The following is a 56802-nucleotide window of genomic DNA, read 5'->3' on the forward strand; positions in this document are numbered from 1 at the left end:
GGGCCCGGCGTGGTGGGGCGGGGGGGTGGGGGGGGGCGGGGGGGCGCGCGGGGGGGCGCGGGGCGGGCGCGCCCCCCCCCCCCCACGTCGGACCGTCGGGTCCCTCAGGCCGGCGACTCGGAGCCGTCGCCGCTCCAGTCGACGTGGAAGTTCCCGTCGCGGTCGGTGCGCTTGTAGGTGTGCGCGCCGAACAGGTCGCGCAGGCCCTGCACGAGCGCCGCCGACGAGCGCGGCCGGCGCAGGCCGTCGTAGTAGGCGAGCGCCGAGGCGAAGCCGGGCGCGGGGATGCCGTGCGCCACCGAGTGCTGCACGACGCGCCGCCACGCCTCCTGCCCGTCGGCCACCGCCTGCGCGAAGTACGGGTCCAGCAGCAGCGAGGGCAGCTCCGGCTGCTTCTCGTACGCCTCGCGGATCCGGTCGAGGAACTTCGCGCGGATGATGCAGCCGCCGCGCCAGATCGTCGCCATCGCACCGGGGTCCACGCCCCAGCCGTACTCGGCGGAGCCGGCCTTGATCATGTCGAAGCCCTGCGCGTAGGCGACGACCTTGGAGGCGTACAGCGCCGCGCGCACGTCGTCGACGAACGCGTCGGCGTCGGCCTCGGCGACGAAGGGCGTCTCCTCGGCCGGGCCGGGCAGCACGCCGGTGGCGGCGCTGCGCTGCTCGGCGTGCCCGGACAGTGCGCGGGCGAAGACGGCCTCGGCGATGCCGGAGACGGGGGTGCCCAGGTCCAGGGCGGTCTGCACCGTCCAGCGACCGGTGCCCTTCTGCTCGGCCTGGTCGAGGATGACGTCGACGAGGGCCACGCCGTCCTGCGTGGGGTCCTCCTTGGCGAGCACCTGGGCGGTGATCTCGATGAGGAAGCTCTCCAGGTCCCCGGCGTTCCAGCTCTCGAACACCTGCGCGAGCTGGGCGGGGGTGCGGCCCAGGCCGTGGCGCAGCAGGTCGTACGCCTCGGCGATGAGCTGCATGTCGGCGTACTCGATGCCGTTGTGCACCATCTTGACGAAGTGGCCGGCGCCGTCGGGGCCGACGTGGGTGGAGCACGGCGTCCCGTCCACGGACACGGCGATGTCGGCGAAGACCGGGCCGAGCTTGGCGTAGGCGTGCTCGGAGCCGCCGGGCATGATGCTGGGCCCGAGCAGCGCGCCCTCCTCGCCGCCGGAGACCCCGACGCCGGCGAAGTGGATCCCCCTCTCGCGCAGCGCGGCCTCGCGGCGGCGGGTGTCGGCGAAGTGGGCGTTGCCCGCGTCGACGAGGATGTCGCCCTCGCTCAGCAGCGGCGCCAGCTCCTCGATGACGGCGTCGGTGGGGCCGCCCGCCTTGACCATGACGATGACGGTGCGGGGGGACTCCAGCGAGTCCACGAACTCCTGCGCGGAGTACCCCGGCACGAAGGTGCCCTCGTGGCCGAACTCCTCCACCAGCGCCCGGGTGCGCGCGTCGGTGCGGTTGTGCACGGCGGTCACGTAGCCGTGGCGGGCGATGTTGCGGGCCAGGTTGCGGCCCATGGTGGCCAGGCCGGTGACGCCGATCTGGGCCTTCGCGGGGGTGCTGTCCGGTGTGCTCACGCGGGCACCTTCCCACGGGCGGGCGGCGCCGGGAACCACCCGCCCGCCTCTCACGGGGCCGCCCCCGCTGAGAGGTGCGGGTGCGGTCAGCGGCCGGCCCGCGCGCGCCGGGCGGCCAGGTCGCGGCGCACCGCGTCGCGCACCCGCGGGACGACGACGCCCTGGGTGGCCAGCAGGGCCCGGGTGCGCCGGCGGCTGACGAGGATGCCGGCCACGCCCACCGCCCACAGCGGGAACTGCAGGGCGAACGCCCACCGGAACGCGTCCAGGCGGTAGGTCTCCGGGGTGCCGGCGCCCTGCACGTCCAGCGCGAGGCCGATGCCGAGCACGAGCAGCAGCGAGGCCGTGAACCCCATGACGTTCGTCAGGCCGGTGGCCCCGCCCAGGCGGTGCGCGGGGTTGGAGGTGCGGGCGAAGTCGAAGCCGATCATCGACCCGGGCACGCCGACCGCGACGACGACGACGAGCAGCGCGAGCAGCGCGAGCGGCGCGGGGCCGGGCAGCGCGAGCACGAGCGCCCACAGCACGGCCTGACCGGCCACGACGGTGAGCACGAGCCAGGAGCGGCGCAGCGGGTGCCGGGCGACGAGGGTGCCGATGACGGGGCCGCTGACGGCGGCCGCGACGGTGTAGAGGGTGAGCAGGGCGCTGGCCCCGGCGGTGCTCAGCTGCTGGCCGGAGACGAGGAACGGGTACCCCCACAGGGTCGCGAAGGCGTTGCCGGAGAAGGGCGTGGCCCAGTGGGACCACAGGCCGAGCCGGGTGCCCGGCTGGCGCAGCGTCTCGCGCAGGTCCCCGGCGACGCGGCGCAGCGGGACGACCGAGCGCGCGAGCGGCGCGCCGGGCGGCGCGTCGCGCAGCACGAGGACGCACAGCACCGCGGCCAGGGCGCTGAAGGAGGCGACGGCCAGGTAGGCGGGCGTCCAGCCGGCGCCGTGCAGCAGCGCGACGAGCGGCACGACGCTGAGGACCTGCCCGAACTGGCCGAAGAACCCGACCAGCTGGGTCACGACGGGCACCCGCTGCGGCGGGAACCAGTTCGTCACCACCCGCAGGACGCTGACGAAGGTGGCGGCGTCGCCGGCCCCGACGAGGACGCGGGCCAGGAGGGCGTGCGGGACGTCGGTGCTGACGGCGAGCAGGAACTGCCCGGCGGCCATGAGGACGGCGCCCGCCACGACGAGGCGGCGCGGGCCCCAGCGGTCCATCAGCACGCCCACCGGCACCTGCAGGGCCGCGTAGACGAGGAACTGCAGGACGGCGAACGCGCCGATCGTCCCGGCGCCCACGGCGAAGCGCTCGGAGGCGTCGATGCCGGCGGCGGCCAGGGAAGTGCGGTTGAGGACGGTGACGACGTAGGCGACGGCCCCGACGGCGAACACGAGCCACGCCCCGCGCACGGCACCGCCGCGGGCGGCTCCCGCCGGGTGCACCGCCCCGCTCACCGGGTGCTCCGCAACCGGTCGCCGGCGCTGCGCACGTGGCGGCGCACGAGCTCGCGCCAGGTGCGCAGGTCCCCCGTGCGCGCCACCTCCAGCAGCGCCTCGTGGTCGGCCAGCGCGACGCTCATCCGGTCGGCCGAGCCGCGCATGTTCGCCACGCCCATGCGCATCTGCCGGTCGCGCAGCCCGTCGTACAGGTCGGCGAGGACGCGGTTGCCGGCGGCGCGCACGACGGTGGCGTGGAAGGCGCGGTCGGCGCCCATGAAGGCCCAGGCGTCCCCGGCGGACTGCGCGGCGCGCATCCGCTCCAGGTGCCCGGCCAGCTCGCCGGTGAACTCCGCGCGCCGGTCCCAGGCGCGCACGGCGGTGTGGACCTCGACCAGCTCGCGGGCCTCCAGGACGTCCTCGACCTCCTCGGGGGAGACCGGGACGACGAGGGCCCCGCGCTTGGGCAGCAGCCGCACCAGACCCTCGGCCTCCAGGCGCAGCAGCCCCTCGCGCACGGGGGTGCGCGAGACGCCGGTGCGCGCGGCCAGCTCCCCCTCGGTCAGCAGCTGCCCGCCGGGCAGGGAGCGGTCGAGGATGGCGGCCTTGACCTCGGCGTAGACGCGCTCGGCGGCCGGGGGCACGGTGGGCGGGGCACCTGAGGTGCTGACGGTGTCCATGATGTATCTATCGTGGCACAGCCACCGCCCGGATCGGGCGCGGGTCAGCCCAGGGCCGCGAGCGCGGTGCGCAGGTCGGCGACGAGCCCGTCGTAGGCGGCCTCGCGGTCCTCCTCGGGCACGCGCAGCACCGCCGAGGGGTGGATGGTGCCGAGGAACGTCTTCTCCCCGCGCGACGTGGGGAGCACCATCGTGCGGCCCCGGTCCTTGGTGACGCGGAACTCCTTGGGCAGCAGCGCCTTGGCGGCCGTGGCGCCCAGGCACACGACGACGTCGGGGTCGACCCGCCCGAGCTCGGCGGCCAGCCACGGCCGGCACGCGGTGATGTGCCCGACGTCGGGGCTGGCGTGGATCCTCCGGCTGCCGGGCGCCTTCTGGGTGAAGCGGAAGTGCTTGACCGCATTCGTCACGTACACGTCGGAGCGCTCGATGCCCGCCTCGTCCACCGCGCGCTGCAGCAGCTTCCCGGCGGGGCCGACGAACGGCACGCCGCGCCGGTCCTCCTGGTCGCCCGGCTGCTCGCCGACGAGGGCCAGGCGCGCGGTCGGCGACCCGGCGGAGAAGACGACCTGGGTCGCCGGTTCCCACAGCTCGCAGCCGCGGCAGCTGCCCGCCGCCTCGCGCAGCCCCTCGACGTCGGCGCCCTCGGGCACCCACTGCTGCGCTCCGGGGCGTTCGACCTTGGTCGCCATGCCCCTGTCCTAGCCCCTCGGGCCGGGGCCCGCCACACCGCGCGCTCGACGGGCCCGGCGGCCCGGCGGCCCGGGGCGTCAGGCGGTCGCGCCGTCGCCGCGGGGCAGGTCGTTGCGGGGCAGGTCGTCCAGCACCGCCAGGGTGGCGCCGGCGCGGCGCACCGCGCGCCCGTGCTCGGCCGGCAGGACGTCGTCGAGGAAGCCGTAGCGGCGCACCAGCTGGGCCGTGGCCGACGTGCGCGGGCCGGTGCGCAGGTGGTGCCACCAGTCGGCGATGTCGCCCCAGCCGGGAGCGGACAGCGACCCGCCGAACTGCTGCACGCTCAGCCCCGCGCACAGGTTGGCGAAGGCCAGGCGGTCGCCCAGCGGCCACCCGCCCAGCGTGGCCGCGACGAAACCCGCCCCGAACACGTCACCGGCGCCCGTGGTGTCCAGCGCCTCGAACGGCAGCCCCGGGCAGTCGGCGCTCTCGCCCGTGGCGGCGTCGACGGCCACGGCGCCGTCCGCGCCGCGCGTGACGACCGCCAGCGGCACGTGCCGCGCCAGGGCGGCCGCGGCCCGCTCCGGGGTGTCCGTGCGGGTGTAGCGCAGCGCCTCGACGTGGTTGGGCAGGAAGGCGTGGCAGTGCTCCAGGCCCGCCAGGACGTCCGCCGACCACTCGGCGGTGGGGTCCCAGCCGACGTCGGCGACGACGAGGGACCCGGCCGCGGCGGCGCGGCGCACCCACGGCTGGGGTTCGGCGGCCAGGTGCACCAGGCTCGCGCGGGCGGGCGGCACGTCCCCGGGGTCCTCGCCCGGCGCGGGGTGCTCGTGGGTGACCATCGCCCGGTCGCCGCCCCACGCCAGCGACACCGTCACCGGCGAGTGCCAGTCGGCCACGCGCCGGGACGCCGACAGGTCCACGCCCTCCTGCTCCCCCAGCGTCTGCCAGCAGAACTGCCCGTAGGCGTCGGTGCTGAACGCCGCGGCCAGCGAGGTGCGCAGGCCCAGCCGGGCGGCGGCCACGGCCATGTTGGCGATGCCGCCCGGGCACGAGCCCATCCCCGACGTCCACACCTCGGTGCCCAGCCGCGGCTCGGCCTCCAGCCCGGTCAGGACGATGTCCAGGAACACCGTGCCGCGCACGTGGACGTCGAAGGGGGCGTCCGGGGGCGTCGCGGCGGGCACGCGCCGATCCTGCCGCGCCCCGGCCCGGCGCGCGACGCCGCCCGGCGGCACGACGCCGCCGGGCGGGTGCGGGCTCCCGGACCGCTCAGCCGCGCAGGAAGTCCAGCAGCGCGGTGTTGAACTCCTCGGCGTGGGTGGCGTTCAGGCCGTGCGGGGCGCCCTCGACGACGACCAGCCGGCTGCCGGGGATGGCCTCGTGGCTGCGCTTGCCGCTGACCTCGAACGGCACGACGGCGTCCGCGTCGCCGTGGACGACGAGCGTGGGCACGGTGACCGCCGCGACGTCGGCGCGGAAGTCGGTCGTGCCGAAGGCCGTGACGCACTGCAGCGTGGCGCGCGGCGAGGCCCACTCGGCCAGGGCGCGGTGGTACAGCCGCGACTCCTCCGAGATCGGCTTGCGGACCAGGCCCGTGTTGAAGAACTTCTTGGTGAAGCCCTCGAGGAACGCGATGCGGTCGCCCGTGACGCCGGCGCGGAACTCCTCGATCGTCGCGTCGTCCAGACCCCCGTCGGGGTTGTCGTCCGTCTTGCGCAGGTACGGCGGGACGGCGGCCGCCAGGACGGCCGCGCCGACCCGGTCGGTGCCGTAGCGCGAGAGGTAGCGCACGACCTCCCCGCCGCCCATCGAGAACCCGACGAGCACGGCGTCGCGCAGGTCCAGGTGCTCCAGCAGCGCGCGCAGGTCCGCGGCGAAGGTGTCGTAGTCGTAGCCGTCCCACGGCTGCGAGGACTGGCCGAACCCGCGGCGGTCGTAGGTCACGACGCGGTACCCGTTCTCCACGAGCACGGGTTCCTGCTTCTCCCACGAGCGGCTGGACAGCGGCCAGCCGTGGATGAGCACGACCGGCCGGCCGGTGCCGTGGTCGGTGTAGTGCAGGTCGACCGGCTCGGCGCCGTCGCGTCCCACGGTGAGGGTGGTCATGGTCTCCCCGTCCCTTCGAGGTGTGTCGAGCACCGGTTCGACGTTCAACCGGCCTTCCCACCCTGACCCGCCCGGGCGCCCGGCGCGACCCGGGCGGCGGGTGCGTCCGACCCGGGAGCAGGATGGGGCGCCCGGAGCAGTTCACCCGTCTGGAGGAACCCCACGATGGAGCAACGCACCCTCGGCACCAGCGGCACCTCGGTGTCGCACCTCGCCCTCGGCACCATGACGTTCGGCGGCGAGACCGACCGCGACGGGGCGTTCGAGCAGCTCGACCGGTTCCTCGAGGCCGGCGGCACGCTCGTCGACACCGCCGACGTGTACACGGGCGGCACGAGCGAGGAGATCATCGGCGCCTGGCTGGCCTCGCGCCCGGCCGAGGTGACCGAGCGGGTCGTCCTGGCGACGAAGGGACGCTTCCCCACCTCGCCGGAACCCAACGGCCTCGGGCTGTCCCGCCGCCACCTGACCCGCGCCCTCGACGCCTCGCTGCGCCGCCTGGGGGTGGAGGCCGTCGACCTGTACCAGGTGCACGCCTGGGACCCGTGGACGCCGCTGGAGGAGACCCTGCAGACGCTGGACGCGTTCGTGCGCGCCGGCAAGGTGCACAACGTGGGGCTGTCGAACTTCACCGGCTGGCAGCTGCAGAAGGCCGTCGACCTCGCCGACGCGCTGGGCCTGGCGCGCCCGGTGACGCTGCAGCCGCAGTACAGCCTGCTCGTGCGCGAGATCGAGTGGGAGATCGTCCCGGCCGCCGAGGAGAACGGCCTGGGCCTGCTGCCGTGGTCGCCGCTGGGCGGCGGGTGGCTGTCCGGCAAGTACCAGCGCGACACCGTGCCCACGGGCGCCTCGCGCCTGGGCGAGGACCCCGAGCGCGGGATGGAGAACTACGCCGGGCGCAACGCCCAGCAGCGCACGTGGGACGTCGTCGACGCCGTGCAGTCGGTGGCGCAGGGGCGCGGCGCGACGATGGCGCAGGTGGCGCTGGCGTGGCTGGCCGCGCAGCCGGCCGTGTCCTCGGTGATCCTCGGGGCGCGCACCACCGAGCAGCTGCTCGACAACCTGGGGTCCGCGGACCTGGAGCTGACCGAGGAGGAGCTCGTGCGCCTGGACGAGGCCAGCGACCCGCAGCCGGCGGACTACCCCTACGGCGACAAGGCCATCACCCAGCGCAGCAGGAAGCTGACCGGCGGGCGCTGAACCTGCGACGCGGAACGGCCCGCCACCCGGTGGGGTGGCGGGCCGTCGCGCGCAGTCCCGCGGGACTACGCCTGCGGCGCCGGCGGCTGGTCGGCGGCCGTGGCGTCGCGCTGCCCCATGGGTCGCGGCTCGCCGACGGTCGTGTCGCGCGCGGTCTGCTTCTCCGACTCGGCGTTGATCTCCGCGCCCAGGAGGATGGCGTAGCTGGTCAGCCACAGCCACATGAGCAGGATGACGACACCGGCCAGCGCCCCGTAGTTCTTGGTGTAGGAGGAGTTCCCGGCCACGCTGATGTAGACGGAGAACCCGATCGAGACGACGAGCCAGAGGACGGTGGCGACGGCCGCGCCGACGGAGACCCACTTCGCCCGGGGGGCGTCGCGGTCGGGCGCCAGCCGGTACACGACCGCCAGCGCCAGGACGACGAGCCCGAGCAGGAGCCCCCACCGCACGACCTGCACGCCGACCGTGACCAGCGTGCTGGTGCCGAACACCGACAGCAGGACCGGCAGGACGCCGATGAGGCCGATCGCCAGCAGCATGAAGAGGATGGCGCCGACGGTCAGCAGCAGGGCGGTGCCCTTCACCTTCACGAAACCGCGCGTCTCCTCCTCGTCGTAGGCGAGGTTCGTCGCGGTCATGAGGTTCTGCACACCGCTGGAGGCGCTCCACAGGGCCAGGACGACGGCGATGGCGATGGTCCACCCGGCCGCGCTCTGGTTGGCCGAGATCTGCTCCATCTGGCTGACGACCAGGTCGCGCGCCTCGGCGGGGATCGCCTCCACGCCGTTGATCTGCTCGGTGATCTCCTGGGTGTCCCCCACCAGGCCCCACAGCAGGAACGCCGCGGTGAGGGCGGGGAAGATGGCGAGGAAGGCCTTGAAGGCCACGCCGGCCGCCAGCAGCGGCACCTGGTCGGCCTTGGCCTCCTTCCAGGCGCGCTTGGTGATCTGCAACCACCCGCGGGCGGGGATCTCCTGGGGGCTGTCGGCCTCGACGCCGGGGGCGTCGCGCTGGACCGAGAGCCGGTCGCCCTGCGTCTTCGTCTTGCTCATGTCTCCACCATCCCGCCGCGGCGGCGCGGGCGCTCGGCGAGCGCGTCGGCGCCTGCGGCGTCGTCGACGGGTCGGGTCAGTGCCGGTCGCCCGGGGCGTCCGGGTCCTGCGGGTGGTCGGGGCCGTCGGCGCCGGCGGGGATGTCCGCCGTGCCGCGGGGTTCCTGCGGCGGGGTGCGCGTGGCGCCGAGCTCGCTGTCGCGGCCCGTCTCGCCGTCCTCGCGGGTCATCCCGAGGTCGCGGGCCGCCCGCTTCGCGTCCTCGGTGGCCTCCTCCGAGCGGTGCAGGTGCCCGGCGGCGTCCGCGAGGCGCTCGCGGCCCCGCTCGTCGTGGGGCTCGACGCCGTCGGCGGGTGCCGTGCCGTCCGCGGGTGCCGTGTCGTCAGCGGGAGTGGTCATGACCGTGTCGTACCCCGCTCGCGCCGATCTCGAACGTGCCGGAGCGCGGGGGCCGGCCGCGTCCACGGCCGGCCTCCGCGCTCGCGCGCCCGCGGGTCAGCTCTGCGCGGTGCCCCGCACGTCGGCGGCGGCGTCGCGGCTCTGCGCCTTCAGGTGGCCGGCGGCGCCCTGCGCGTCGGACCGCACGGTCTCGGTGGCCTCCTGGGCGTCGGCCTTGACCGTCTGCGTGGCGTCCTGCGCGTCGGACTTCACCGTCTGCGCGGCGTCCTGCGCGGTCTCCTTGACCTGCTGCACGGCCTCCTGCGCGTGCCCCTGGAGCTCGTCCTTGACGTCCGCGACGACGCTGCGGGCCTCCTGCTGCACCTGCTGCAGGGCGTCGGAGTCCTTGGCGCGGTCGACGGCCCCGCCGACGAGCTCGGCCTCCTTCTGGCTGGCCGGCAGCAGGGACGACAGCAGCCAGCCGGCGCCGAAGGCCACGAGGCCGGCCGCGAGCGGGTTGCCCCGCGTCTTGGAGGTGACCCCGGCCCGGGCGTCGGCGACGGTGCCGCCGGCGTTGTCGCGGGCGTCGCCGACCCGGTGCTTCGCGTCGTCCACGGTCCCGCGGACGCTGTCCGTGGCACCGCCGACCGTCCCGCGGACGCTGTCGGCGGCGTCGTGCGCAGACCCCATGATCTTCTCCTTCACGCCGACGGCGCGCGAGCGCACCGCGTCCTTGGCGCGCTCGGTCTGCCGGTGCGCCACGTTCGAGGGGCTCAGCCGGTCGCTCAGCTCGTCGAGGTCGGCGCTCAGCGAGGACCGCGTGCGCGAGATGTCGGTCTCGATCTCCCGCGCGTGCTCGCGTCCGGTCAGTTCGTCGGGTGCTTGGCCCATTGCACGTCCTCCTTGAGAGTGGCGGTGGTCCGCTCCAGCGGCGGCGGCACCTTCTTCAGCTCCTTCTGCCCGCTCTTGGCGAGCACCGCCGCGACGACGGCCCACACGACGGTCACGACGAGCGCCGCCCACGCGTGGCCGATGAGGTGCCCGAGGGCGAGCACCACCAGCGCGGTGAGCGAGATGAGGAACAGGTGCCCGGCAACACCGGCGCCGGCGAGCATCCCCGCACCGCGACCGGCGTTCTTGGCGTCCTCGCGCAGCTCGGTCTTGGCGAGGGCGATCTCCTGGCGCACCAGCGTCGACAGCTCGGTCGTGATGCTCGAGAAGATCTCGCCGAGCGAGCGCTCGCCCTGCCCGGCGCCGGCGCCGGACGCGGCGCCCGAGGGGTCCGGGGCCGGGTGCGCGCCCGACGTCGGGGCGGTCACGGGCGGGACCCGTGGGCCGGGGCGTCGGACACGGACGGCACGTCGCTGCGCAGGTGGTGCGGCACGAGGTCCTCGTCCGGGTTCTCGCCGAAGCGGGAGACGGTCGGGTCGACGTCGTGGGCGGCGACCCCGGTGCCGACGCCGGGACTGACCCCGGTGCCGACGCCGGTGCCCGCGCCGGGGACGGCGCTCGGACCGACACCGCCGAGCGGGGCGGGCGTCGTCGCGCCGGCCGTGGTGACCGGCGCCGTCGCCAGGGGCTCCAGCTCGCGCGAGCCGCTCCGGCCCAGGGCCGTGTCGCTCGTGCGGTCGGAGGCGGCGGTCGCGCCGCGGGTGACGCGCCCGGCCACCACACCGGCGGCGAGCGCGCCCAGCAGGAACGCACCCGGGCGGCGGCGGGCGTAGCGGCGCAGCTGCTCCAGCAGCTCCTGCGGCTCGTGGGCCTCCAGGGCGCTGCTCCACGCGCTGGCGCGGTCCCCGGCCTGGCGCACGAGCTGGGTCGCGGCGCCCGACCCCTCGCTGGCGCCGCCCATCTGGCGCAGCTCCTGGCCGGCCTGGCGCAGGAAGGCGGCCAGGCGGTCGCGCTGGGTGCTGGACTGCTCGTCCACCTGCTGGCGCAGCTGGTCGAGCAGCCCGACGGCCTGGTCCCTGGCCTCCGCCACGACGTTCGCGGCCTGCTCCTTGGCCGTCCCGGCCACGTCGGCGGCCTGCTCCTTGGCCGAGCCGGCGACACCGGCGGCCTGCTCCCTGGCCGTCCCGGCCACGTCGGCGGCCTGCTCCTTCGCCGAGCCGGCGACCTCGCCGGCGCGCTGCTGCGCGGTCCCGGCGGTCTCCTGGGCGCGGGCCTTCGTGCTCTGGCTGTCGTCGTACGACATGCTCACGTCCTCCCGTTGGTCCGTCGCGGGCGCCGCACGCCAGGCGCGACCGAGAGCCGGCCGGATCCTCCCGACGGCCACCCGCGAGCCGCAGGTACCCGGTCCGGGCACGTCCAAACATCACGAGCCGCAGGAGGTCGCCGACGTGCCCGCGGCGTCCCCGGGTGCCAGGGTCGGGGCCCATGAAGGCGCTCACCTGGCAGGGGAAGCGGTCCGTGGCGGTCACCGAGGTGCCCGACCCGGAACTGCGCGAACCCACCGACGCGATCGTGCGGATCACCTCGACGGCGATCTGCGGCTCCGACCTGCACCTGTACGAGGTGCTGGCCCCCTACCTGGCGAAGGGCGACGTGCTCGGGCACGAACCCATGGGGATCGTCGAGCAGGTCGGCTCGGCCGTGACGGACCTCGCCGTCGGCGACCGGGTCGTCATCCCCTTCCAGATCAGCTGCGGGCACTGCTTCATGTGCGAGCGCGGCCTGCAGACCCAGTGCGAGACCACGCAGGTGCGCGAGAAGGGCATGGGCGCGGCCCTGTTCGGCTACACCTCGCTGTACGGGTCCGTGCCCGGCGGGCAGGCGGAGTACCTGCGCGTCCCGCACGCCGACTACGGCCCGATCAAGGTGGGGAAGGAACTGCCCGACGAGCGGTACCTGTTCCTGTCCGACATCGTCCCCACCGCCTGGCAGGCCGTGCAGTACGCCGCCGTCGACGAGGGCGGGACCCTCGCCGTCCTCGGCCTCGGACCGGTCGGGCAGTTCGCCGCCCGCATCGGCCGCCACCTCGGCCACCGCGTCATCGCCGTGGAACCCGTCGCCGAGCGGCGCGCCATGGCCGAGCGGTACGGCGTGGAGACCGTCGAGGGCACCGGCGACGTCGTCGACGAGCTGCTGCAGCGCACCGACGGCCGCGGCCCCGACGCCGTCGTCGACGCCGTCGGCATGGAGGCCCACGGCGGTGGCGGCAGCGCCGTCGCCAAGGCCGCGCAGACCGCCGTCGGGCTGCTGCCGGACAAGCTGGCGCAGAAGGCGATGGAGACCGCCGGCGTCGACCGGCTCACCGCCGTGGAGACCGCGATCCGCGCCGTGCGCCGCGGCGGCACCGTCTCGCTGTCCGGCGTGTACGGCGGCGAGGCCGACCCGCTGCCGCTGCTGACGATGTTCGACAAGCAGATCCAGTTCCGCATGGGCCAGTGCAACGTCAAGCGCTGGGTCGACGACCTGCTGCCGCTCGTGGAGGACCCCGCCGACCCGCTGGGCGTCATGGACCTGACGACGCACCGGCTGCCCCTGGACGACGCCCCCGAGGGGTACGCGGCGTTCCAGGAGAAGCGCGACGGCTGCATCAAGGTCGTCCTGCAGCCGTGAGCGGGGCCGGCGGCACCGCCGGCCCGTCCCGCGGACCCCTCGACGGCGCGGCACCCCCCGGCCCCTCCCCCGCCGCGCGCGCGCGGGAGGCGGCCCGGGGGGTGCTGTTCGGGCGCTGGCCGCGGCTCGGGCTGGCGGTGCGCGCCGCCGCCGCGGCCACCCTGGCGTGGCAGATCGCGCTGTGGCTGCCGTTCGCCCCGGCCGAGGAGTACCCGTACTACGCGCCGCTGGGCGCCGTCGTCGGCTCGTACACGACGGTGCGCGCCTCCTGGCGCAACTCCCTGGCGGCGGTGGCCGGCATCGTGGCCGGTGCCCTCCTCGCGCTGGGCGTCAGCTCCTGGCTGGGCCAGGGCCTGCCGCAGGTGGCGCTCGTCGTGGGCGTCGGCACGCTGGTGGCCGGCTGGCGCGGTTTCGGCGAGCAGCGCAGCTGGGTGGTCACCGCCGCCCTGTTCGTGCTCGTCATCGGCGCGCCCGACCCCGTGGACTACGTCCTCGCCTACAGCGGGCTGGCGCTGCTGGGCGGCCTGGTGGCGGTCGGGGTCAACGCCGCCTTCCCCGAGGTGCCGCTGGCCACCTCCGACCGGGCCCTGCGCGAGCTGAGCACGGCCGTGGCCGACCAGCTCGACGACCTCGCCGAGGGCCTGCGCCGCGACGACCCGCCCACCGGCGAGGAGTGGGCGCAGCGGCTGCGGGCCATCGAGCCGGTCCGCGAGTCCGTGCGCGTGAGCTCCCGGGAGACCGAGGAGTCCCTCGTCGGCAACGTGCGCGCGCGCTGGAACACCGAGAAGGTCCAGCGCCAGCACCTGGCCGGTGTCGTCCTGGACAACCTCGCCACCCGCGCGGAGGAGCTGACCGAGCTGCTCGTGGAGGTCCAGTCCCCCGGCGACGGCTCCGTCGCGCTGGACCGGGTCCTGCGCCTGCCCACCGCCGACGCGCTGGCGGCGCTGGCCGCGGGCGTGCGGCACGTGCCCGAGCACCCCCGCCTGGACGCGGCCACCACGGACGGCCTGCGCGAGCACCTGCAGCGCCTGTCCGCGGCCGTCATGAGCGCGGAGTTCACCCACGACCGCGACCGGCAGACCGCCGGCGCCGTCGCCACCCTGCTGCGCCGCTGCCTGGGGGCGCTGCACGTGTCCACCGACGACCCCGACCCCGAGGCCGTCCTGCCCACCCCGTGGGCGCGGCCCGACCCCGAGCCCGTCGTGCGGGTGGTGCGGCGCAGGCCCCTGGCGCGGGTGCGGGGCAGGCTGCGCCGCGGCCGGCGCTCCTGAACCGCGTTCCCGGGCCGCGTTCCCGGGCCGCGCGCTCAGCGCGCCGACGGCTCCAGGTGGTGCAGCCGCACGTCGCTCACCCGGCCGCCGCCGACGGTCAGGGTGGTCCACGTGAACGTCGGCATCCGCCGCCGGTCGGTGGGCGAGCCGGGGTTCAGCAGCCGCAGCCCCGACGGGGTGGTCGAGTCCCACGGCACGTGGCTGTGGCCGAACACCAGCAGGTCCGCGCGCCCCGCCCACACCGCGTCGCAGCGCCGCTCCCGGCCGCGCGCCGGCCCCGTCTCGTGGACCACCGCCACCCGCACCCCGCCCAGCTCCACCTCGGCGGTCTCGCCCAGCAGCGCGCGCACGTCCTCGCCGTCGTTGTTGCCGGCGACCCCGACGAGCCGGCGCGCCCGCCGCTGGAACGCGCGCACCGTCGCCGCGTCCACCCAGTCCCCCGCGTGCACGACGACGTCGGCGGCCTCGACCGCCTCCCACACCGGCGCCGGCAGGTCCTTCGCCCGCCGGGGCAGGTGGGTGTCGGAGACCAGCAGCAGGCGCACCGGCAGCCCCTCCCCCGCGTCCGCCGCGGGCTCGCCGCCGTTCAGCCGAGCTGGCGGACGCGGACGGTCTCGGGCAGCTGCCGCAGCCGGCGGCCGACCTCCTCCGAGGCCGGGGCGGCGATGTCGGTGACCACGTACCCCAGGTCCCCGCGGGTGGCCAGCTGCTGGCCCTCGATGTTCACGCCCTCGTCGGCCAGCACGCCGTTGATGGCGGCCAGCACCCCGGGCACGTTGCGGTGCAGGTGCACCAGCCGCACCGTGCCGGGGGCGTGCTCGGTCGCCAGCGCCGGCAGGTTCACGCTCAGCGTCGTCGTCCCGTGCAGGGCGTAGTCGCGCAGCTTGGCGGCCACGAACCGGCCGATGTCCTCCTGCGCCTCCTCCGTCGACCCGCCCACGTGCGGGGTGAGGATGACGTTGTCCAGGCCGCGCAGCTCCGAGTCGAACGCCTGCCCGCTGCCCTTGGGCTCCTGCGGGAAGACGTCCACGGCCGCGCCCGCCAGGTGGCCGGACTCCACGTGCCGGCGCAGCGCGCCGTGGTCGACGACGAACCCGCGCGAGAGGTTCAGGAAGATCGAGCCCGGGCGCATCCGGGCGAACTCCGCCTCGCCGAAGAACCCCGTGTTGCTGCTGCGGCCGTCCACGTGCAGCGTGACGACGTCGGCGATCTCCAGCACCTCGTGCAGGCTGCCGCAGCGGCGGGCGTTGCCCAGGGCCAGCTTGTCGGTGGTGTCGTAGAAGAACACGCTCATGCCCAGCGCCTCGGCGACCACCGACAGCTGCGAGCCGATGTTGCCGTAGCCCACGATGCCCAGGCGGCGGCCGCGGACCTCGTGCGAACCGGCCGCCGACTTGTCCCACACGCCCGCGTGCATGGCGCGGTCCTTGACCGTCAGCCGGCGCGTCAGCGCGATGATCTCCGCGAGCGCCAGCTCCACCACGCTGCGGGTGTTGCTGTAGGGGGCGTTGAAGACGGCGACCCCCCGCTCGGCGGCCGCGAACAGGTCGACCTGGTTGGTGCCGATGCAGAAGGCGCCCACGGCGCGCAGGTCCCGCGCCGCCTCCAGCACCGCGGCGGTCACCTGCGTCTGCGAGCGGATGCCCAGCAGGGACACGCCGTCCAGGCGCTCGGCGAGCTCGGTCTCGTCGAGCGCGCCGGGCGCCGTCTCGACCTGCCAGCCGGCCTCGGACAGCAGCGCGCGGGCGTCGGCGTGGATGTTCTCCAGCAGCAGCGCCCGGCGGGTGCCGGTGCCTCCCGCCTCGCGGAGGGGGGCGGCGGGCTGCGCCAGGTCGGCGGCGGGCACGGGCGCGGGCACGGAGTCCTCCAGCGGTGACGGGCGCGGGGTGGGTCTCCAGTGTGGCGCACGGCACGCGCCGCTCCCGACGGGGCCGGGTCCCCCGACGTGCCGGGCGGCGCGGCGTCCCGCACGATCGCGGGGTGCGGACCGGGCGCGAGCGGGTGGCGCGCTGCCCGCCCGTCCGGCGCCGCGGCGCCTCCCGGCTGGTGTCGACCTCCGGCCACCAGGCCCTGGCGACCCTGGTCACCGCCGCCTCCGGCGCCCTGTTCTGGGTGCTGGCCGCCCGCAGCGCCCCGCCCGAGGTCGTCGGCACCGCCACCGTGCTCGTCTCGGCCGTCTCCTTCCTCGCCCTGGCGGCGCTGCTGGGCACCCCCGTCTGGCTCGTGCGCGCCGTCTCCACCGCCGACGGCGCCGCGCGGCGGGACAGCGGACGGGACAGCGAACGGGCCGGCGGGGGACGGCGCAGCGGGTGGGGCCGGGGCGCGGGCTGGTCGCGCGAGCTGGACCTCGCGCTGGGCGCCGCCGCCCTCGCCGCCACCCTCGGCGCGCTCGCCTACCTGCTCCTCGCGCCGTCGGCCGTGGCGGGCCTGGAGGTGCTGCGCTCGCCCGCCACGGCCGTGCTCCTCGTCGGGACGGCCGTGGCGCTGACGGTCAGCTCGGTCACCGACGCCGCCTTCGTCGGCCTGCGCGCCACCCGCTGGAACCTCCTCCTGGACGGCCTGGGCCAGGGCGGCGCCAAGCTCGCCGTGCTGCTGGGGCTGGCCGCCGCGGCCGGGACGGTGGACGCGGCCGGGGTCCTCGGCGCCGTCGGCTGCGGCGCGGCCGTCTCGGCGCTCGGCAGCCTGCTCGTGCTGCGCCTGCGCTGCGGGTGGCGCTCGACCCACCGGGTGGACGCGCGGCGCGACCTGGCGCTGCTGCGCCGGCGCGCCGGGGAGGCCGCGGGCACCCACGGCGCCCACCTGGCGTTCCACGCGCCCACCCTGCTCGTGCCCCTGGTGGTGCTGTCCGAGCGCGGGGCGGCCGCGGCCGGCGTCGTCCAGCTCAGCGCCACCGCCGCCGGCGTGCTGTTCGGCACGGCCTGCGCCGTGACGGCCGCCACCCTCGCCGAGGCGGGCAGCGCCCCGCTGCGCGCCGTCCTGCCCCGCGCCGCCGGGCTGCTCGCCGTCGCCGTCGTGCCCGCCGCGGCCCTGCTGGCGTGGCAGGCGCCCGCGGTCCTGCGGCTGCTGGGCGAGGAGTACGCGGCCACCGGCACGGGCGTCCTCGTGGCCTTCGCCGTGTCCGCCCCGTGCGTGGCCGCCCTGGACCTGACGGTCGTCGTGCTGCGCGCCCGCGGCCGGGCGCGCGCCCAGCTGCTCGTCGCCCTCGTCACGGGTGCCGTCACGGTCGGCGGGGTGGTCGCCGGGCTCACCGCGGGCGCGGGCCTGGCCGTCGTGGGCGCCGCCTGGGCGCTCGGCGCGCTCGCCGGGACGGCGGTGGCCGTCCCGCTCGTCCTGGCCGGCGCGCGCCGCGCACCGGACCGGGCCCCGAGCGCGGCGCCGAGCCGGGTGTCCTGAGACCCGGCGACGGAGCGGGTCAGCTCCCGCCCAGCGCCTGGTCCACGGCCCGCGCGACGGGGACGTCGCCGCCCACGAGCTCCAGCACCTCCCCGCGCCCCGCGCTGCCGTCGGCGAGGCGGTCCAGCAGCTCGGCCAGCACCGCCGCGACGTCGGCGCGGGGCACCTGCCCGCGCTCCACCGACGGCGCCAGCCGCACCCGGCCCGTGGCCGCCTCGTCGGTCAGGCCCCCCGGGCGCAGGACCGTCAGGCGCAGCCCCTCGCGGGCCAGCAGGTCCTGCTCGGCGGCCAGCTTGGCCCGCAGGTAGGCGACGAACACCTCGTCGGCGCCCTCCGGCGCGCGGCCGTCGGCCACGGCCTCCAGGCCGATCGAGGACACCAGCAGGTACGGGGCCACCCCGGCGCGCAGAGCCGCGTCGGCCAGCAGCACGGCCGCGCCCCGGTCCACGCTGTCCTTGCGCCCGGCGCCGCTGCCCGGGCCCGCCCCGGCGGCGAAGACGACCGCGTCCGCGCCGCGCAGGTCCCCGGCCAGCTCCTCGGCCGACGTGCTCTCCAGGTCGCGCACCACCGGGCGCACGCCCAGGGCCTCCAGGTCGCCGGCGTGGTCGGGGTTGCGCACCAGACCGACCACCTCGTCACCGCGGGCGGTGAGGAGGCGGCCCAGGTGCTGGGCGATCTTGCCGTGGGCTCCTGCCAGGACGACGAGCATCCCGCCACCGTACGAGCGGCGGTCCCGCCCCGCCCGCCGCGGGGGCGGGCGGGACGGCGGGCGGCTCAGCGCAGCGGGGCGTCCGCGACGTCCTCGTCGGTCAGGGTCGCGGCGTCCGGGCGGGCCTCCAGGCGCTCCTCGGGGATCGGCTTGCCGGAGACCACCGAGATGCCGTAGGTGCCGTCCTCGATCCGCTTGAGGGCGTCCTCGACGCTGGCCAGGCGGCGCTTGGCGCCGTCCAGCAGCCCCTCGTCCTGCGCGGCGAACTGCTCGTGGGCGCCGCGGTCGCCGAAGTCCGCCCCGCCCTCCGGGGTGTCGGGCAGCACGCCCGACTCCAGCCGGCTGCGGATGCCGTCGATGTCGGCCATCAGCTGCTGCTGCATGTCCAGGAGCCGCTCGCGGGCCACCTGCGTGTCCATCGTCTCCCCCACCTCTCGTCCACCGGTCGGCGCGACCGGGCCGCGGGACCCCGCGGTGCAGCCCCCATCCATACCCCGCCGGAGGGACCGGGGCACGGCGGGAGCACAGTGGGCGCCCGTGAGCGTCCTCGAAGTGCACCTGGCCCGCCGTCCGCAGGGCGAACCCGTCCCCGACGACTTCGCGCTCGTCGAGGTGCCCGAGCAGCCCCTCGGCGACGGCGAGGTCCGCGTCCGCCTGCTCGTCATGTCGGTCGACCCGTACATGCGCCCCCGGATGGACGACGTGCCCTCCTACGTGCCGCCCTACCAGCTCGGGCAGCCGCTGGACGGCGGCGCCGTCGGCGTCGTGGAGGAGTCGCGCGCGCCGGGCCTGGCCGTGGGCGACCTCGTCCAGCACGGGCTGGGCTGGCGCTCGTCCGTCGTGCTGCCCGCCGGCCGGGTGCGCCGGCTGGACCTGCCCGACGGCGTCGGCGAGGGCGCCGCCCTCGGTGTGCTCGGCATGCCCGGCTTCACCGCCTGGGCGGGTCTGCTGCACGTGGCCTCGATGCGCCCCGGCGACGCCGTGTTCGTCTCCGGCGCGGCCGGTGCCGTCGGTTCCCTGGTGGGGCAGATCGCCCGCCTGAAGGGCGCCTCGCGGGTCGTGGGCAGCGCGGGCGGGCACGTCAAGGCCGCCCACCTCGTCGACGACCTGGGCTTCGACGCCGGCATCGACCACCGGGCGGCCCCCGTCCTGGAGCAGCTGAGCGCCGCCGCGCCCGACGGGATCGACGTGTACTTCGACAACGTCGGCGGCGACCACCTCGAGGCGGCGATCGCGGTGGCCAACGACCACGCCCGGTTCGCGCTGTGCGGCAGCGTCGCGACCTACAACTCCCCGCGGGACCTGGCCTCGGCCCCGCCCGGGCCGCGCAACCTCTTCGCCGTCGTCGGCAAGCGGCTGCGGCTGCAGGGGTTCATCGTCGGCGACCTCGCCGACCTGCGCCCGGAGTTCGAGCGGGAGGTGGGCGGCTGGCTGGCCGACGGCTCGCTGGTGGCGCGCGAGACGGTCGTCGAGGGCCTGGAGAACGCCCCGGAGGCCCTCATCGGTCTCCTGCGGGGCGCCAACACCGGCAAGATGCTCGTCCGCGCCGGCCACCGCTGACCCCGCGCCCGGCCCCACGCCCGGCCCCGCTGCGGGCGCCCGGGCCGGCCGGGGACCCGCCCGCGCTGCGCCGGGCGGCGCGCGGGTCCATGCTGGGCGGGTGATCTCGGTCGACCTGGCGCTGCGGCTGAAGGAGGCGGGCCTGCACTGGGCACCCGCCCCCGGTGACCGGTTCGTCCTGCCGCACCGCGGCATGGACGAGGACGTCTTCACCCTCAGCGACATGACCGTCGAGGTGCACGACCACCCCACCGGCAGCTTCATCGGGTTCAACGGCACCACCGAGTGGGCCCTGGACTCCGTCGACCAGCCCGACGCCTGCTGGCTGCCCGCGGAGCACCAGCTGCGCGAGCAGCTCGGTGACCGGTTCACCCGGCTGGAGCGGCGCGACGGGCCCGAGGGGACGGTGCACCGCGTCCTGCTGCTCGACGAGCACGGCGCGGACGCCTTCGAGGACCCCGACCCCGCCTGCGCCTACGCCCTGGCGCTGCTGCACCACCTGTCCGGGGCCCCCGGCGGCAGCACCGGCACCGCCGGGGCGTCCTCGGCGCGCACCGCCTGACGCCCCGGACGGTCCGGCGGCCGGTCGAGCGGACGTCTCAGCGCCCCGGGCCCGGCTCGCCCTCCTGCGGGTCCTGCCCGGCCAGGAAGCGCTCGAACTCGGCGCCCAGCTCGTCCGCGGTGGGCAGGTAGGCCGACCCGGCGCTGGTGCCGCGGCCCGCGTCGCCGGACGCGTCGTACTGCTCCTCCAGGGCCGTCACCACGGCCTGCGCCTCCGGGGACTCGGCCACCTGCTTGTCGACCTCCACGCGGGTGGCCGCGGCCTGCTCCAGCAGGTCACCCACCGGCAGGTCCACGCCCGTGGCGCCCGAGATGGTGCGCAGCAGGACCGCGGCGGCGTCGGGGTAGTCGTTGCCGGCCAGGTAGTGCGGGACGTGCGCGAGCACGGACAGCACGTCGCGGCCGGTCTCCGCGCCGCGCAGGTGCAGCAGGGCGGTGACGTGACCGGGGACCTGCGCCTCCACCTCCCACGTGCGGTAGCCCTCCAGCAGCTCCGGCCGGCTCGCGCTGGCGGTCACGCCGCTGGGGCGGGTGTGCGGGACGGCGGTCGGGGCGGCGTTGAGGACGACGGTCAGCCCGGCGCCGAGCCGGTCGGCCAGCTGCCAGACGGCCGCGCTGAAGCGCTCCCACTGCACGTCCGGCTCGGGGCCGGTCAGCAGGAGGAAGGAGGAGCCGTCCTCGTCGAGGACGCGCAGCAGGCGCAGCTGCGGCGGCTCGTACGAGGACCACGTCGTCCCCGTGAACGTCATCGGCGGGCGGCGCGCGCGGTAGTCGTGCAGCTGGTCGACGTCGAAGGTCGCCACGAGCTCGTGCCGCCGGGTCGCCAGCAGGTGGTCCACGGCCTGCCGCACCGCGGCACCGGCGTCGACGAACCCGGACAGGGCCACGACGAGGGGCGGCTCGACGAGCCGGGGGACGTCCGGCTCGAGACGGTAGAGCGCAGCGGGATCGAGCATGCGGTCATCATCCCCCGCCGTCCCTCCGCACCGCGCGGGGCAGGAGCGCGGCCGGGGCGTTCAGGCGCCGGGCGAACCGGCCGCGGCGCTCTCGCGCTCGGCGCGCAGGGCGTGGATGGCGGCCTCGAAGTCGGCCAGCGACTCGAAGGCCTGGTAGACCGAGGCGAAGCGCAGGTAGGCCACCTCGTCCAGCTCGCGCAGGAACGGCAGCGTGGCCAGCCCGACCTGGTGCGCGTCGACCTCGGCGGCGCCCTGCGAGCGCACGGCCTCCTCGACGCGGTGGGCCAGCAGGGCGATGTCGTCCTCGCTGACGGGGCGCCCCTGGCAGGCCTTGCGGACGCCGGAGGCGATCTTGGCGCGGCTGAACGGCTCTCCCGCCCCGCTGCGCTTGACGACGGTCAGGCTCGCGGTCTCGACGGTGGTGAAGCGGCGGGAGCACTGGGGGCACTGGCGGCGCCGGCGGATGCTGCTGCCGTCGTCGGTGGTGCGGGAGTCCACGACGCGCGAGTCGGGGTGACGGCAGAACGGACAGTGCACGCCGGTTCCCTCCCGCGCGGTGGCGCCTCGGCCCTCGCACGCGGCGGCGCGCGGGCCCGGTGGTGCGCACGGTAGCGCACCGCGCCGCCACCCGGCGGCGCCCGTCACCCGCTGCTCGCCCGTCACGGCCGTCCCCGCCCCGCGCCGCCCGGCCCGCGGATCAGTCCAGGACCGGCAGGCTCAGCCGCTGACCGGCCTGCAGCGCGTGCGAGGGCAGGTCGTTGAGGACGACGATCCGGGCGGCCACCTCGCGCCAGTCGGCGTCGGGGGCCCACTGGGCCGCGATCTGCGACAGCGTCTGCCCGGGCAGGACGGTGACGGTGACCGGAGCCGCGGAGGCGGCGGCCACCAGGGGCGCGTGCGGGGCCCGCGCGGGCGCCCGCCCGCCGTCCGCGACCGCTCCCACCGCCGCCACGGCCGTGCAGGTCAGCAGGGTCGCCGCGGCCGTGGTCAGGGCCAGCCGGCCGCGGCGGGTCAGGCGCAGCGGGCGGCGGTCGGCGCGCGGCGGCGCGGGCACCGCCCGCCGCGGTGCCGGGACCGGGGCGCGGTGGCAGTCGGGGCCCGTGGGCACGAGGACCAGGACGGCGGACGACCGCGCACGGGCTCCCCGGGCCGACCGCTGCGGGCGGCCGCGGCCCGGGAGCGCCGGGGTGCCCGCGCGGCGCGGGACGGTCGGGACGGGGACGAGGGCGGTGGCGCTCACGGGGGTGGCCTCCATCTCGGTCGGGCGCCTCCTCGAACAGGTGTTCGAAGGGGCCCGGCAGTTGTACCACCGGGGCACCGGTGGTGCGCAAGACCGCGGTCGAACAGCGTTCGACCCGGCGTGCGCGGCGCACGCTGCCACCCGGGTACGACACGAGGCCCGCGCCCGTCCCCCCGCTCCCGCGACCGACCCCGCGACCGGCCGCCCGGCCGGACCGCGGGCTCAGGCGTAGCGGCGCGCGGCGCGCTCGCGGGCCCGCGCGGCGAGCACCTCGCGCTCGCGCGGGGGCGCCGCGGTCACCAGCGAGCCGAGCAGCTCCTCGGTGGCGGCGGCCACGGCCTCGACGGCGCGGTCGAAGGCGTCCTGGTTGCGCCGCGACGGACGGGTCGTCCCGGCGACCTTGCGCACGTACTGCAGCGCGGCGGCGCGGGCCTCCTCCCCCGTGGCGGGCGGCTCGACGTTGTGCAGCTGGTGGATGCTCCGGCACATGCCGCGGAGGGTGGGCGCGGGGGACGGTCCCGTCAAGGGCCGCGCCAGGGGCGACACGCTTCGAACAGGTGTTTGATCGGCGACCGGCCGCGCGCTACGGTCGGGCTGCCGCCCGCTGCGGGGGCGGCGGCCGCCGGGGACCGGCGGTGCGCGCGGGGCGGGAGGAGCCGAGGTGGCCGACCAGGTCGAGGAGCGGGCCGGGCAGCCGGCGCCGGAGGACGCGACGGCCACGGTGCACGCCCTGCCCGACCGGGGGTTGGACGCCGCCGGGCTGACCCCCCGCCAGCGCGGGGTGCTCGAGGCCATCCGCGAGGCGGTCGGCCGCAACGGCTACCCGCCGAGCCTGCGCGAGATCGGCGCCGCCGTGGGGCTGACCAGCCCCAGCAGCGTCGCCCACCAGGTGCGCACGCTGGAGCGGCTGGGGTACCTGCGCAAGGACCCGCGCCGGCCCCGCACGCTGGAGGTCGTGGCGCCTCCCCCGGCCGACGCCGTCACCGGCGGCGCGCTCGACGGGGACGAGGCGCACCCGGCGCCCACCTGGGTGCCCGTCGTGGGGCGCATCGCCGCCGGCGGCCCGATCCTGGCCGAGCAGCTGGTCGAGGACGTCTTCCCCCTGCCCGCCGAGATCGTCGGGGCGGGTCAGCACTTCGTGCTGCGCGTGGTCGGGGACTCGATGGTCGAGGCCGCCATCTGCGACGGCGACTGGGTGGTCGTGCGCCAGCAGCCCACCGCCGACAACGGCGACGTGGTGGCGGCGATGATCGACGGCGAGGCGACGGTCAAGGTGCTGCAGCGCAAGGACGGCCACGTCCGGCTGCTGCCCCGCAACGCCCTGTACGAGCCGATCGACGCCGACGACGCCGTCGTCCTGGGCCGCGTGACGGCCGTCCTGCGCTCCCTGTGAGCCCCGCCCCGGCCGGTCGCGGCCGGGGGGGTCAGATCGCCGCGCCGACCACGCGCTCCACGGCCGCCTCCACGGCCAGCCGGGGGGTGGTCAGCACCGGCACGTGCAGGTCCCGCAGCAGCGGCGCGGCCACGACCATGCTCGCCTGGGCCAGGACGACGACGTCGACGGGCGGCTCGGCGGAGCGCACGGCGCAGCGCACCGCCTCGGCCACGCTCGTGGCGTAGGTGATGAGGTCTCCCTCCTCGAAGGCGGGCCAGGTGCCGGGGCAGTCCACGGGCACGAGCTCCACGTCGCGCTCGGCCTCGCGCGCGCACTCGCGCAGCAGGGGCAGGGCGCTCGCGGCGGCCTCGGGCAGCGAGCTGACCACGGCGATGCGCCGGCCGGCCACGACGGCGGCCTCCGCCATCGGGCGGTCCACCCGCAGCACGGGCACCTCCAGCTCCAGGCCGATCTCCTCGGCCACCGGCCCCACCGTCGAGCAGGTGCAGACGACGACGTCGGCGCCCTCGGCGACGAGCCGGCGCAGCCGGTCGGCGACGGAGGGCCGCACGTGCTCCAAGCCGGACCGGCGGGCCGCGGTGTGCAGCCCCGAGTCGACCAGGTGGCGCGGCTCGACGCGGCGGTCACGCTCGGCGAGGAGGTCGCTGAAGGTGCGGACGTGCGCGTCCGCGGTGTGCAGGAAGCCGACGATGGCCACGCCGAGAGGATGCCACCCGGTGCAGCGCCCGTCAGCAGGAGGTAGCGAGGATCACCCGGGTGCGCGCAGGCGGCGCAGGGCGTCCCGTGCGACCTCCGGTGATGCCGTCCCCCAGAAGGGGGGCAGGCTGGCGCGCAGGAAGGCGCCGTAGCGGGCCGTGGCCAACCGGGGGTCCAGGACGGCCACCACACCGCGGTCGGCGGAGGCCCGCACCAGCCGCCCGGCTCCCTGCGCCAGGCGCACGGCGGCGTGGGAGACCGACACGGACAGGAAGCCGTTGCCGCCCGCGGCGTCCACGGCCCGCGCCCGGGCGGACAGCAGCGGGTCGTCCGGCCGCGGGAACGGGATGCGGTCGACGAGGACCAGCGAGCAGGAGGAGCCGGGCACGTCGACGCCCTGCCACAGCGACAGCGTCCCGAACAGGGACGTCGCCGGGTCGTCGGCGAAGCGGCTGACCAGGCGCGGCAGCCGGTCGTCGCCCTGGCACAGGACCGGCAGCGCCGGGCCGAGGCGCTCGCGCACCGCCGCGGCCGCCTCCTCCGCGGCGCGGCGGGAGGAGAACAGCCCCAGCGTGCGCCCGCCGGCGGCCTCCACGAGCGCCGCGATCTCGTCGAGGACGGCACCGTCCGCGCCCGAGCGGCCCGGCGGCGGCAGGTGCCGGGCCACGTAGAGGATCCCCTGCCGCGGGTAGTCGAAGGGGCTGCCGACGTCCAGCCCGGTCCACGGCACGGCGTCGGCGGGCCGCGGACCACCGCGGCGCAGCCCGAAGGAGCCCGCGACGGCGTCGAACGCGCCGCCGAGCGCCAGTGTCGCCGACGTGGCGACGACGGTCCGCTCGGCGAAGACCCTCTCGCGCAGCAGGCCGGCCACGCCCAGCGGCGCCACGTGCAGCGCGGGCCGGGCGCCGCTGCCCGGACCGCGCCCGCCGCCGCCACCGCTGACCCAGGCGACGTCGTGGTCGGCGTCCTCGGCCAGGCGCGAGGCGGTGGTGAAGACCTCCTGCACGGCGGCGCGGGCCAGGTGGCGGGCGCCGCGCTGCTCGCCGTCCTCGCCCTCGCCGGCGTCCTTGAGCAGGCTCAGCGACGCGCGGGCGGCGTCGCGCACGGACACGACCGCCGCGGCCAGCTGCTCGGGCCAGCGGTCCAGCCGTCCCGGCGGCGCCGTCTCCAGCGCGGCGTCGAGCGCGACGCCCGCGTCGTCCAGGTCCTCGGAGACCACCCCGGCCGAGCGGCGCAGGCGGCGGCTCGCGGCCGCCACCACCGCGGCCGACAGCTCGGCCGTGGCCACGGCCGTCACCCGGTCCGCCAGCTCGTGGGCCTCGTCGACGACGAGGAGGTCGTGCTCGGGCAGCAGCTGGCCGCCCTCCAGGGCGTCGATGGCCGTCATCGCGTGGTTCGTCACCACGACGTCGACGGTGCGGGCGCGGGCGCGCACCCGCTCGGAGAAGCACTCGGCGGCCACGGGGCAGCGCTGGGCGCCCAGGCACTCGCGCGCCGACACCGACACCTGGCGCCAGGCGCGCTCGGACACGCCCGGGTCGAGCTCGTCGCGGTCGCCCGTGGCCGTGGTCGCCGCCCACTCGCGCAGGCGCACCACCTCCCGGCCCAGGCGCCCCGCCCCCGGGTCCTCACCTCCCCCGCCGGCCGCGCCCACGTCGAAGAGGGCGGCCTCCTCGACCGGGAAGCCGCCGTCGAGCTTGTTGCGGCACAAGTAGTTGGCGCGCCCCTTCAGCAGCTCCCACGTCGGCTCGCGCTCCAGGTGCGGGGCGAGCGCCTGCGCCAGCCGGGGCAGGTCCCGCTCGACGACCTGCGCCTGCAGGGCCAGGGTCGCGGTGGAGACGACCACGGCGCGGCCGGTGCGCACGGCGTGCGCCGCGGCGGGCACCAGGTAGGCCATCGACTTCCCGGTGCCCGTGCCGGCCTGCACGAGCAGGTGCCGGCGCGTCCCGACGGCGTCGGCGACGGCCCGCGCCATCCGCTCCTGCCCCTCGCGGCGCTGCCCGCCCAGGACGTCCACGACCGACGACAGCAGCCGGACGGCCTCCTCGGCGCCGACCCCGCCGTCCCCGGCGGCCGGGTCGGCGGGGTCGGCGGGGTCGACCGCACCGGCCGTCTCCGTCGCCGGGCCCCGGGAGGTCGTGGTGCTCACGGTCGCCATCCTCCCCGACGGCCCCGACAGTCCCCGCCCGTCCACAGCGCGGCGCGCCGCCGGAGGCCGTCCACAGCACGAGCGCCCCCGACCGCGACGGTCGGGGGCGCTCGGGCTCGTGCGGGACGTCAGGCGCGGAAGCCGTCCAGCTCCGCCGCCAGCCGCGGGCGGACCCGGGCCAGCAGGCGGGTGCCCGCACCCGTGTGCTCCTCCTGCAGCACCTGGCCGGTGGTGTGCACCCGGTGGACCAGGTCACCCCGGTCGTAGGGCACGCACACCTCCAGCTCGACGTCCGGCACCGGCAGCAGCTGGGCCACCCGCTCGCGCAGCTCCTCCACGCCCCGGCCCGTGCGGGCCGAGACGACGACGGCGCCGCGCTCGCGGGCCAGCAGGCGCTGCAGGACCTCCGGGTCGGCCAGGTCGGCCTTGTTCACCGCGACCAGCTCGGGCACGCGGTGCGCGTCGACGTCGGCCAGGACGGCCCGCACGGCGGCCAGCTGCCCCTCCGGGTCGGGGTGGGAGCCGTCCACGACGTGCAGGACGAGGTCGGCCTCGGCCACCTCCTCCAGGGTGGAGCGGAAGGCCTCGACGAGCTGGTGCGGCAGCCGGCGCACGAAGCCGACCGTGTCGGCCAGGGTGTACGGCCGGCCCTCGGGGGTCTGCGCGCGCCGCACCGTCGGGTCCAGCGTCGCGAACAGCGCGTCCTCGACGAGCACCCCGGCCCCGGTCAGGCGGTTCAGCAGCGAGGACTTGCCCGCGTTGGTGTACCCGGCGATGGCCACCGACGGGACCGCGCGGGCCGTGCGCACGGAGCGCTTGGCGTCGCGGGCGGTGCCCATGCCGCGGATCTCTCGGCGCAGCTTGGCCATCCGCGCGCGGATGCGGCGGCGGTCCAGCTCGATCTTCGTCTCACCGGGACCGCGGGAACCGATCCCCGCACCGCCGGCGACGCGGCCACCGGCCTGCCGGGACATCGACTCGCCCCAGCCGCGCAGGCGCGGCAGCAGGTACTCCAGCTGCGCCAGCTCGACCTGGGCCTTGCCCTCCCGGCTCTTGGCGTGCTGGGCGAAGATGTCGAGGATCACGGCCGTGCGGTCGACGACCTTGACCTTGACGATGTCCTCCAGCCCGCGGCGCTGGGACGCGGACAGCTCCCCGTCGCACACGACGGTGTCGGCGCCCGACTCGGCGACCAGGTCGGCCAGCACCGCCGCCTTACCGGCGCCCAGGTAGGTGGCCGGGTCGGGCGTGGAGCGGCGCTGCAGGACGCCGTCGAGGACGTCGGAGCCGGCGGTGGCGGCCAGGGCGGCGAGCTCCTGCAGGGAGACCTCGGCCTCCTCGCGGCTGGAGTCGGCCGAGGACCAGACCCCGGCCAGGACGACGCGCTCGAGGCGCAGCTGCCGGTACTCGACCTCGGTGACGTCGGCGAGCTCGGTGGACAGCCCGGCGGCGCGGCGCAGGGCGCGCCGGTCGGCGAGGTCGAGCTGCTCGCCGTCGTAGTCGGCGCGCTGCCCGCCGTCGTGCCCGCCGTCGTGGTCGGGGCGCTGGTCGGCGCGCTGGTCGGCGCGCTGGTCGTCCGGCGCGGCGGGAGCGCCGTCGGCGTCCACCGGCTCGTGCTCCTCGTGCCGGTCGTGCCCGCGCAGGATGCGCGCGAGCGCGCGGTCGAGCTCCGCCTGGTCGGCGGACCGCTGCTCGGCCCCGCGCTGACGGGTGTCCGAGCCGCTCTGCTCGTCGACGGGGGCCGCGCCGGTCGGGCGGGTCGTCGTGGACGCCCGGTCGTGGCGGTGGTTCATGGACCTCCTCGGTCGTGCCGGCCGTCCGGCGCGGGTCTCGCGCTCCGACGGGACGTCCAGCGTCTCAGTGCAACGTCGCGGCTGGCGAGCGGATTCCGCCGGGCACCTACCCTGGCCCCGTGGCGGGTGGCACGACGGACAGCGCGGGGACGGCCCCGGTGACGGGCGCGGGGACCAGCGCGGAGACGGGTCCGGCGACGGACGGGGAGCACTACTTCACGGCGCGGCCGGCGTCCGCCGAAGAGCGGCGCGAGGTCGCGGTGCGCCTGGCGGACCGCGACGTGACGGTGACGACGGCGCGGGGGGTCTTCTCCGCCGACCGCGTCGACCCGGGCACCGCGGTGCTGCTGCCGCTCGTGCCCGAGGACCCCGCGGCGACGGGCGACGTGCTGGACCTGGGCTGCGGGTGGGGGCCGGTGGCGCTGACGCTGGCGCTGCGCCAGCCGGGACGCGCCGTGTGGGCCGTCGACGTCAACGAGCGGGCCCTGGACCTCGTGCGCCGCAACGCCGGGCGGCTGGGCGTGCGGGTGCGCGCGGTGACGCCGGACGAGGTGCCGCCGGAGGTGTCCTTCGCCGAGGTGTGGTCCAACCCGCCGATCCGCGTGGGCAAGCCGGCGCTGCACGGGATGCTGCGCCGGTGGGGGGCGCGGCTGGCCCCGGGCGGGCGCGCGCACCTGGTGGTGCAGAAGAACCTGGGCGCGGACTCGCTGCTGCGCTGGCTCGAGGAGGGCGGCGTGCCGGGGGTGAGCGCCCGCCGGACCGCGAGCGCCAAGGGGTTCCGGGTGCTCACGCTGACCCGGGACTGACCCGGGACCGACCTGGGACGGACCCGGACCGCGCCGCGCGCCCGTCAGGCGGGCTGCAGCAGCGCGTCGCCGAGGACGCCGGAGGCCACGAGCACGGCCGGGCCGGTGAGCAGGACGGTGCCCTCCACCAGGCTCGAGCCCTCGCCGACGGTGACGACGAGCTCGCCGCCGGGCACCTCGACCCGCCAGGCGCCGGGGGCGCCGGGACCGGCCCAGGCGCGCGTGGCCAGGGCGGCCGCGCACGCGCCGGTCCCGCAGGAGCGGGTCTCGCCGACCCCGCGCTCGTGCACCCGCATCCGCACCTCGCCCAGGTCGGCGACCGCGTCGCCGGTGACGTCCACGGCGTCCAGGGGGACGACCAGCTCGACGTTGGTGCCGTGCGCGGGGACGGGCCGCACCTCCGGGGCGCGGGTGAGGTCGGCGGCCTCCAGCTCGGCCGGCTCGGCGAGCGCGACGACGGTGTGCGGGTTGCCCAGGTCCACCGACAGCGCCGGGCGCGGGACGCCGCCGAGGCCGGCGACGGCGACGAGGGCGTCGGTGCCGTCGGCCAGGGCCCGCTCGCCGCCGGTCAGCCGCCAGGGGCCCATGTCGGCGGTCCAGCGGCCCGGGCCCTCGCGGCGCACGCGCTTGACGCCCGCGCGGGTGCCGACCGCGACCCAGCGCCCGTCGCCGGCGCTGGCGTCGAGGAAGCCCTCGGCGAGCAGGAACTCGGCGAAGACGCGCACGCCGTTGCCGCACATCTCCGCCACGGAGCCGTCGGCGTTGCGGTAGTCCATGAACCACTCGGCCTCGGCGGCCAGCCCCGCGCCGTCGGCGAGCGCCGCGCTGCGCACGGCGCGCACCAGGCCGTCGGCGCCGACCCCGGCGCGCCGGTCGCACACGCGCGCGACGTCGGCGGGTCCCGGGTCCCACGTCCCCTCGGGGTCGGCGACGAGGACGAAGTCGTTCTCGGTGCCGTGGCCCTTGGTGAAGGCGACGCCGCGGGCGGTGGGGTCGGTGCTCACGCCGGGCAGCCTACGGCGGCCAGCCGGGCCGCCCGCTCGGCCAGCTCGGCGGCGCTGGTGCCGTCGGGGGCGTCCAGCCAGTGCACGCGCGGGTCGCGGCGGAACCACGACTCCTGCTTGCGGGCGAAGCGGCGGGTGAGGCGGGCCGTCAGCTCCAGGGCCTCCTCCAGCGTGGTGCGCCCGTCGAGGGCGTCGAGCACCTGCGCGTAGCCGAGGGCGCGGGAGGCGGTGCGCCCCTCGCGCAGACCGCGCCCGGCCAGGGCGCGCACCTCCTCCACGAGGCCCGCCCCGGCCATCCGCCGCACCCGCGCGTCGATGCGGGCGTCCAGCTGCTCGCGCGGCACGGCCAGGCCGACCTGCACGGCCGGGCGGGCGTAGCGCTGCTCGGGCAGGGACGCGGCGAACGGCCGCCCGGTGATCTCCACGACCTCCAGCGCGCGCACGACGCGGCGGCCGTTGCCGGGCAGGATGCGCGCCGCGGCGTCGGGGTCGCGCGCGGCGAGGACGGCGTGCAGGGCGTGCGGGCCGCGCTCGGCGAGCTCGGCCTCCCAGCGCTCGCGCACCCGCGGGTCGGTGCCGGGGAAGCTCATCTCGTCCAGGGCCGCGCGCACGTACAGCCCGGAGCCGCCCACCAGCAGCGGGCGGCGCCCCCGGGCCGCGACCTCGTCGAAGGCCCGCCGGGCCAGGTGCTGGTAGGTGGCGACGTCGGCGGCCTGCGCGACGTCCAGCACGTCCAGGAGGTGGTGGGGCACCCCGGCCCGCTCGGCGGGCGGCAGCTTGGCCGTGCCGACGTCCATCCCGCGGTACAGCTGCATCGCGTCGGCGTTGACGACCTCGCCGCCCCCGGGCAGCAGCCGGGCCAGCGCGACGGCCACGTCGGACTTGCCGGAGGCGGTGGGCCCCACCACGGCCACCACGGGCGCGGTCGGCTCCTCGCTCGTCACCGGGTGGCCCACGGCGGCATGCTGTCAGACGCTGGGACCCTGTTCGCCCGACGTGGGAGGAGCCGACCGTGGGCACGATGGACTACCTGAACCGCAAGCTGGACGAGGCCGTGGAGCGCACCGGCGACGCCATCGGGGTGGCGCGCCGGCGGGCGGGCTCCTTCGTCGCCGACCACGAGGGGCAGGCCGGCAGCGCGATCGACCGCGCGGCGCGCTTCGTCGACCAGCGCACCGAGGGCAAGTACGCCCCGCACGTGGCGCGGGTCTCGCGGGTGGCGCGCTCGGGCGTGCGCGTGGCGGCCGGGCAGCCCGCGCGCACCGAGCACCCCGACGGCGGGACGAGCATGCGCGGCGGCCAGCCGTACGACGGCACGACGATGTCCGGTCCCGCGCGCTGAGCGCCGGCCGCCACCGAGGACGAGCACCGACCCAGGAGGCCCCGTGACCATCCCGACCCAGCCGCCGACGACTCCCCCGCCGCCGTCCCCTGTGCCGGACCCCGGCAGCCCCGGGTCGCCGCCCGTGCCGGACCCCGGTCCGGTCCCGGACCCCGGGCCCGCGCCGGACCCGGTGACCCCGCCGGCGAAGTAGCGCGCTCCCCGGGCGGCCGCACCGCCCGGGGACGCGGTCAGCGGGTGCGCAGCGCCGGCAGGCCGAGCGCGACGGGCCGGGGGCCGGCGGCCTCCGGCTCGGGGCGGGCCTGGCGCGCCTCCCAGGCGTCGCCGGCGCGGGTGCGCCGCACGGCCCAGGTGCCGGTGACGTCCGCCTCCAGGTGGTGCGGGGCACCGCGCGTGACCGTCACCGTGGCCACGTCGCCGGGCCGCGGCGCGTCCTGGCCCTGCGGCACCGCGAAGTGGACGAGCCGGTTGTCGGGCGCGCGCCCGGACAGCCGCTGCGTGGCGGCGTCCTTGCGGCCCTCGCCCTCGGACACGAGGACCTCCAGCACCCGCCCCTCCTGCGCCCGGTTCTCCGACCAGGCGATCTCCTCCTGCAGCGCGACGAGCCGCTCGTAGCGCTCCTGCACGACCGCCTTGGGCACCTGGCCGTCCATGGTGGCGGCGGGGGTGCCCGGGCGCGGGGAGTACTGGAAGGTGAAGGCGCTGGCGAAGCGGGACTCGGCGACGACCTCCAGCGTCTGCTGGAAGTCCTCCTCCGTCTCGCCGGGGAAGCCGACGATGACGTCGGTGGTGATCGCCGCGTCGGGGATGCGCTCGCGCACCTCCTGCACGATGGCCGCGAAGCGGGTGCGCCGGTAGCTGCGGCGCATGGCCCGCAGCACCCGGTCCGAGCCGGACTGCAGCGGCATGTGCAGGCTCGGCATGACGGTGGGCGTCTCGGCCATCGCGTCGATGACGTCGCTGGTGAAGCTGGACGGGTGCGGGCTGGTGAAGCGCACGCGCTCCAGGCCCTCGACCGCGCCGGTGGCCCGCAGCAGCTTGCCGAAGGCCAGCTTGTCGCCGAACTCCACGCCGTAGGTGTTGACGTTCTGCCCCAGCAGCGTCACCTCGAGCACGCCCTCGGCGACGAGGGCCTCGACCTCGGCGAGCACGTCGCCGGGGCGGCGGTCCTTCTCCTTGCCGCGCAGGCTGGGGACGATGCAGAAGGTGCAGGTGTTGTTGCAGCCGACGGAGACGCTGACCCACGCCGCGTAGGGCGACTCGCGGCGGGTGGGCAGCGTGGAGGGGAACACCTCCAGCGACTCCAGGATCTCCACCTGCGCCTGCTCGTTGTGGCGGGCGCGCTCGAGCAGCACGGGCAGCGAGCCGACGTTGTGGGTGCCGAAGACGACGTCCACCCAGGGCGCCTTGCGGACGATCTCACCGCGGTCCTTCTGCGCCAGGCAGCCGCCCACCGCGATCTGCATGCCCGGCCGGCGCGCCTTCACGGGCGCCAGGTGGCCGAGGTTGCCGTACAGCTTGTTGTCGGCGTTCTCGCGCACGGCGCACGTGTTGAAGACGACGACGTCCGGCTCGGCGGGGCCACCGGCGACGTCGCCGGGCGCCTCGTCGAAGCGCACGTAGCCGGCGTCCTCCAGCAGCCCGGACAGGCGCTCGGAGTCGTGGACGTTCATCTGGCAGCCGAAGGTGCGCACCTGGTAGGTGCGCGGCTGCTCCCCCGCCACCGGCGCGGGAGCCGGGGTCGCGGGGCGCGGGACGGTGGGCGTGCTCATCGCCTCCCAGGGTAGGTCACCGGCACCGGACCCGGCCGACGTCACGGCCGGATCACGATGTGCCCGCCACGTGGCCGGTCCGCTGGTCACGGTGGCGGGTGTGTGTAGGTTCTGCCCGCATGAGTGACCACGCCCAGGCGGCCTCACCGGACGCCGAGCCCCCGCGGGGCACCGGCGGCCGCGAGCCGCTGGTGGTGCTGCGCGACGTGCAGAAGCACTTCGGGCAGCTGCACGTGCTGCGCGACATCGACCTCACCGTCGCGCACGGCGAGGTCGTCGTCGTCATCGGCCCCTCCGGCTCCGGCAAGTCCACGCTGTGCCGGACGATCAACCGGCTGGAGACGATCGACTCCGGGCACATCACCGTCGACGGCCGCGAGCTGCCCCAGGAGGGCAAGGAGCTGGCGCGCCTGCGCGCCGACGTCGGCATGGTGTTCCAGTCCTTCAACCTCTTCGCGCACAAGACGGTGCGCGAGAACGTCACGCTCGGGCCGACGAAGGTCCGCGGCGTCTCCTCGGCCGACGCGGACCGGCGCGCCACCGAGCTGCTCGAGCGGGTGGGCGTGGCCAGCCAGGCCGACAAGTACCCCGCCCAGCTGTCCGGCGGCCAGCAGCAGCGCGTGGCGATCGCGCGGGCGCTGGCCATGGAGCCGAAGGTCATGCTCTTCGACGAGCCGACGTCGGCGCTGGACCCGGAGATGATCAACGAGGTCCTCGACGTGATGACCGGTCTCGCCAAGAGCGGCATGACCATGATCGTCGTCACGCACGAGATGGGGTTCGCCCGCCGCGCCGCGGACAGGGTCGTCTTCATGGCGGACGGGCGCATCCTCGAGGACGCCGAGCCGGAGGAGTTCTTCACGGCCCCCAAGCACGAGCGGGCCAAGGACTTCCTCTCCAAGATCCTCACGCACTGAGGGTCTCCGGACCGCGGCGCCGGGCCACCCCCGGCACCGCCGCCGCTCCGCGGCACACCGCAGGAACGACGACACGACCAGGAGGCACCGCTCCCATGAGGAAGTTCCGCACCGCCCTGCTCGCCGGGACGGCCGCCGCCGCGCTGGCCCTGACGGGCTGCGGCGGTGACGACACCGCGACCGAGGGCGCGGAGGCACCCAGCCCCTCCAGCGACGTCAGCTTCGAGGCCGGCACGACGATGGCCGAGATCAACGAGGCCGGCACCATCACCGTGGGCACCAAGTTCGACCAGCCCGGCTTCGGCCTGGCCAACCTCGAGGGCACCCCCGAGGGCTTCGACGTCGACATCGCCAAGTACATCGCGGCGCAGCTCGGCGTCGAGGAGGACTCCATCGAGTGGGTCGAGGCGCCCAGCGCCCAGCGCGAGGACCTCATCGTCAACGAGACGGTCGACATGGTGGTGGCCACCTACACCATCAACGACACCCGCAAGGAGCGGATCACCTTCGCGGGGCCGTACTACCAGGCCGGCCAGCAGATCATGGTGCTGGAGGACAACACCACGATCAACGGCCCCGAGGACCTCGCGGCCAACCCCGACGTCACCATCTGCTCGGTGACCGGCTCGACGCCCGCGGAGAACATCCGCGAGTACCTGGCCTCGCCGGGGCAGCTCGTGGAGTTCGAGGTCTACGACGACTGCGTGGCCGCCATGCAGAACGGCCAGGTCCAGGCGATGACGACCGACAACGTCATCCTCACCGGCTACGTGGCCGAGAACGAGGGCGAGTTCAAGCTCGTCGGCGAGCAGTTCACCGAGGAGCCGTACGGCATCGGCATCACCAAGGGCGACACCGCCTTCTGCGAGTTCATCAACGAGTCGCTGCAGAAGGCCGCCGACGAGGGCTACTACGAGGAGGCCTGGACCTCCACGGCCGGCCAGTACGAGGGCACCGAGGTCCCGACGCTGCCCGAGCCCGACGCCTGCGTCTGACCCGCACCACCCCTGGAGCGCCCCGGCGCTCCACCCCCGACGCACGAGGGGGGACGACGGCCCCGACGACGTGGCCGCCGCCCCTCCTCGTGCACCCGTCAGCCCCGGAGGCGGAGGCCCGAGCGTGCAGCCGGTCATCGACAACATCGACCTCTTCTGGAGCGGCTTCCTGCGCTCCCTCGGCATCGCCGCGCTGGGGGCCGTCGGCAGCCTCCTGTGGGGCACCGTCCTCGCGGTCTTCCGGATCTCCCCGATCCCGGTGCTGCGCGCGTTCGGCGCGTTCTACGTGACCTGGCTGCGGAACACGCCCCTGGCGATCGTGCTGTTCACGATGGCCTTCGGGATCCCCACCGTGGGCATCAACGCGTCCTACTACGTCTTCGGCGTCACCGCCCTGGTGCTCTACACCTCGGCCTTCGTCTGCGAGGCGGTGCGCTCGGGCATCGCGACGGTGCCGACCGGGCAGGCCGAGGCCGCCCGGGCGATCGGCCTGACGTTCCGCCAGATCGTGGGGCTGGTGATCCTGCCGCAGGCGCTGCGCGCGGTCGTGCCCCCCGTGGGCAACGTCCTCATCGCGATGACCAAGAACAGCGCCGTGGTCGGCGCCTTCGGCGTGGGCGGCGAGCTGTTCAGCGTCTACGCGCGCCTGACCAGCGCGCAGGGCTACCCGCAGCTGCCGATCCTGACCGGCGTGGCCATCGGCTTCCTGATCATGACCCTCAGCACGGCCGCCCTCCTGGCGCTGGCCGAGCGCCGACTGGAGGTGGCCCGGTGAGCCAGCCCGAGGCCGTCCTCTTCGACACGCCGGGGCCGCGGGCCCGGCGGCGCATCCTCCTCGGCAGCCTGGTGGCGGCCGCCGTCCTGGTCGGGTTCGTCGTCGTGGTGGTGCTGCGCCTGGCCGAGCGCGGGCAGTTCGACCCGGAGCTGTGGAACCCCCTCGTCAACCCCTCCGACGAGCAGTTCCCGGCGGTGTGGTCGCGCATCGGCGACGGCCTGGTGGTCACCCTGCGCGCCGCCTTCTTCGCCGTCCTGCTGTCCCTGGTGATCGGCATCGTCATCGCCTCCGCCCGGCTCTCGCTCGGGCGGGCGGCGCGGCTGCCGCTCGTCGGTGTCATCGAGCTGCTGCGCGGGCTGCCGGTCATCGTGACGATCCTCTACGTGGACGTCCTGACCCGGGCGCTGGGCGTCAACCAGGGTCCCGAGGTGTCCCTGGTCATCGGGCTCACCCTGTACAACTGCGTGATCATCTCGGAGATCGTGCGGGCCGGGGTCCTCGCGCTGCCGAAGGGGCAGGTGGAGGCGGGCCTGGCGATCGGCCTGACCCGCGGGCAGGTGATGCGCGCCGTCCAGCTGCCGCAGGCCGTGCGGGCCATGCTGCCGGCGCTGATCAGCCAGCTCATCGTCATCCTCAAGGACACCGCGCTGGCCAGCATCGTGCTCGCGCTCATCCAGGACCTGGGCAAGATCGCCGACCAGTTGCGCGGTTTCCTGGACAACCCCCTGCAGACGTACTTCGTCATCGGGCTCATCTACATCGCCATCAACGTGCTGCTGGAGCAGGTGGCCAAGTACGTGCAGCGGCGCACGGCGACCGGGCGCCGCCGTCGCCGGCCCGCGGACCGGCCCGCTCAGCAGGCGGAGCTGCAGGCCCCGGGCGCGCGGGGCGCCTGAGCGGTCGCGCTGCCGGGACGCCGCCCGGGTCCCCGGGCCCGCGCCGACGGTCAGTCGCCGTCGGCCGCCCCGCGGAGGATCCCGCCCGCGCGGTCCCCGTCGTCCGTGTCGTCCGTGTCGTCCGTGTCGTCCGTGTCGTCGACGGTCCCCGGGACGTGCGCGGAGCCGTCCAGCTCCAGCTCGTCCTCGTCCACCTGGTCCACCTCGTCCGCGGCGAGCTCCTCGCGGACGACGCTCATGACGAGGCCGGGCGGGAAGCCGCGCCGGGCCAGCGCCCCGGCGAGGCGGCGCTGGCGCACGACGCGGTCGAGGCCGCGCGTGGCGGCGAGCTTGCGCTGCACGAGGCGTCGCGCGGCGGCCTCCTCGGAGGCGTCGTCGACGGCGTCCACGGCCTCGCGGGCCGTCTCGTCGTCCACGCCCTTGCGGCGCAGCTCCAGCGCCAGCGCGCGCCGGCCCCGCTGGCCCTGCCGGGCGTTGACGAACCCCTCGGCGTAGCGGGCGTCGTCGACGAGGCCGACGTCCTCGAAGCGGTCGAGGACCTCGGAGGCCACCTCGTCGGGGACGTCGCGGGCCGCCAGCTTCTCGGCCAGCTGGGCGCGGCTGCGCGGCGCCATCGTCAGCTGGCGCAGGGCGATGGCGCGGGCGACGTCGTACGGGTCGGGCTCCCGGTCCGGGTCCTCCGCCGGACCGGGAGCCCTCCCCGTGCGCGGGGACCTGCTCAGAACTGGACCGCCGGCTCCTCGGCCGGGGCGTCCACGCGCGGGCCGACCCCGAGCTTCTCCTTGATGCGCTTCTCGATCTCGTCGCCGAGGTCGGGGTTGTCGCGCAGGAAGGCGCGGGCGTTCTCCTTGCCCTGGCCCAGCTGGTCGCCCTCGTACGTGTACCAGGCGCCGGACTTGCGGACGAAGCCGTGCTCGACGCCCAGGTCGATCAGGCCGCCCTCGCGGGAGATGCCCTGGCCGTACAGGATGTCGAACTCGGCCTGCTTGAACGGCGGGCTGACCTTGTTCTTGACGACCTTGACGCGGGTGCGGTTGCCGACGGGCACGGTGCCGTCCTTGAGCGTCTCGATGCGGCGGACGTCCAGGCGCACGGAGGCGTAGAACTTCAGCGCCTTGCCGCCGGTCGTCGTCTCCGGCGAGCCGAACATGACGCCGATCTTCTCGCGCAGCTGGTTGATGAAGATGGCCGTCGTGCCGGAGTGGTTGAGCGCACCGGTGATCTTGCGCAGGGCCTGCGACATGAGGCGGGCCTGCAGACCGACGTGGCTGTCGCCCATCTCGCCCTCGATCTCCGCCTTGGGCACCAGGGCCGCCACGGAGTCGATGACGATGATGTCGAGCGCGCCGGAGCGGATGAGCATGTCGGCGATCTCGAGGGCCTGCTCACCCGTGTCGGGCTGGGAGACGAGCAGTGCGTCGGTGTCCACGCCGAGCTTGGCGGCGTAGTCGGGGTCGAGGGCGTGCTCGGCGTCGATGAAGGCGGCGATGCCGCCGGCGCGCTGGGCGTTGGCCACGGCGTGCAGGGCCACGGTCGTCTTGCCGGAGGACTCCGGGCCGTAGACCTCCACGACGCGCCCGCGCGGCAGGCCGCCGATGCCGAGCGCGACGTCCAGGGAGATCGCCCCGGTGGGGATGACCTCGATGGGCGGGCGGCTCTCGTCGCCGAGCCGCATCACGGACCCCTTGCCGAACGACTTGTCGATCGCGGCGAGCGCGGATTCCAGGGCCTTCTCGCGGTCCGCGGGAGCGGGCATGTCCTCACCTCGGGTGTCGTCGGCGGGCCGGGGCCCGCCGTGCGTGTGTGTCGTCGAGGACGCTACGACCCGCCTCCGACACGAGCCCCGCGCGCGGGGCCCGGTGTGGACGGCGGGGCGGTCCGGCCCCCTGTGGACCCCTCCACGATAGGCGTACACGTGTTCGAGCGGCCACCACCGGCGCGTGCGCGTGTCGGGCCTGGCTAGCCTCCGGCGCACGGCCGCGCCCGGCGGCCCCGACGGTCGAGGAGGACCAGCCCGTGAGCGCGACGACCGAGACCCCGACCCCGCCCGACGGCGGCGTCCCGCGCGTGCTGGAGGCCCGCGGCGCCGGCCTCGTGCCCGGCGGCGAACGGCTGGAGCGCCTGGGGACGATGTCCACCTGGGCCGAGGGCCCCGTCTGGCTGCCGCAGGAGCGGGCCGTGCTCTTCAGCGACATCCCCGGCGACCGGGTCCTGCGCTGGGACGAGGAGGGCGGGCTGCGCGTGCACCGCGAGGGCGCCGAGCACACCAACGGCCGGACCCTGGACGCCGAGGGCCGGATCGTCGCCTGCTCGCACGGGCGCCGCGCGCTCGAGCACGAGGACGCCTCGGGCGACACCTCCGTGCTCGTCGACCGCTGGGCCGGTCACCGCTTCAACTCCCCCAACGACGTCGTCGTCGCCCGCGACGGGTCGATCTGGTTCACCGACCCGCCCTACGGCATCAGCGTCGTCGTCGAGGGGCACCCGGGCCGGCGCGAGTACGGCGACAACTGGGTCTTCCGCTTCGACCCGGTCACCGGCGAGGTGCGGCCCGTGGTCACCGACGTCGAGGAGCCCAACGGCCTGGCCTTCTCCCCCGACGAGTCGCTGCTCTACGTGGCCGACACCTCCGCCGCCCCCGTCCCCGGTGGCGGCTCGCACCGGCTGGTCCGCGTCTACGACGTGCTGCGCGGCACGCGCGGGGGCCGGGGGCCCGGCGCGGTGCCGGGCGGGCCGGTGGCCAAGAACGGCCGCGTCTTCGTCCAGGTCGACCGCGGGCTGGCCGACGGCTTCCGCGTCGACACCGCCGGCAACGTGTGGACCTCGAACGGCGACGCGGTGTCCGTGTACGCGCCCGACGGCGCGAAGCTGCTGGAGGTGGTCGTCGGCGAGGTCGTCGCCAACCTGTGCTTCGGCGGCGACGACGGCACCACGGTGTTCGTCACCGCCTCCACCAGCCTGTACCGGCTGCGCACGAGCGCCGTGGGCGCCGACCTGAAGTGGCTGTGAGACCCGCGGCGGCGGCTCAGCCCGAGCGCGGCCGGCGGGCGGGGTCCTTGCCCAGGCGCCGCTCGGGCGGCACGTCCATGGCCTCGCACAGCGCCAGCCAGACGGCCTTCGGGTCCACCCCGGCGTCCAGGGCCTGGCGGGGGGTGCGGTCCTCCAGCGCCAGCAGCACCTGGTCGGCGGCCAGCGAGCGGCCGTAGGCGGCGCCGAACTCGTCCTCCACCAGGGTCCAGAACTCGCTGTGTCGCACGGGGGCACCCTGCCACGCCGGTCCGGGCGCCACCCGCCGCGCCCCGTCGCGCCCCGTCGCGCCCCGTCGCGCCCCCGTCGCCCCGGGGCTCCCGCCGCGCGCCGGGCGCGTGTCGGAGGCGGGTGGTCTGATGACGGCATGTCCCCCCGAGCGCCCCGCGGAGCCGCGGCCGAGCAGTCCGCGCCCGACCCCGCGACCGTGCTCGGGCGCTTCTCCGAGGCGACCCGGGCCTGGTTCACGGGCGCCTTCGAGGCGCCGACGGCCGCGCAGGTCGGCGCGTGGGACGCGGTCAGCCGGGGCCGGCACGCGCTGGTCGTGGCGCCCACGGGCTCCGGCAAGACGCTGTCCGCCTTCCTGTGGGCGCTGGACCGCCTGGCCGGCGAGCCGGTCCCCGAGGACCGCGACCTGCGCTGCCGGGTGCTGTACGTCTCGCCGCTGAAGGCGCTGGCCGTCGACGTCGAGCGCAACCTGCGCAGCCCGCTGACGGGCATCCGGCAGGCCGCCCAGCGGCTGGGCCTGCCCGTGCCCGACGTGCGCGTCGGGCTGCGCTCGGGCGACACCTCCACCGAGGAGCGCCGCGCCTTCACCCGCACGCCCCCCGACGTGCTCATCACGACGCCGGAGTCGCTGTTCCTGCTGCTGACCTCCCGCGCGCGCGAGCAGCTGCGCGGGGTGCGCACCGTCGTCCTGGACGAGGTGCACGCCGTGGCGGGCTCCAAGCGCGGCGCGCACCTGGCGCTGTCGCTGGAGCGGCTGGACGCGCTGGTCACCGCGGCCGGCGGCGAACCGGCCCAGCGGGTCGGCCTGTCCGCGACCGTGCGGCCCGTGGACACGGTCGCGCAGTGGGTCTCCGGCGGGCGCCCGGTCACCGTGGTCCAGCCGCCGGCCGACAAGCGCTTCGACCTGCGGGTCGTCGTGCCCGTGGAGGACATGTCCGACCTGGACGCCTCCGGCCGCGGCGCCGAGAGCGACGACCTGACCGGCCAGGCCGCCGGCGAGCCGCGGCGCGCCAGCATCTGGCCGCACGTGGAGGAGCGCATCGTCGACCTGGTCGCCGACCACACCTCCACACTGGTCTTCGCCAACTCCCGCCGGCTGTCCGAGCGCCTGACCGCGCGGCTGAACGAGGTGTGGGACGAGCGGGGCGAGGAGGCGGGCGACGGGCACGACGACGGCGGTGCGCCCGCGCTCGGGCACGCTCCCCCGCCGCCGGCGCAGCTGATGGGCGCCGCCGGGCAGGCGGCCAACCGCCCGCCGGTGCTGGCGCGCGCCCACCACGGTTCGGTGTCCAAGGAGCAGCGCTCCCTCATCGAGGAGGACCTCAAGGCCGGCCGGCTGCCCGCCGTCGTGGCCACCTCCAGCCTCGAGCTCGGCATCGACATGGGCGCGGTGGACCTCGTCGTGCAGGTGGAGTCGCCGCCCAGCGTGGCCAGCGGCCTGCAGCGGGTGGGCCGGGCCGGGCACCAGGTGGGCGCCGTCTCGCGCGGCGTGCTGTTCCCCAAGTTCCGCGGCGACCTGCTGCAGACGGCCGTGGTCGTCGAGCGCATGCGCGACGGGCTCATCGAGGAGCTGCGCGTGCCGCAGAACCCGCTGGACGTGCTGGCCCAGCAGGTCGTGGCGATGGTCGCGATGGACGAGTGGACGGTGCCCGAGCTGCACGAGCTCGTCCGGCGCGCCGCGCCGTTCGCCTCGCTGTCGCGCCCGGTGCTCGACGCGGTCCTGGACATGCTCTCCGGCCGCTACCCCAGCGACGAGTTCGCCGAGCTGCGCCCGCGCCTGGTGTGGGACCGCGTCGGCGACGTGCTCACCGGCCGCCCGGGCGCCCAGCGGCTGGCGGTGACCAGCGGCGGGACGATCCCCGACCGCGGCCTGTTCGGCGTCTTCCTCGCCGGTGGCGAGGGACCCGGCCGGCGGGTGGGCGAGCTGGACGAGGAGATGGTCTACGAGTCCCGCGTCGGCGACGTGGTGACGCTGGGCTCGACGGCGTGGCGGGTGGAGGACATCACCCACGACCGCGTGCTGGTGACCCCGGCGCCGGGCCAGCCGGGCAAGCTGCCGTTCTGGCACGGCGACGCCCTCGGCCGCCCGGCGGAGCTGGGCCGCGCCCTGGGGGCGTTCGTGCGCGAGCTGGCCGGCCTGCCGGGCGGGTTCGCCGGCGCGGCCGCCCGCGAGCGGGTGCGCGCGGCGGGCCTGGACGAGTGGGCCGCCGACAACCTGCTCGCCTACCTGGAGGAGCAGCGCGAGGCCACCCGCCACGTGCCGGACGACCGCACGATCCTCGTCGAGCGCTTCCGCGACGAGCTGGGCGACTGGCGCATCTGCGTGCACTCCCCCTTCGGCGGCCAGGTGCACTCCCCGTGGGCGCTGGCGCTGGGCGCGCGCATGCGCGAGCGGTTCGGCGTCGACGTGCAGGCCATGCCGGCCGACGACGGCGTCGTCCTGCGCCTGCCCGACCTCGACCTGCCCGAGGGGCAGGCGCCGGACGTGGCCGACCTCGTGGTGCTCGAGCCGGAGGAGGTCGACGAGCTCGTCACCGCCGAGATCGGCGGCTCGGCGCTGTTCGCCGCCCGGTTCCGCGAGTGCGCCGCCCGGGCGCTGCTGCTGCCGCGCCGCCAGCCGGGCCGGCGCCAGCCGCTGTGGCAGCAGCGCCAGCGCGCCGCGTCGCTGCTGCAGGTGGCCAGCCGCTTCGCCAGCTTCCCGATCGTGCTGGAGACGGTGCGCGAGTGCCTGTCCGACGTCTTCGACGTCGCCGGGCTGCAGCAGCTCATGCGGGACCTGGCCGCCCGGCGGGTGCGCGTGGTGGAGGTGGAGACCTCCCAGCCCTCGCCCTTCGCCCGCGGCCTCGTCTTCGGCTACGTGGCCCAGTTCCTCTACGAGGGCGACTCCCCGCTGGCCGAGCGGCGCGCGGCCGCCCTGGCGCTGGACCCGAGCCTGCTGGCCGAGCTGCTCGGCCGCGGCGAGGGCGCGGCGCTGCGCGACCTGCTCGACCCGGACGCCGTCGTGCGCACGGAGGAGGAGCTGCAGCGGCTGGCGCCGTCGCGGCGCTGCGCCGACGCCGAGGACGTCGCCGACCTGCTGCGGGTGCTCGGCCCGCTGAGCACCGCGGAGGTCGTGGCCCGCAGCGGGCGCGCCGCCGCCCCCGCCGGGGAGGAGGACGCGGCGGGGGCCGGCACCGCGAGCGCCGCGCCCACCGCGGAGCCCGGCGAGGTGGCGCGCTGGCTGCACGGGCTGGAGGACGCCCGCCGCGCCATCCGGGTGCGCATCGCCGGGCAGGAGCAGTGGGCCGCGATCGAGGACGCCGGCCGGCTGCGCGACGCCCTGGGCACCCCGCTGCCCGTCGGCGTCCCCGAGGCGTTCACCGAGCCGGTCGCCGACCCCCTGGCCGAGCTGCTGGGCCGCTACGCCCGCACCCGGGGCCCCTTCACGGCCGCCGACGCCGCGGCCCGCTTCGGCGTGGGCCGCGCGGTGGCGCTGGACGGGTTGCGCCGCCTGCAGTCCGCCGGGCGGCTCGTGGAGGGTGAGCTGCGCCCGGGCGGCACGGGTCTGGAGCTCTGCGACGCCGAGGTGCTGCGCGTGCTGCGCCGGCGGTCGCTGGCGGCGCTGCGCGCCGACGTGGAGCCGGTGCCGCCGCGCGACCTGGCCCGCTTCCTGCCCGCGTGGCAGGGCGTCGGGACGGGACTGCGCTCGCGGCTGCGGGGGGTCGACGGGGTCCTGCGCGCGGTCGAGCAGCTGGCGGGAGCGGTGGTACCGGCCAGCGCGGTCGAGCCGCTCGTGCTGGCCGCGCGCGTGGAGGGCTACCAGCCGGCGATGCTGGACGAGCTGACCGCCGCCGGAGAGGTCGTGTGGGCCGGTCACGGCAGCCTGCCCGGTGACGACGGCTGGGTCTCCCTGCACCCGGCGGACCTGGCACCGCTGACCCTGCCGGACCCGGAGGCCGACGCCGCCGAGGACGTCGAGGGGGACCTGCACCGCGAGGTGCTGGCCGCGCTCGAGGGCGGCGGGGCCTACTTCTTCCGCGCCCTGGCCGACACCGTGGGGTGCACCGACGACGGCGCCCTGACCGCGGCGCTGTGGGACCTCGTGTGGGCGGGGCGGATCAGCAACGACACCCTCGCCCCCCTGCGAGCCCGGCTCGCCGGCCGGGGCGCGCACAAGGCGCGCAGCGCCGCGCCGCGCTCGCGGTACGCCCGCTACGGCGCCCGGCGCGGTGCCCGCGGGCTGCGCGGCGGCGTGGAGCTGCCCTCCCGGGGCGGGCCGCCGTCGGCCGCGGGGCGCTGGTCCCTGCTGCCCGAGCGCGAGGAGGACGCGACGGTGCGCGCGCACGCGGTGGCGGAGGTCCTGCTGGACCGGCACGGCGTGGTCACGCGCGGGGCGGTGACCGGCGAGCGCGTCCCCGGCGGCTTCGCGGCCGTGTACCGCACCCTGGCCGCGTTCGAGGAGGCCGGACGGGCCCGGCGCGGCTACTTCGTCGAGGGGCTGGGCGCCTCCCAGTTCGCCACCACCGGCGCGGTGGACCGGCTGCGCGACAGCGCCCGCCCGCTGGGCGGGGAGCGTCCCTCCGACCGGGCGCGGGAGGCCGGGCCCACCCGGGTCCCCGACCTGCCGGGCCGGGAGGGTGCGGGCAGGACCGGCCGCGGCCGGCCCGAGGGGCCGGGCGCCCTGGTGCTCGCGGCGACCGACCCGGCCAACCCCTTCGGGGCGGCGCTGGGCTGGCCCGAGCGCGGGGAGGTCAGCGCGGGTGCCAGCGGGCACCGGCCCGGGCGCAAGGCGGGCGCGCTGGTCGTCCTCGTCGACGGCGAGCTCGTCCTGTACGTCGAGCGCGGCGGGCGTTCCGTCCTGTCCTGGACGGAGGACGAGACGTCGCTGCAGGCCGCCGCGGACTCGCTCGCGCTGGCGGTGCGCGACGGCGTGCTGGGGCGGCTGACCGTCGAGAAGGCGGACGGCGCCGGGGTCCTCACGGGCGGGACGGCGCTGGGCCGCGCGCTCGAGGGCGCCGGGTTCCACGCCACCCCGCGCGGGCTGCGGATCCGCACGTGAGGCTCGTGCGGGCCGGCGGCGGCCGGCGGGCGGCCCGGCACCGGGTGCCGGACCGGGACGTGCCGCAGCGGAGCCGGGAGCGGGGGCGCGGCACGGTCCCGCAGCGGGGAGGGTGGCCGGCGCGTGCCTGAGGGCGACGTGGTGTGGCGCACGGCGCGGCGCCTGCACCGGGCGCTGGCGGGCCGGACGCTGACGGCCACGGACTTCCGCTGGCCGAGCCTGGCCGAGGCCGACCTGTCCGGGCGCGAGGTGCTGGAGGTCGTCAGCGCCGGCAAGCACCTGCTGCTGCGCACGGCGGCGACCGGTGAGCCGGGGTCGGTGCCGCTGACGGTGCACAGCCACCTGCGCATGGAGGGGTCCTGGCACGTGCACCGCACCGGCGAGCCGTGGACGCGGCGGTCGGCCTCCGGGGTGCGGGTGGTGCTGACCAGCGACGAGTGGACGGCGGTCGGGCACAAGCTGGGCATGCTCGACCTCGTCGCCACCGACCGCGAGGACACCCTCGTGGGCCACCTGGGCCCGGACCTGCTCGGGCCCGGGTGGGACGTGGCCGAGGCCGCCCGGCGGCTGACCGCGGTACCCGACCGGGAGCTCGGCGAGGCACTGCTGGACCAGCGGGTGCTCGCCGGGGTGGGCACCTTCTACATGGCCGAGGCGTGCTTCCTCGCCCGCCTGAGCCCGTGGTCGCCGGTGTCCGCCCTCGACGACCCCGGCCGCTTCCTGCGGCTGGTCCACCGCCTCCTGGACGCGAACAAGGAGCGGGCGGAGCAGGTGACCACCGGGGACCTGCGGCGCGGCCGGCAGAACTTCGCGCACGCCCGCTCCGGGCTGCCCTGCCTGCGCTGCGGGGCCACGGTGCGCGTCGCGATGATCGGCCGGGCGCCGCAGGACCGCACCGCCTTCTACTGCCCCGGCTGCCAGGCGGGGCCCGCGCCCACCGACGATGGGCGGCCGCAGCGGCCCCTCGGGTCCGAGCGCCCCGCGGGCCGCGCGACCCGCACCGCCCGCACCCGCCCCGCGTACCGCCGCTGACGGCCCTCGGGAGGCGCACCGGGCCGCGCGGACCGGCCGCACGAGCCCGGGCGCGGCCCGGACGCCCCGGACGCCCCAGACGGCCCGGCGTCGAGGTCCCGGACGGGCGGCGCGACCCCGGACGCACGAGGGCCCGCCACCGTCACCGGTGGCGGGCCCAAGCGGGACGCGTCAGGCCGCGGGGACGAGCCGGCGTCGCAGGATGAGCTCGAGCTCCTCGGGGAGCCCGTCGAGCTCGACGGTCAGTTCCTCCACGGTGTCACCGGAGAGGCTGTCGACGGCGGAGTCGACGATGGTGCCGGCGGCGCCGTCCACGGTGGTGTCCGCCACGGACTCCAGCGAGGAGGCGTCGGCGGGGTCCGCCGCCCCGGCGGAGCGTGCGGGCTCGACCGCGGGCGGCTGCCCCACGACGGGCAGCGTCCGCGGCGCCGCCGGGACGGGCGCCGCAGCGGCGGGCCGGGCCGGGCGCACGGCGGCCAGGGCGCCCGCGGGAGCCGGAACCGGCGCGGCCGGACGGGGAGCGGCGGGCACGATGCCCTCCGCGGCGTACGGCTGGCGCACGCCCTCCTCGTCCGCGATGCGGCGGGTCACCTCGCCGAGGACCTGGGACAGGGGGACGTCGAGGGCGGTGCAGATGGAGGCCAGCAGCTCGCTGGAGGCCTCCTTCTGGCCGCGCTCGACCTCGCTGAGGTAGCCGAGGGACACGCGGGCGGTCGAGGACACCTCGCGCAGGGTCCGGTGCTGGCCGCGCCGCTCGTCGCGCAGCACGTCCCCGATGGTGCGGCGGAGCACGACCATGCGGCGGCCTCCCTCGGGTGGTCGAGGGGGCAGACCCCGGGGTCCCGCCGTCGTGGCCGGCACCGACCGGTAGCTGCCCGTAGTGGTCGTTCCACCGTACCCCGGGGACCGCCGCGACGGCGTGGTGGGAGCAGGGTTGCGCACGACTGGCTCAACTCCTCCACGGGCCCGTGTGTTCCGGGCGGGCGAGGCCGTCGCGCCGCACCGCCCCGTCAGGCCCCCCGTCAGCGCGGGGCGGCGAGCGCGAGCAGCTCCGCGAGCGCCGCCGCCACGGTCGCCCGGCGGACCTGCGGGCGGTCACCGGGCAGGTGCAGCGCCCGGTGCCGCGCACCGCCGGGCAGCGCGTCGGCGGCCAGGCCGACGAACACCGTCCCGGCCGGGTGCCCGTCGGCCGGGCCCGGCCCGGCGACGCCGGTGGTGGCCACGGCCACGTCCGCCCCCGTGCGCTCGCGCGCGCCGCGGGCCATCTGCTCGGCGACCAGCCCGTCGACGGGCCCCGTGGCGGCCAGCCGTTCCGGGTCGACGCCGAGCAGGGACGCCTTGAGCTCGGTGGCGTAGGCGACCACCCCGCCGCGCACGACCGCGGAGGCGCCCGGCACGTCGACGAGGGTCGCGCACAGCAGTCCCCCGGTGAGCGACTCGGCGGTGGCCACCGTCAGCCCCGCGTCCCGCAGCGCCGCCACGACGGCTCCCGCGGCGGCCTCCGCGGTGGCCTCCGCACCGGCCTGCCCCGTCACCGGCGCCCGCGCGCGAGCCGCCAGAAGATCCCCACGTACTCGGCGGCGCTGGTGAGCGTGAGGACCACCGCCAGGACCATGACGGCCTGCGCCACGAGGTGCGGCTCGGTGGACGGGAACGGCAGCACGTACAGGCCCACCGCGACGGACTGCACGACCGTCTTCAGCTTGCCGCCGCGGCCGGCGGGCACGACGCCGCGGCGGATGACGAGGAAGCGGGCGAGGGTGACGAGCAGCTCGCGCGCCAGGACCACGACGGTCGCCCACCACCACAGCCGGTCCTGCAGCGACAGCACGACGAGCCCGGCGCCGATGAGGGCCTTGTCCGCGATCGGGTCGGCGATCTTGCCGAAGTCGGAGACGGAATCCCAGCGGCGGGCCAGGTGCCCGTCGTAGCGGTCGGTGATGATGGCGGCGAGGAAGACGGCGGTGGCGGCCAGCCGCCAGCCGACCGAGTCCCCGCCCTGCACGGCCAGGAACCAGACGAAGACCGGGACGGCGACGATGCGCAGGACCGTCAGGGCGTTCGGCAGGTGCAGGCGGTGCGCCGTGCGCCACTGGAAGCCCTCGCGGGCGCGGCTGCTCACGGCCGGCCCGGCCCGCCGGCGGGCCCGACGAGCGGCTCGCCCAGCGGCTCGCCCAGCGGCTCGCCCAGCGGCACCGCCAGCAGGTCCGCCCCCGCAGCGCCCGTGACCCGGGCGCGCACGAGGTCGCCGACGGCCACGCGCGCGCCCGGCGGCAGGTCCAGCTCGGTCTCGCCGTCCACGTCGGGCCCCTGGTGGGCGGCGCGGCCGGTGACGTGCGGGTCGCCGTCGGCGTCGACGACGGACTCCACGAGGACCTCCACGACCTCCCCGAGGCGGTCCTCGGCGCGCTGGGCGACGAGCTCCTCCACGAGGCGGGAGACGCGGTCGGTGCGGGCGGCCACGACGTCGGCGTCCAGGTGGCCGTCGAGGCCCTCGGCCTCGGTGCCGTCCTCGTCGGAGTAGGCGAAGACGCCGACGACGTCGAGGCGGGCGCGCTCGAGGAAGGAGCACAGCTCGTCGACGTCGGCCTCGGTCTCGCCGGGGAAGCCGACGATGACGTTGGAGCGGATCCCCGCCAGCGGGGCGCGCTCGCGGACCTGCTCCAGCAGGGCCAGGAACGGCTCGGTGCCGCCGAAGCGGCGCATGCGCCGCAGCACCCCGGGCGCGGAGTGCTGGAAGGACAGGTCGAAGTAGGGCACGACGCCGGGGGTCGCGGTGAGCGCGTCGAGCAGTCCGGGCCGCACCTCGGCCGGCTGCAGGTACGACACGCGGACCCGCTCGATCCCCTCGACGGCGGCCACGCGCGGCAGCAGCGCCTCCAGGGCGCGCAGGTCCCCGAGGTCCTTGCCGTAGCTGGTGGTGTTCTCGCTGACGAGGAAGACCTCGCGCACGCCCTGGGCGGCCAGCCACTCCGTCTCGGCGACGACCTCGTCGGCGGGGCGGGAGACGAAGGAGCCGCGGAAGGCGGGGATGGCGCAGAAGCTGCAGCGGCGGTCGCAGCCGGTGGCGATCTTCACCGGCGCCCAGGGACCGCTGCCGAGGCGGCGGCGCACGACCCGGGGGCCGGAGGCGGGCGCCAGGCCATCGGGCAGGTCGGGCGCCGCGCCGGCGGGCGGCGCGGTGGCGACGGTGCGGGCGGCCCGCGCGGCCTGGCGCTCGGCGGGCGCCAGCGGCAGCAGGCTGCGCCGGTCGCGGGGCACGTGGGCGCGCGGCTTCTCGCCGTGCAGGACGGCGGACAGGTGGGTGGAGAGGTCGGCGTAGGAGTCGAAGCCGAGGACGGCGTCGGCCTCGGGCAGCGACTCGGCCAGGTCCGCGCCGTAGCGCTCGGCCAGGCACCCGACGGCGACGACGGCGCGGGTGCGGCCGCTCTCCTTGAGGTCGGCGGCGGCCAGCACGGTGTCGATGGAGTCCTTCTTGGCCTGCTCGACGAACCCGCAGGTGTTGACGACGGCCACGTCGGCGCCGTCGGGGTCGTCGACCAGGCGCCAGCCGGCGTCGGCGAGGCGGCCGGCCAGCTCCTCGGAGTCCACGTCGTTGCGGGCGCAGCCGAGGGTGACGAGCGACACCGTCCGCTCGCCCGTCCCCGCGCCGGGTCCTCCGCCGGCCGCCGGTGCGGTGGTCGGCGGGGGCGGGGACACGACGGCGTCTGGCACGTGCACAGGGTACGCACCGGGCGCGCGCGCACCGCCCGCGCGCGGGCTCAGGCCGGGGGCCCGGCGCCGTCCAGGGCCGGTGCCGCGGGGGCCGCCGGCGCGTCCGGCGCGGCCACGACGGCGACGGGAGCCGGGGCCGCCGCGACCGGCGCCTCGTCGAGGGCCACGGCCGGGTGCGGGCCGTGCGCGTCCTCCAGCAGGGCGCGCATGGGCCGGGTGGGCCGGAACCAGCCGCCCTCGGGCGGCAGGGCGGACAGGCGCGTGCGCCCGAGGGAGACCTGGAAGGCGCCCGGGACGTCCTCGAGGTCGACGAACTCGATGAGCGGGGACTCCTGCGCGTAGCCGGCGACCTCGGCGAAGGACAGGACGACGCAGCGCACACCGGCGCGGTGCAGCTCCTCCAGGGGGCCCAGGAAGTTGCGGCCGTCACCGCTGGCGACGACGAGGCGGCGCAGCCGGTGGCTGGCCCGGCGCTCGGCGATGTGCTGCAGCATCGCCTCGTCGACGTCGTCCTCGGGGTGGACCTTGGGGCGGGCGAAGACGGCGTAGCCGAAGCTGCGCAGCGCCTCGATCCAGCCGCGCAGCGACACGGCGGCGGTGGGCTGGACGTTGGTGAACACGCAGCCCTCGACCTCGTGGTCGGCGGCCTCGGACAGGAACCAGCGGGCGATGGCGTCGAAGCGGGGCCGGTCGGAGGAGGCCGGGCGCGAGCCGAGGATCGCCGACAGCGTCATGTCGATGTTGGGCGCGTCCCAGACCAGGAGGTCGAGGTCGCGGCGGGTCTCCTCCCGCCGCGGCGGCTCCTGGGGGCGGGGCGAGTCCATGTCCTCAAGTTACACGGAGAGTCACCGCATCGCGACGCGCTGCTCGCTCTGCGTGACGTGTCGCCCGGACCCGCCCCCGCCAGGGGGTCAGCGCCGCTCGACGAGCTCCCAGGCGTCCTCGCCGCCGTCGGCGTCGACGACCTCCAGGTCCTCCCCCGCCGGCTCCAGGGCGGTCGGCGGCTCCTCGCCGCGCATCAGCGCCAGCGTCCCGGGCAGGTCCTCCGGGCGCACCAGCACGTCGCGCGCCTTGGAGCCCTCGCTGGGACCCACGACGCCCCGCGACTCCAGCAGGTCCATCAGCCGCCCCGCCTTGGCGAAGCCCACCCGCAGCTTGCGCTGGAGCATCGACGTGGAGCCGAACTGCGTGGTGACGACCAGCTCGGCCGCCTGCAGCAGCACGTCGAGGTCGTCGCCGACCTCCTCGTCGACCTGCTTCTTCTGCGCCGGGGCCACGACGTCCTCGCGGTACGTCGGCTTCAGCTGCGACTTCACGTGCGAGACGACGGCCTCGATCTCGCTCTCGGTGACCCACGCCCCCTGCACGCGCATGGGCTTGGAGGCGCCCATCGGCAGGAACAGCGCGTCGCCCTGGCCGACGAGCTTCTCCGCGCCCGGCTGGTCCAGCACGACGCGCGAGTCCGCCAGCGAGGACGTCGCGAACGCCAGGCGGCTGGGCACGTTGGCCTTGATGAGACCCGTGACGACGTCGACGCTGGGCCGCTGGGTGGCCAGCACGAGGTGGATGCCGGCCGCGCGCGCCAGCTGCGTGATGCGCTGGATCGAGGCCTCCACGTCGCGCGGGGCGACCATCATGAGGTCGGCCAGCTCGTCGACGATGACCAGCAGGTACGGGTACGGCTGCAGGACGCGCTCGCTGCCCGGCGGCGGCGTCACCTTCCCCGCGCGCACCTGGCGGTTGAAGTCGTCGATGTGCTTGAACCCGTACTCGGCGAGGTCGTTGTAGCGCTGGTCCATCTCGCGCACGACCCACTCCAGGGCCTCGGCGGCCTTCTTGGGGTTCGTGATGATGGGCGTGATGAGGTGCGGGATGCCCTCGTAGATCGTCAGCTCGACCCGCTTGGGGTCCACGAGCACCATGCGCACCTCGTCGGGCGTGGCGCGCATGAGGATCGAGGTGATCATGGAGTTGACGAAGCTCGACTTGCCGGCGCCGGTGGCGCCCGCGACGAGCAGGTGCGGCATCTTGGCGAGGTTGGCGACGACGAACCCGCCCTCGACGTCCTTGCCGACGCCCATGACCATCGGGTGCTCGGTGCGGGTGGCGACGGCGCTGCGCAGCACGTCGCCCAGCGACACCGTCTCGCGGTCGGTGTTGGGGATCTCGATGCCGATGGCGGACTTGCCGGGGATCGGCGACAGGATCCGCACGTCCGCGCTGGCCACCGCGTAGGCGATGTTCTTGCTCAGGGCGGTGACGCGCTCGACCTTGGTGCCCAGTCCCAGCTCGACCTCGTAGCGGGTGACGGTCGGACCGCGGGAGAAGCCCGTGACGCGGGCGTCGATGCCGAACTGGTCCAGCACGCCGGTCAGCGCCTCGACCACGCGGTCGTTGGCGGCGCTGCGCTCCTTGGGCGGGGTGCCGGGGCTCAGCGCCGCGGGCTCGGGCAGCGCGTAGGTGACGTCACCGGTCAGGGCCAGCTGCTCGATGCGCGGGGGCAGGTCGGTGGGATCGGTGGTGACGGTCTCCGGCGTCGTGGCCGGCACGGCGGCGGCGTCGAGGGCGGCGACGGCGGCCCGCACCGACGGCGGGTCGGAGGGGACGGCGCGCCGCTCCCCCGGCCGCGGCCCACCCCGACCGCCCGCGGCGGGCTCGTCGTCGCCGGGCGTCGCGTCCGCGGCGGGGTCGGTGCTGACGGGCGTCTCGAACGCCTCGTCGCCGGGCCGGGCGCCGGCGGCCGCGGCGGCGGCCTCCTCGGCGCCGGCGGCCTCCGCGGCCCGGCCGCGGCGGCGGCGCGAGCGCGGCTGCTCGCCGTCCTCCCCGCCCCGCGGCGCGTCGGCGGCCGGGTCGGTCGCCTCGCCGCGCCGGGCGGCACCGGCCCGGGCGCGGGCCAGCGCCCGCGCGGGCAGGTCCCCGCCGTGCCCGCGGGCGCCGTCGTGCTCGTGGTCGCGGTGCGGGCGGTGGGTGAGGCGCTCGTACGCCTCCCGCAGCCGCACGGGGATGGCGTGCACGGGGGTGGCGGTGACCACGAGCAGGCCGAAGAAGCCCAGCAGGACGAGCAGCGGCACGGCGACCCAGCCGGTCAGCGCGGCCGCCAGCGGTCCGGCGACGAGGAAGCCGACCATGCCGCCGGCGTCGACGACGACGTCCGCACCGGCCTCGCCGGTGGGCGAGGGCGCCCCGGAGGCCAGGTGGACCAGACCGGTGGCGGCCAGCACGAGCGCGATCGTGCCGACGACGGCGCGGGTGGTGGTCTGGGTGTGGTCGGGGTGGCGCAGCAGGTGCACGGCCAGGGCCAGCAGGACGACGGGCAGCGCGAGCGCCACCTCGCCGAAGGTGCCCGCGGCCACGGTGTGCACGACCTGCCCGGCCGTGCCGGGCAGCCCCCACCACTCGCGGGCGGCGACGACGAGCGCGAGGCCCAGCAGCGCCAGGCCGACGCCGTCGCGGCGCAGCTCGGGGTCCAGGTCGCGCGCGCCGCTGCCGATGCGGCGGGCCGCGCCGCCGACGAGGTGGGCGCAGCCCATCCAGGTCGCCGAGACGGCCCGCACGGGCCACGACGGGCCGGTGCGCTGCGGGCGGGCCGGGGCGGGGCGCTTGGCGGACGAGCGGTTGCCAGCCGGGCGGCTGGAGCCGCCGCGGGCGGTGGCCCGCGTCGCCCCTCCGCCCCGCGCGCCGGTGCCCTTCGCGCCGGCGCCCTTCGACCCGCCGGACGACCCCTTGGACGTGGTCGTGCGCGTGCTCGCCCGGGTCGCCATGGGATCACCGTACTGTCCGGGACCGGCGCGGGCCCGGAGGACGGGGCCCGCCGGGGCCGTGGCGACGGCGCGCCGGGACCGCCGCCCGCGCGCGGGCGGCGCGCGCCGGCCGGGACGTCGGCGAGGATGGCGGCGTGTCGGGAACGCTCGCGACCCGCGGCGCGCGCGTCGCCGGGGTCGACCTCGCCCGGGCCGTCGCGGTCGCCGGGATGATGACCGTCCACGTGCTGCCGTCCACCTCGACGGGCGCGCAGGGGGTCCTGTACGAGGCCGCTCACGGGCGCGCGTCGGGCCTGTTCGCCGTGCTGGCGGGCGTCTCGCTCGGGCTGGCGACGCGCGGGACGGGGCCGGCCCGCGCCGACCGGGCCGCGGCCCGCACCGGCGTCCTCGTGCGCGGGGCGCTGGTCGCGCTGCTCGGGCTGTTCCTCGTCCTGGCCGGCAGCCGGATCGCGATCATCCTCCCGTACTACGGGCTGGCCTTCGCGCTCGTCCTGCCGTTCCTGTTCGCCCGCGCGCGCACGCTGCTGCCCCTGGCGCTGCTGTGGCTGGCGCTCTCCCCCGTCGCCTCGCTGGCGCTGCGCCGGGCGCTGGGCGTCGACTCGCAGACGGAGCAGCCGACGCCGCTGTGGCTGCTGGCCGCACCGGGACGGCTGCTGGAGACGCTGCTGCTGACCGGCTACTACCCGGTGCTGGGCTGGACCGGGTACCTGCTGCTGGGCCTGGCCGTCTCGCGCCTGGACCTGCGCGAGCGCGCGGCCGGGGTGCGCGTGCTGGGGGGCGGGCTGGTCCTGGCCGCGGGCGGCTGGCTGGCGAGCGCGCTGGCGCTGGGGCCGCTGGGCGGGGCGGCGCGGCTGGCCGCCGACGTGGCCCCGGCCGACCTGGGCACCGTCCTCGGCGAGCCGTTCTACGGGACGGTGCCCACGACGTCGTGGTGGTGGCTGGCCGTGGTGGCCCCGCACTCGGGCTCCCCGCCGGACCTGCTGCACACCAGCGGGACGGCGCTCGCGGTGCTGGGGGCGCTGCTCCTGCTGCCGGCCGCCGCGGTGCGCGTCCTGTCCCCCGTCGCCGCCCTGGGCAGCGTGCCGCTGAGCGCGTACGCCCTGCACGTGGTGGTCCTGGCGGCGTACCCGGGCGACTCCGGGACGCTGCTGGCCGTGCACGTGGTGGGCGCGTGCGTCCTGGCGAGCGTGTGGCGGGCGACCGTGGGGCGCGGCCCGCTGGAGACGCTGGTGGGCGACGCCGGGCGCGCGGGCGCGGCGCTGGTGCGCGGCCCGGCGCGCTGAGCGCGCGCTCCGCGCCCGGTTGCGGGGGGGCGCCGGGGCGGGTGACGATCACGGCTCCCGACCCCCGACCGAGGAGGCCGTGTGACGTGCTCGATCCTGGCGCGCGACGCCGGGACCGGTGAGATCGGCGTGGCGACGCAGTCGCAGGCGCTGGCGGTCGGCAACAGCGTCCCCTTCGCGCAGGTCGGGGTCGGGGTGGTCGCCACCCAGTCCCTGACCGAGCCGATGTACGGGCGGCTGGGCCTGGACCTGCTGGGCGGCGGCCTGACCGTCGACGAGTGCCTGGAGGCGCTGCGCGCGGTGGACCCGCACCCGCAGCGGCGGCAGGTGGCCGTCATGGCCGTGGACGGGGAGACGTCCGTCTACACCGGGGAGGCGTGCGTGGGCGCGGCCGGGCACGCGGTCGGCCGCGACTGCGTGGCGCTGGCCAACATGGCCGACTCGCCCGAGGTGTGGACGTCGATGGTGCGGCGCTTCGAGGAGAGCGGCGGGTCGCTCACCGAGCGCCTGGTGGCGGCCCTGCACGCCGGGGAGGAGGCCGGCGGCGACGTGCGCGGCCAGCGCTCGGCGGCGATCGTCGTGGTCCGCTCGCGCGGCACGGGCCGCCCCTGGCACGACACGGTCGTGGACCTGCGGGTGGACGACGAGGAGGACCCGCTGGCCGAGCTGGACCGCGTCGTGCGGGTGCGCGACCGGTACCAGGCCGCCGTGGAGGCGTTCGACGTGGCCGTGGAGGGCGACGTCGACGACGGCGACCGCCGGCTGCGCGAGCTGCACGAGCGCGGCGCCCTCGACGAGCCCGACCACGTGCTGCGCCGCGCCCTGGTCGCCGGGCTGGCCGGGCGCGAGGACGAGGCCCGCGACCTGATCGGCGGCCTGCGCGAGGAAGCGCCGCACTAGCTGGAGGTCGCGCGGCGCTTCGGCGAGGCCGGCACCGTGCCGGGCGACCTCGTCGAGCGGCTGCTGGCGGGGCGCGCGTGAGCCACCGCGCCCGCGAGCACGACCCCGGCGACCTGGAGGCCGTGCTCGCCGAGGTCGCCGAGGAGGTCCGCCCGCGCCCCGGTGACGAGGAGCACGAGGAGCACGGCGGCGAGGACGCCGGCCGCTTCGGGCTGGCCGTGGCCCGCCTGGACGGCGAGGAGGTCTCCACCGGCGACGCCGAGCACCCCTTCCCCGTGCAGAGCATCGCGAAGGTGTTCGCGCTGACGCTGGCGCTGCAGAAGGTCGGCGAGGACCTGTTCGAGCGGGTGGGCCGCGAGCCGTCCGGCGACCCGTACAACTCCCTCATCCAGCTGGAGCAGGAGGGCGGCCGCCCCCGCAACCCCTTCATCAACTCCGGCGCCCTCGTGGTCTGCGACGTGCTGCTGGACCACTGCGACGACCCGTGGGCGGAGCTGAGCGGGCTGATCGCCGACCTGACGGGCGCCGACGTCGCGGTGGACGAGGAGGTCCTGGCGGCTGAGGGGCGCCGCGGTCACCGCAACGCCTCGATGGCCTACCTGATGAGCTCCTTCGGCAACGTCCACCACGACGTCGACGAGGTCATGGCCCTCTACACCCGGCAGTCGTCGGCGCTGGTGGACTGCCACCGCCTGGCGCGGGCCGTGCGGTTCCTGGCCAACGACGGCGTCGACCCGCGCACGGGCCGGCGGGTGGTCTCCGAGCAGCTCGCGCGGCGGATCAACGCCGTCATGCTCACCACCGGCACGTACGACTCGGCCGGGCAGTTCGCCTACGAAGTGGGCGTCCCCTGCAAGAGCGGGGTGTCCGGGGCGATCGTCGGCGACGTGCCCGGCCGGCTCGGGGTGAGCGTGTGGTCCCCGCCGCTGGACCCGTC

51 protein-coding genes and 2 pseudogenes (1 of these 53 only partly in view) are annotated in these 56802 nt (G+C 76.8%); 19 read left to right on the forward strand and 34 right to left on the reverse strand.

The window, feature by feature from the left end; all coding sequences use genetic code 11:
- Positions 1 to 104: 104 nt before the first annotated feature.
- The 6 genes from gnd to AB8M62_RS01330 form a co-directional block, all read right to left on the reverse strand.
- Complete coding sequence (gene gnd, locus AB8M62_RS01305; protein ID WP_373694835.1) at positions 105 to 1511, reverse strand: NADP-dependent phosphogluconate dehydrogenase; 1407 nt, start codon at positions 1509 to 1511, stop codon at positions 105 to 107.
- 146 nt (positions 1512 to 1657) lie between these two features.
- Positions 1658 to 3016, reverse strand: coding sequence for an MFS transporter (locus tag AB8M62_RS01310; protein WP_369068409.1), 1359 nt, complete (start codon positions 3014 to 3016; stop codon positions 1658 to 1660).
- Positions 3013 to 3678: a GntR family transcriptional regulator gene (locus AB8M62_RS01315; protein WP_369053025.1), complete on the reverse strand. Its 666-nt coding sequence runs from the start codon at positions 3676 to 3678 to the stop codon at positions 3013 to 3015. The genes AB8M62_RS01310 and AB8M62_RS01315 overlap by 4 nt, the downstream gene beginning before the upstream one ends.
- 44 nt (positions 3679 to 3722) lie before the next feature.
- Entirely contained in the window at positions 3723 to 4370 is a 648-nt protein-coding gene (locus AB8M62_RS01320) for a UdgX family uracil-DNA binding protein (protein ID WP_369053023.1), read from the reverse strand.
- A gap of 78 nt (positions 4371 to 4448) precedes the next feature.
- Positions 4449 to 5537 carry a PfkB family carbohydrate kinase gene (locus tag AB8M62_RS01325; protein WP_369053022.1) on the reverse strand — a complete coding sequence of 363 codons (1089 nt, stop codon included), beginning with the start codon at positions 5535 to 5537 and terminating at the stop codon, positions 4449 to 4451.
- 85 nt (positions 5538 to 5622) lie between these two features.
- On the reverse strand, positions 5623 to 6459 hold the full coding sequence (locus AB8M62_RS01330) for an alpha/beta fold hydrolase (RefSeq protein WP_369053020.1): 837 nt from the start codon (positions 6457 to 6459) through the stop codon (positions 5623 to 5625).
- A 165-nt stretch (positions 6460 to 6624) separates the two neighbouring features.
- On the opposite strand from AB8M62_RS01330, the gene AB8M62_RS01335 reads away from it, so the two are divergent.
- Positions 6625 to 7659, forward strand: a complete 1035-nt coding sequence (locus AB8M62_RS01335) for an aldo/keto reductase (protein ID WP_369068410.1) — start codon at positions 6625 to 6627, stop codon at positions 7657 to 7659.
- Positions 7660 to 7724: 65 nt separating this feature from the next.
- Here the strand turns inward: AB8M62_RS01335 and AB8M62_RS01340 are convergent, their stop codons facing one another.
- The 5 genes from AB8M62_RS01340 to AB8M62_RS01360 all read right to left on the reverse strand — a co-directional run bounded on the left by AB8M62_RS01340 (position 7725) and on the right by AB8M62_RS01360 (position 11284).
- A complete protein-coding gene (locus AB8M62_RS01340) occupies positions 7725 to 8714 on the reverse strand; it encodes a YihY/virulence factor BrkB family protein (protein ID WP_369053017.1) in 990 nt (329 codons plus the stop codon).
- 76 nt (positions 8715 to 8790) lie between these two features.
- Positions 8791 to 9111, reverse strand: coding sequence for a hypothetical protein (locus tag AB8M62_RS01345; protein WP_369053016.1), 321 nt, complete (start codon positions 9109 to 9111; stop codon positions 8791 to 8793).
- A 96-nt stretch (positions 9112 to 9207) separates the two neighbouring features.
- Complete coding sequence (locus AB8M62_RS01350) at positions 9208 to 9981, reverse strand: DUF3618 domain-containing protein (protein ID WP_369053015.1); 774 nt, start codon at positions 9979 to 9981, stop codon at positions 9208 to 9210.
- Positions 9957 to 10409 carry a phage holin family protein gene (locus AB8M62_RS01355; RefSeq protein ID WP_369068411.1) on the reverse strand — a complete coding sequence of 151 codons (453 nt, stop codon included), beginning with the start codon at positions 10407 to 10409 and terminating at the stop codon, positions 9957 to 9959. Before AB8M62_RS01355 ends, AB8M62_RS01350 begins: the two co-directional genes overlap by 25 nt.
- Positions 10406 to 11284 carry a F0F1 ATP synthase subunit B family protein gene (locus AB8M62_RS01360; protein ID WP_369068412.1) on the reverse strand — a complete coding sequence of 293 codons (879 nt, stop codon included), beginning with the start codon at positions 11282 to 11284 and terminating at the stop codon, positions 10406 to 10408. Before AB8M62_RS01360 ends, AB8M62_RS01355 begins: the two co-directional genes overlap by 4 nt.
- 182 nt (positions 11285 to 11466) lie before the next feature.
- Here AB8M62_RS01360 and AB8M62_RS01365 point away from each other — a divergent pair, with 182 nt between their 5' ends.
- Positions 11467 to 12651, forward strand: a complete 1185-nt coding sequence (locus tag AB8M62_RS01365) for a zinc-dependent alcohol dehydrogenase (RefSeq protein ID WP_369053011.1) — start codon at positions 11467 to 11469, stop codon at positions 12649 to 12651.
- Entirely contained in the window at positions 12648 to 13922 is a 1275-nt protein-coding gene (locus AB8M62_RS01370; RefSeq protein WP_369068413.1) for an FUSC family protein, read from the forward strand. Before AB8M62_RS01365 ends, AB8M62_RS01370 begins: the two co-directional genes overlap by 4 nt.
- Before the next feature lie 35 nt (positions 13923 to 13957).
- Here AB8M62_RS01370 and AB8M62_RS01375 read toward each other — a convergent pair whose 3' ends face one another.
- Together AB8M62_RS01375 and serA are read right to left on the reverse strand one after the other, a co-directional pair.
- A complete protein-coding gene (locus AB8M62_RS01375) occupies positions 13958 to 14467 on the reverse strand; it encodes a metallophosphoesterase family protein (RefSeq protein ID WP_369053009.1) in 510 nt (169 codons plus the stop codon).
- 41 nt (positions 14468 to 14508) lie between these two features.
- Positions 14509 to 15753: a phosphoglycerate dehydrogenase gene (gene serA / locus AB8M62_RS01380; RefSeq protein WP_369053046.1), complete on the reverse strand. Its 1245-nt coding sequence runs from the start codon at positions 15751 to 15753 to the stop codon at positions 14509 to 14511.
- Between the two features lie 149 nt (positions 15754 to 15902).
- Between serA and AB8M62_RS01385 the strand changes: the two genes are divergently transcribed.
- Complete coding sequence (locus AB8M62_RS01385; protein ID WP_369068414.1) at positions 15903 to 17315, forward strand: hypothetical protein; 1413 nt, start codon at positions 15903 to 15905, stop codon at positions 17313 to 17315.
- 19 nt (positions 17316 to 17334) lie between these two features.
- Here AB8M62_RS01385 and AB8M62_RS01390 read toward each other — a convergent pair whose 3' ends face one another.
- A complete protein-coding gene (locus tag AB8M62_RS01390; protein ID WP_369068415.1) occupies positions 17335 to 18024 on the reverse strand; it encodes an NAD(P)H-binding protein in 690 nt (229 codons plus the stop codon).
- 65 nt (positions 18025 to 18089) lie between these two features.
- Positions 18090 to 18443 (reverse strand): TraR/DksA family transcriptional regulator, encoded by a 354-nt coding sequence (locus tag AB8M62_RS01395; protein ID WP_369053004.1) that lies wholly within the window; start codon positions 18441 to 18443, stop codon positions 18090 to 18092.
- Between the two features lie 118 nt (positions 18444 to 18561).
- Here AB8M62_RS01395 and AB8M62_RS01400 point away from each other — a divergent pair, with 118 nt between their 5' ends.
- Positions 18562 to 19584, forward strand: a complete 1023-nt coding sequence (locus tag AB8M62_RS01400) for an NADP-dependent oxidoreductase (protein ID WP_369068416.1) — start codon at positions 18562 to 18564, stop codon at positions 19582 to 19584.
- Positions 19585 to 19684: 100 nt separating this feature from the next.
- On the forward strand, positions 19685 to 20146 hold the full coding sequence (locus AB8M62_RS01405; protein WP_369053001.1) for a pilus assembly protein CpaE: 462 nt from the start codon (positions 19685 to 19687) through the stop codon (positions 20144 to 20146).
- 37 nt (positions 20147 to 20183) lie between these two features.
- Here AB8M62_RS01405 and AB8M62_RS01410 read toward each other — a convergent pair whose 3' ends face one another.
- From AB8M62_RS01410 to AB8M62_RS01425, 4 genes are all read right to left on the reverse strand, one after another.
- Positions 20184 to 21101: a proteasome assembly chaperone family protein gene (locus AB8M62_RS01410; protein WP_369068417.1), complete on the reverse strand. Its 918-nt coding sequence runs from the start codon at positions 21099 to 21101 to the stop codon at positions 20184 to 20186.
- Between the two features lie 60 nt (positions 21102 to 21161).
- Positions 21162 to 21638, reverse strand: coding sequence for a transcriptional regulator NrdR (gene nrdR / locus AB8M62_RS01415; protein ID WP_369052998.1), 477 nt, complete (start codon positions 21636 to 21638; stop codon positions 21162 to 21164).
- Positions 21639 to 21798: 160 nt separating this feature from the next.
- Positions 21799 to 22341, reverse strand: a complete 543-nt coding sequence (locus tag AB8M62_RS01420; protein ID WP_369068418.1) for a LysM peptidoglycan-binding domain-containing protein — start codon at positions 22339 to 22341, stop codon at positions 21799 to 21801.
- A gap of 222 nt (positions 22342 to 22563) precedes the next feature.
- A complete protein-coding gene (locus AB8M62_RS01425; protein ID WP_369068419.1) occupies positions 22564 to 22830 on the reverse strand; it encodes a DUF2277 domain-containing protein in 267 nt (88 codons plus the stop codon).
- 172 nt (positions 22831 to 23002) lie between these two features.
- Here AB8M62_RS01425 and lexA point away from each other — a divergent pair, with 172 nt between their 5' ends.
- A complete protein-coding gene (gene lexA, locus AB8M62_RS01430) occupies positions 23003 to 23734 on the forward strand; it encodes a transcriptional repressor LexA (protein ID WP_369052993.1) in 732 nt (243 codons plus the stop codon).
- Positions 23735 to 23765: 31 nt separating this feature from the next.
- On the opposite strand, the gene AB8M62_RS01435 is transcribed toward lexA, so the two are convergent.
- The 3 genes from AB8M62_RS01435 to hflX form a co-directional block, all read right to left on the reverse strand.
- Entirely contained in the window at positions 23766 to 24434 is a 669-nt protein-coding gene (locus tag AB8M62_RS01435) for an aspartate/glutamate racemase family protein (protein WP_369052991.1), read from the reverse strand.
- Positions 24435 to 24485: 51 nt separating this feature from the next.
- Positions 24486 to 26591, reverse strand: a complete 2106-nt coding sequence (locus AB8M62_RS01440) for an ATP-dependent DNA helicase (RefSeq protein ID WP_369068420.1) — start codon at positions 26589 to 26591, stop codon at positions 24486 to 24488.
- 119 nt (positions 26592 to 26710) lie between these two features.
- Positions 26711 to 28375, reverse strand: a complete 1665-nt coding sequence (hflX, locus tag AB8M62_RS01445) for a GTPase HflX (protein WP_369052987.1) — start codon at positions 28373 to 28375, stop codon at positions 26711 to 26713.
- Between the two features lie 158 nt (positions 28376 to 28533).
- On the opposite strand from hflX, the gene AB8M62_RS01450 reads away from it, so the two are divergent.
- The gene (locus AB8M62_RS01450; protein ID WP_369068542.1) at positions 28534 to 29181 is read left to right on the forward strand and encodes a class I SAM-dependent methyltransferase; all 648 of its coding nucleotides are present in this window, start codon (positions 28534 to 28536) and stop codon (positions 29179 to 29181) included.
- A 44-nt stretch (positions 29182 to 29225) separates the two neighbouring features.
- Here AB8M62_RS01450 and dapF read toward each other — a convergent pair whose 3' ends face one another.
- Both dapF and miaA read right to left on the reverse strand, forming a co-directional pair.
- Positions 29226 to 30185 carry a diaminopimelate epimerase gene (gene dapF, locus AB8M62_RS01455; protein ID WP_369068421.1) on the reverse strand — a complete coding sequence of 320 codons (960 nt, stop codon included), beginning with the start codon at positions 30183 to 30185 and terminating at the stop codon, positions 29226 to 29228.
- Positions 30182 to 31141 carry a tRNA (adenosine(37)-N6)-dimethylallyltransferase MiaA gene (gene miaA, locus AB8M62_RS01460; RefSeq protein ID WP_369068422.1) on the reverse strand — a complete coding sequence of 320 codons (960 nt, stop codon included), beginning with the start codon at positions 31139 to 31141 and terminating at the stop codon, positions 30182 to 30184. The genes dapF and miaA overlap by 4 nt, the downstream gene beginning before the upstream one ends.
- A 65-nt stretch (positions 31142 to 31206) precedes the next feature.
- On the opposite strand from miaA, the gene AB8M62_RS01465 reads away from it, so the two are divergent.
- Complete coding sequence (locus AB8M62_RS01465) at positions 31207 to 31527, forward strand: antitoxin (RefSeq protein ID WP_369053043.1); 321 nt, start codon at positions 31207 to 31209, stop codon at positions 31525 to 31527.
- Between the two features lie 230 nt (positions 31528 to 31757).
- Here AB8M62_RS01465 and miaB read toward each other — a convergent pair whose 3' ends face one another.
- Positions 31758 to 33299 (reverse strand): tRNA (N6-isopentenyl adenosine(37)-C2)-methylthiotransferase MiaB, encoded by a 1542-nt coding sequence (miaB, locus tag AB8M62_RS01470; RefSeq protein ID WP_369052983.1) that lies wholly within the window; start codon positions 33297 to 33299, stop codon positions 31758 to 31760.
- 119 nt (positions 33300 to 33418) lie between these two features.
- Between miaB and AB8M62_RS01475 the strand changes: the two genes are divergently transcribed.
- From AB8M62_RS01475 to AB8M62_RS01490, 4 genes are all read left to right on the forward strand, one after another.
- Complete coding sequence (locus AB8M62_RS01475; protein ID WP_373694825.1) at positions 33419 to 34216, forward strand: amino acid ABC transporter ATP-binding protein; 798 nt, start codon at positions 33419 to 33421, stop codon at positions 34214 to 34216.
- Positions 34217 to 34311: 95 nt separating this feature from the next.
- The gene (locus AB8M62_RS01480; RefSeq protein ID WP_369052981.1) at positions 34312 to 35211 is read left to right on the forward strand and encodes a glutamate ABC transporter substrate-binding protein; all 900 of its coding nucleotides are present in this window, start codon (positions 34312 to 34314) and stop codon (positions 35209 to 35211) included.
- 124 nt (positions 35212 to 35335) lie between these two features.
- Positions 35336 to 35986, forward strand: coding sequence for an amino acid ABC transporter permease (locus AB8M62_RS01485; RefSeq protein ID WP_369068423.1), 651 nt, complete (start codon positions 35336 to 35338; stop codon positions 35984 to 35986).
- Positions 35983 to 36882, forward strand: a complete 900-nt coding sequence (locus tag AB8M62_RS01490) for an amino acid ABC transporter permease (protein WP_369068424.1) — start codon at positions 35983 to 35985, stop codon at positions 36880 to 36882. The genes AB8M62_RS01485 and AB8M62_RS01490 overlap by 4 nt, the downstream gene beginning before the upstream one ends.
- Positions 36883 to 36932: 50 nt before the next feature.
- On the opposite strand, the gene AB8M62_RS01495 is transcribed toward AB8M62_RS01490, so the two are convergent.
- A complete protein-coding gene (locus tag AB8M62_RS01495; RefSeq protein ID WP_373694836.1) occupies positions 36933 to 37604 on the reverse strand; it encodes a regulatory protein RecX in 672 nt (223 codons plus the stop codon).
- Positions 37605 to 37606: 2 nt separating this feature from the next.
- Positions 37607 to 38638, reverse strand: a pseudogene (gene recA / locus AB8M62_RS01500) (recombinase RecA); the annotation flags it as partial.
- Positions 38639 to 38898: 260 nt separating this feature from the next.
- Between recA and AB8M62_RS01505 the strand changes: the two are divergent.
- Positions 38899 to 39891, forward strand: a complete 993-nt coding sequence (locus tag AB8M62_RS01505) for an SMP-30/gluconolactonase/LRE family protein (protein ID WP_369052971.1) — start codon at positions 38899 to 38901, stop codon at positions 39889 to 39891.
- A gap of 16 nt (positions 39892 to 39907) precedes the next feature.
- Here AB8M62_RS01505 and AB8M62_RS01510 read toward each other — a convergent pair whose 3' ends face one another.
- The gene (locus AB8M62_RS01510) at positions 39908 to 40138 is read right to left on the reverse strand and encodes a DUF3046 domain-containing protein (RefSeq protein WP_369052970.1); all 231 of its coding nucleotides are present in this window, start codon (positions 40136 to 40138) and stop codon (positions 39908 to 39910) included.
- 138 nt (positions 40139 to 40276) lie between these two features.
- Here AB8M62_RS01510 and AB8M62_RS01515 point away from each other — a divergent pair, with 138 nt between their 5' ends.
- Both AB8M62_RS01515 and AB8M62_RS01520 read left to right on the forward strand, forming a co-directional pair.
- Positions 40277 to 45175: an ATP-dependent helicase gene (locus AB8M62_RS01515; protein WP_369068426.1), complete on the forward strand. Its 4899-nt coding sequence runs from the start codon at positions 40277 to 40279 to the stop codon at positions 45173 to 45175.
- A gap of 123 nt (positions 45176 to 45298) precedes the next feature.
- The gene (locus AB8M62_RS01520; protein ID WP_369068427.1) at positions 45299 to 46207 is read left to right on the forward strand and encodes a DNA-formamidopyrimidine glycosylase family protein; all 909 of its coding nucleotides are present in this window, start codon (positions 45299 to 45301) and stop codon (positions 46205 to 46207) included.
- Positions 46208 to 46636: 429 nt separating this feature from the next.
- Here AB8M62_RS01520 and AB8M62_RS20080 read toward each other — a convergent pair.
- From AB8M62_RS20080 to AB8M62_RS01550, 6 genes and pseudogenes are all read right to left on the reverse strand, one after another.
- Positions 46637 to 47005, reverse strand: a pseudogene (locus AB8M62_RS20080) (helix-turn-helix domain-containing protein); the annotation flags it as partial.
- A gap of 224 nt (positions 47006 to 47229) precedes the next feature.
- Entirely contained in the window at positions 47230 to 47742 is a 513-nt protein-coding gene (locus tag AB8M62_RS01530) for a CinA family protein (protein WP_369052966.1), read from the reverse strand.
- The gene (gene pgsA, locus AB8M62_RS01535; RefSeq protein WP_369052965.1) at positions 47739 to 48329 is read right to left on the reverse strand and encodes a CDP-diacylglycerol--glycerol-3-phosphate 3-phosphatidyltransferase; all 591 of its coding nucleotides are present in this window, start codon (positions 48327 to 48329) and stop codon (positions 47739 to 47741) included. Before pgsA ends, AB8M62_RS01530 begins: the two co-directional genes overlap by 4 nt.
- Positions 48326 to 49834 carry a 30S ribosomal protein S12 methylthiotransferase RimO gene (gene rimO, locus AB8M62_RS01540; protein ID WP_369068543.1) on the reverse strand — a complete coding sequence of 503 codons (1509 nt, stop codon included), beginning with the start codon at positions 49832 to 49834 and terminating at the stop codon, positions 48326 to 48328. The genes pgsA and rimO overlap by 4 nt, the downstream gene beginning before the upstream one ends.
- Before the next feature lie 134 nt (positions 49835 to 49968).
- The gene (locus AB8M62_RS01545) at positions 49969 to 50745 is read right to left on the reverse strand and encodes an NYN domain-containing protein (RefSeq protein WP_369068428.1); all 777 of its coding nucleotides are present in this window, start codon (positions 50743 to 50745) and stop codon (positions 49969 to 49971) included.
- Between the two features lie 87 nt (positions 50746 to 50832).
- Positions 50833 to 53682, reverse strand: coding sequence for a DNA translocase FtsK (locus tag AB8M62_RS01550; protein ID WP_369068429.1), 2850 nt, complete (start codon positions 53680 to 53682; stop codon positions 50833 to 50835).
- A 134-nt stretch (positions 53683 to 53816) separates the two neighbouring features.
- Here AB8M62_RS01550 and AB8M62_RS01555 point away from each other — a divergent pair, with 134 nt between their 5' ends.
- From AB8M62_RS01555 to glsA, 3 genes are all read left to right on the forward strand, one after another.
- The gene (locus AB8M62_RS01555) at positions 53817 to 54965 is read left to right on the forward strand and encodes a heparan-alpha-glucosaminide N-acetyltransferase domain-containing protein (protein ID WP_369068430.1); all 1149 of its coding nucleotides are present in this window, start codon (positions 53817 to 53819) and stop codon (positions 54963 to 54965) included.
- Between the two features lie 81 nt (positions 54966 to 55046).
- Entirely contained in the window at positions 55047 to 55865 is an 819-nt protein-coding gene (locus AB8M62_RS01560; RefSeq protein ID WP_369068431.1) for a DUF1028 domain-containing protein, read from the forward strand.
- Positions 55866 to 55942: 77 nt separating this feature from the next.
- Positions 55943 to 56802 carry the 5' portion of a glutaminase A gene (gene glsA, locus AB8M62_RS01565; RefSeq protein ID WP_369068432.1) on the forward strand. It continues 70 nt past the right edge of the window, so 860 of the gene's 930 nt are visible here — the first part of the coding sequence; the start codon lies at positions 55943 to 55945; its stop codon lies beyond the right edge, outside the window.

The sequence above is a fragment of the Kineococcus terrestris genome, assembly GCF_041020755.1.
GTDB classification, from domain to species: Bacteria; Actinomycetota; Actinomycetes; order Actinomycetales; family Kineococcaceae; genus Kineococcus; species Kineococcus terrestris.

Coding starts and splice junctions, on each gene's coding strand:
- AB8M62_RS01360 (WP_369068412.1), bottom strand. CDS start 11,284: ATGTCGTACGACGACAGCCAGAGCACGAAGGCCCGCGCCCAGGAGACC.
- AB8M62_RS01350 (WP_369053015.1), bottom strand. CDS start 9,981: ATGGGCCAAGCACCCGACGAACTGACCGGACGCGAGCACGCGCGGGAG.
- miaB (WP_369052983.1), bottom strand. CDS start 33,299: ATGAGCACGCCCACCGTCCCGCGCCCCGCGACCCCGGCTCCCGCGCCG.
- AB8M62_RS01320 (WP_369053023.1), bottom strand. CDS start 4,370: ATGGCGACCAAGGTCGAACGCCCCGGAGCGCAGCAGTGGGTGCCCGAG.
- AB8M62_RS01345 (WP_369053016.1), bottom strand. CDS start 9,111: ATGACCACTCCCGCTGACGACACGGCACCCGCGGACGGCACGGCACCC.
- AB8M62_RS01480 (WP_369052981.1), top strand. CDS start 34,312: ATGAGGAAGTTCCGCACCGCCCTGCTCGCCGGGACGGCCGCCGCCGCG.
- AB8M62_RS01465 (WP_369053043.1), top strand. CDS start 31,207: ATGGACTACCTGAACCGCAAGCTGGACGAGGCCGTGGAGCGCACCGGC.
- AB8M62_RS01410 (WP_369068417.1), bottom strand. CDS start 21,101: ATGCTCGATCCCGCTGCGCTCTACCGTCTCGAGCCGGACGTCCCCCGG.
- gnd (WP_373694835.1), bottom strand. CDS start 1,511: ATGGGCCGCAACCTGGCCCGCAACATCGCCCGCCACGGCTACGTGACC.
- AB8M62_RS01475 (WP_373694825.1), top strand. CDS start 33,419: ATGAGTGACCACGCCCAGGCGGCCTCACCGGACGCCGAGCCCCCGCGG.
- AB8M62_RS01550 (WP_369068429.1), bottom strand. CDS start 53,682: ATGGCGACCCGGGCGAGCACGCGCACGACCACGTCCAAGGGGTCGTCC.
- AB8M62_RS01330 (WP_369053020.1), bottom strand. CDS start 6,459: ATGACCACCCTCACCGTGGGACGCGACGGCGCCGAGCCGGTCGACCTG.
- AB8M62_RS01335 (WP_369068410.1), top strand. CDS start 6,625: ATGGAGCAACGCACCCTCGGCACCAGCGGCACCTCGGTGTCGCACCTC.
- AB8M62_RS01390 (WP_369068415.1), bottom strand. CDS start 18,024: ATGCTCGTCGTCCTGGCAGGAGCCCACGGCAAGATCGCCCAGCACCTG.
- AB8M62_RS01440 (WP_369068420.1), bottom strand. CDS start 26,591: ATGGCGACCGTGAGCACCACGACCTCCCGGGGCCCGGCGACGGAGACG.
- AB8M62_RS01515 (WP_369068426.1), top strand. CDS start 40,277: ATGTCCCCCCGAGCGCCCCGCGGAGCCGCGGCCGAGCAGTCCGCGCCC.
- AB8M62_RS01545 (WP_369068428.1), bottom strand. CDS start 50,745: ATGGACTCGCCCCGCCCCCAGGAGCCGCCGCGGCGGGAGGAGACCCGC.
- hflX (WP_369052987.1), bottom strand. CDS start 28,375: ATGAACCACCGCCACGACCGGGCGTCCACGACGACCCGCCCGACCGGC.
- AB8M62_RS01315 (WP_369053025.1), bottom strand. CDS start 3,678: ATGGACACCGTCAGCACCTCAGGTGCCCCGCCCACCGTGCCCCCGGCC.
- AB8M62_RS01425 (WP_369068419.1), bottom strand. CDS start 22,830: ATGTGCCGGAGCATCCACCAGCTGCACAACGTCGAGCCGCCCGCCACG.
- AB8M62_RS01340 (WP_369053017.1), bottom strand. CDS start 8,714: ATGAGCAAGACGAAGACGCAGGGCGACCGGCTCTCGGTCCAGCGCGAC.
- AB8M62_RS01395 (WP_369053004.1), bottom strand. CDS start 18,443: ATGGACACGCAGGTGGCCCGCGAGCGGCTCCTGGACATGCAGCAGCAG.
- AB8M62_RS01365 (WP_369053011.1), top strand. CDS start 11,467: ATGAAGGCGCTCACCTGGCAGGGGAAGCGGTCCGTGGCGGTCACCGAG.